This window comes from Streptomyces sp. NPDC015532, assembly GCF_043078065.1.
GTDB lineage: Bacteria > Actinomycetota > Actinomycetes > Streptomycetales > Streptomycetaceae > Streptomyces.
This window is the reverse complement of sequence record NZ_JBIBSY010000004.1, coordinates 279,417-337,087: the sequence shown is the minus strand read 5'-3', so window position 1 is coordinate 337,087 and position 57,671 is coordinate 279,417. Positions and strand designations below refer to the sequence as shown.

45 protein-coding genes and 1 pseudogene (2 of these 46 cut by a window edge) are annotated in these 57,671 nt (G+C 72.9%); 29 read left to right on the top strand and 17 right to left on the bottom strand.

Translation table 11 applies throughout. The features are described 5' to 3' along the window. A protein-coding gene (locus ACF07B_RS15910; RefSeq protein ID WP_392179373.1) for an esterase/lipase family protein crosses the window boundary here: on the bottom strand, window positions 1-677 show its 5' portion. Its footprint begins 187 nt before the window's first position; 677 of the gene's 864 nt are visible here — the first part of the coding sequence; it begins with the start codon at window positions 675-677; its stop codon lies beyond the left edge, outside the window. A gap of 782 nt (window positions 678-1,459) precedes the next feature. Between ACF07B_RS15910 and ACF07B_RS15905 the strand changes: the two genes are divergently transcribed. Further along, window positions 1,460-1,876: a cobalamin B12-binding domain-containing protein gene (locus ACF07B_RS15905; protein WP_037626795.1), complete on the top strand. Its 417-nt coding sequence runs from the start codon at window positions 1,460-1,462 to the stop codon at window positions 1,874-1,876. 542 nt (window positions 1,877-2,418) lie between these two features. Here ACF07B_RS15905 and ACF07B_RS15900 read toward each other — a convergent pair. Beyond that, window positions 2,419-4,032, bottom strand: coding sequence for a DUF5691 domain-containing protein (locus tag ACF07B_RS15900; protein ID WP_392179372.1), 1,614 nt, complete (start codon window positions 4,030-4,032; stop codon window positions 2,419-2,421). A 262-nt stretch (window positions 4,033-4,294) separates the two neighbouring features. Beyond that, window positions 4,295-5,650, bottom strand: a complete 1,356-nt coding sequence (locus ACF07B_RS15895; RefSeq protein ID WP_392179371.1) for an SWIM zinc finger family protein — start codon at window positions 5,648-5,650, stop codon at window positions 4,295-4,297. 133 nt (window positions 5,651-5,783) lie between these two features. On the opposite strand from ACF07B_RS15895, the gene ACF07B_RS15890 reads away from it, so the two are divergent. The 5 genes and pseudogenes from ACF07B_RS15890 to sucD all read left to right on the top strand — a co-directional run bounded on the left by ACF07B_RS15890 (window position 5,784) and on the right by sucD (window position 13,526). Beyond that, window positions 5,784-6,929, top strand: a complete 1,146-nt coding sequence (locus ACF07B_RS15890) for an AAA family ATPase (RefSeq protein ID WP_392179370.1) — start codon at window positions 5,784-5,786, stop codon at window positions 6,927-6,929. Then, window positions 6,926-9,487, top strand: a pseudogene (locus ACF07B_RS15885) (DUF5682 family protein); the annotation flags it as partial. The gene ACF07B_RS15890 and the pseudogene ACF07B_RS15885, both read left to right, overlap by 4 nt. 341 nt (window positions 9,488-9,828) lie before the next feature. Beyond that, entirely contained in the window at window positions 9,829-10,992 is a 1,164-nt protein-coding gene (locus tag ACF07B_RS15880) for a VWA domain-containing protein (protein WP_384240950.1), read from the top strand. Window positions 10,993-11,441: 449 nt separating this feature from the next. Then, window positions 11,442-12,620: an ADP-forming succinate--CoA ligase subunit beta gene (gene sucC / locus ACF07B_RS15875; protein WP_365870771.1), complete on the top strand. Its 1,179-nt coding sequence runs from the start codon at window positions 11,442-11,444 to the stop codon at window positions 12,618-12,620. 21 nt (window positions 12,621-12,641) lie between these two features. Continuing rightward, on the top strand, window positions 12,642-13,526 hold the full coding sequence (gene sucD, locus ACF07B_RS15870; RefSeq protein WP_362407747.1) for a succinate--CoA ligase subunit alpha: 885 nt from the start codon (window positions 12,642-12,644) through the stop codon (window positions 13,524-13,526). 252 nt (window positions 13,527-13,778) lie between these two features. Here the strand turns inward: sucD and ACF07B_RS15865 are convergent, their stop codons facing one another. Beyond that, entirely contained in the window at window positions 13,779-14,975 is a 1,197-nt protein-coding gene (locus ACF07B_RS15865; protein ID WP_392179369.1) for a helix-turn-helix domain-containing protein, read from the bottom strand. A 108-nt stretch (window positions 14,976-15,083) separates the two neighbouring features. Here ACF07B_RS15865 and ACF07B_RS15860 point away from each other — a divergent pair, with 108 nt between their 5' ends. Beyond that, entirely contained in the window at window positions 15,084-16,925 is a 1,842-nt protein-coding gene (locus tag ACF07B_RS15860; RefSeq protein ID WP_392179368.1) for a DUF6350 family protein, read from the top strand. A gap of 56 nt (window positions 16,926-16,981) precedes the next feature. On the opposite strand, the gene ACF07B_RS15855 is transcribed toward ACF07B_RS15860, so the two are convergent. Then, window positions 16,982-17,848 carry a hypothetical protein gene (locus tag ACF07B_RS15855; RefSeq protein WP_392179367.1) on the bottom strand — a complete coding sequence of 289 codons (867 nt, stop codon included), beginning with the start codon at window positions 17,846-17,848 and terminating at the stop codon, window positions 16,982-16,984. Window positions 17,849-18,319: 471 nt separating this feature from the next. On the opposite strand from ACF07B_RS15855, the gene purN reads away from it, so the two are divergent. Beyond that, window positions 18,320-18,940 (top strand): phosphoribosylglycinamide formyltransferase, encoded by a 621-nt coding sequence (gene purN / locus ACF07B_RS15850; protein WP_369483427.1) that lies wholly within the window; start codon window positions 18,320-18,322, stop codon window positions 18,938-18,940. After that, window positions 18,937-20,526: a bifunctional phosphoribosylaminoimidazolecarboxamide formyltransferase/IMP cyclohydrolase gene (gene purH / locus ACF07B_RS15845; RefSeq protein ID WP_369483428.1), complete on the top strand. Its 1,590-nt coding sequence runs from the start codon at window positions 18,937-18,939 to the stop codon at window positions 20,524-20,526. Before purN ends, purH begins: the two co-directional genes overlap by 4 nt. 175 nt (window positions 20,527-20,701) lie before the next feature. Here the strand turns inward: purH and ACF07B_RS15840 are convergent, their stop codons facing one another. Then, window positions 20,702-21,337, bottom strand: coding sequence for a hypothetical protein (locus ACF07B_RS15840; RefSeq protein ID WP_369483430.1), 636 nt, complete (start codon window positions 21,335-21,337; stop codon window positions 20,702-20,704). A gap of 333 nt (window positions 21,338-21,670) precedes the next feature. Between ACF07B_RS15840 and ACF07B_RS15835 the strand changes: the two genes are divergently transcribed. From ACF07B_RS15835 to ACF07B_RS15825, 3 genes are all read left to right on the top strand, one after another. Next, the gene (locus ACF07B_RS15835) at window positions 21,671-22,525 is read left to right on the top strand and encodes a bifunctional methylenetetrahydrofolate dehydrogenase/methenyltetrahydrofolate cyclohydrolase (RefSeq protein ID WP_081218974.1); all 855 of its coding nucleotides are present in this window, start codon (window positions 21,671-21,673) and stop codon (window positions 22,523-22,525) included. A 316-nt stretch (window positions 22,526-22,841) separates the two neighbouring features. Further along, window positions 22,842-23,411, top strand: a complete 570-nt coding sequence (locus ACF07B_RS15830) for a DUF3017 domain-containing protein (RefSeq protein WP_392179537.1) — start codon at window positions 22,842-22,844, stop codon at window positions 23,409-23,411. Window positions 23,412-23,756: 345 nt separating this feature from the next. Then, window positions 23,757-24,674: an XRE family transcriptional regulator gene (locus tag ACF07B_RS15825; RefSeq protein WP_392179366.1), complete on the top strand. Its 918-nt coding sequence runs from the start codon at window positions 23,757-23,759 to the stop codon at window positions 24,672-24,674. Window positions 24,675-24,958: 284 nt separating this feature from the next. Here ACF07B_RS15825 and ACF07B_RS15820 read toward each other — a convergent pair whose 3' ends face one another. Beyond that, window positions 24,959-26,170, bottom strand: coding sequence for a flavin-containing monooxygenase (locus ACF07B_RS15820; protein ID WP_392179365.1), 1,212 nt, complete (start codon window positions 26,168-26,170; stop codon window positions 24,959-24,961). Between the two features lie 349 nt (window positions 26,171-26,519). Between ACF07B_RS15820 and ACF07B_RS15815 the strand changes: the two genes are divergently transcribed. Together ACF07B_RS15815 and ACF07B_RS15810 are read left to right on the top strand one after the other, a co-directional pair. Beyond that, the gene (locus tag ACF07B_RS15815) at window positions 26,520-26,972 is read left to right on the top strand and encodes a DoxX family protein (protein ID WP_384237689.1); all 453 of its coding nucleotides are present in this window, start codon (window positions 26,520-26,522) and stop codon (window positions 26,970-26,972) included. A 98-nt stretch (window positions 26,973-27,070) separates the two neighbouring features. Further along, on the top strand, window positions 27,071-27,490 hold the full coding sequence (locus ACF07B_RS15810) for a Zn-ribbon domain-containing OB-fold protein (RefSeq protein ID WP_392179364.1): 420 nt from the start codon (window positions 27,071-27,073) through the stop codon (window positions 27,488-27,490). Here the strand turns inward: ACF07B_RS15810 and ACF07B_RS15805 are convergent. Then, a complete protein-coding gene (locus ACF07B_RS15805) occupies window positions 27,473-28,099 on the bottom strand; it encodes a GNAT family N-acetyltransferase (protein WP_392179363.1) in 627 nt (208 codons plus the stop codon). The genes ACF07B_RS15810 and ACF07B_RS15805 overlap by 18 nt on opposite strands. A 211-nt stretch (window positions 28,100-28,310) precedes the next feature. Between ACF07B_RS15805 and ACF07B_RS15800 the strand changes: the two genes are divergently transcribed. After that, a complete protein-coding gene (locus tag ACF07B_RS15800) occupies window positions 28,311-29,183 on the top strand; it encodes a GNAT family N-acetyltransferase (RefSeq protein ID WP_392179362.1) in 873 nt (290 codons plus the stop codon). Window positions 29,184-29,308: 125 nt separating this feature from the next. Here the strand turns inward: ACF07B_RS15800 and ACF07B_RS15795 are convergent, their stop codons facing one another. Continuing rightward, window positions 29,309-29,965, bottom strand: a complete 657-nt coding sequence (locus ACF07B_RS15795) for a pyridoxal 5'-phosphate synthase (RefSeq protein WP_392179361.1) — start codon at window positions 29,963-29,965, stop codon at window positions 29,309-29,311. A 67-nt stretch (window positions 29,966-30,032) separates the two neighbouring features. Further along, window positions 30,033-31,226 (bottom strand): acetyl-CoA acetyltransferase, encoded by a 1,194-nt coding sequence (locus tag ACF07B_RS15790; protein ID WP_392179360.1) that lies wholly within the window; start codon window positions 31,224-31,226, stop codon window positions 30,033-30,035. A 137-nt stretch (window positions 31,227-31,363) separates the two neighbouring features. On the opposite strand from ACF07B_RS15790, the gene ACF07B_RS15785 reads away from it, so the two are divergent. Further along, on the top strand, window positions 31,364-32,551 hold the full coding sequence (locus ACF07B_RS15785; RefSeq protein WP_392179359.1) for an acyl-CoA dehydrogenase family protein: 1,188 nt from the start codon (window positions 31,364-31,366) through the stop codon (window positions 32,549-32,551). Window positions 32,552-32,628: 77 nt separating this feature from the next. Beyond that, window positions 32,629-33,183 (top strand): nitroreductase family deazaflavin-dependent oxidoreductase, encoded by a 555-nt coding sequence (locus ACF07B_RS15780; RefSeq protein WP_392179358.1) that lies wholly within the window; start codon window positions 32,629-32,631, stop codon window positions 33,181-33,183. A gap of 190 nt (window positions 33,184-33,373) precedes the next feature. On the opposite strand, the gene ACF07B_RS15775 is transcribed toward ACF07B_RS15780, so the two are convergent. Then, window positions 33,374-34,021 carry a TetR family transcriptional regulator gene (locus tag ACF07B_RS15775; protein ID WP_369484687.1) on the bottom strand — a complete coding sequence of 216 codons (648 nt, stop codon included), beginning with the start codon at window positions 34,019-34,021 and terminating at the stop codon, window positions 33,374-33,376. A 253-nt stretch (window positions 34,022-34,274) separates the two neighbouring features. On the opposite strand from ACF07B_RS15775, the gene ACF07B_RS15770 reads away from it, so the two are divergent. Beyond that, a complete protein-coding gene (locus ACF07B_RS15770; protein ID WP_369484686.1) occupies window positions 34,275-35,009 on the top strand; it encodes a VOC family protein in 735 nt (244 codons plus the stop codon). Window positions 35,010-35,402: 393 nt separating this feature from the next. Next, window positions 35,403-37,733, top strand: a complete 2,331-nt coding sequence (locus tag ACF07B_RS15765) for a PQQ-binding-like beta-propeller repeat protein (protein ID WP_392179357.1) — start codon at window positions 35,403-35,405, stop codon at window positions 37,731-37,733. Between the two features lie 219 nt (window positions 37,734-37,952). Here the strand turns inward: ACF07B_RS15765 and ACF07B_RS15760 are convergent, their stop codons facing one another. The 3 genes from ACF07B_RS15760 to ACF07B_RS15750 form a co-directional block, all read right to left on the bottom strand. Next, on the bottom strand, window positions 37,953-38,744 hold the full coding sequence (locus ACF07B_RS15760) for an enoyl-CoA hydratase/isomerase family protein (RefSeq protein WP_369482636.1): 792 nt from the start codon (window positions 38,742-38,744) through the stop codon (window positions 37,953-37,955). Further along, window positions 38,741-39,166 (bottom strand): Zn-ribbon domain-containing OB-fold protein, encoded by a 426-nt coding sequence (locus tag ACF07B_RS15755; protein ID WP_392179536.1) that lies wholly within the window; start codon window positions 39,164-39,166, stop codon window positions 38,741-38,743. Before ACF07B_RS15755 ends, ACF07B_RS15760 begins: the two co-directional genes overlap by 4 nt. A 156-nt stretch (window positions 39,167-39,322) precedes the next feature. Further along, a complete protein-coding gene (locus ACF07B_RS15750) occupies window positions 39,323-40,471 on the bottom strand; it encodes a lipid-transfer protein (protein ID WP_392179356.1) in 1,149 nt (382 codons plus the stop codon). 98 nt (window positions 40,472-40,569) lie between these two features. On the opposite strand from ACF07B_RS15750, the gene ACF07B_RS15745 reads away from it, so the two are divergent. After that, complete coding sequence (locus ACF07B_RS15745) at window positions 40,570-42,186, top strand: FadD3 family acyl-CoA ligase (RefSeq protein WP_392179355.1); 1,617 nt, start codon at window positions 40,570-40,572, stop codon at window positions 42,184-42,186. 101 nt (window positions 42,187-42,287) lie between these two features. On the opposite strand, the gene ACF07B_RS15740 is transcribed toward ACF07B_RS15745, so the two are convergent. Together ACF07B_RS15740 and ACF07B_RS15735 are read right to left on the bottom strand one after the other, a co-directional pair. Beyond that, the gene (locus tag ACF07B_RS15740) at window positions 42,288-42,467 is read right to left on the bottom strand and encodes a hypothetical protein (protein WP_326787167.1); all 180 of its coding nucleotides are present in this window, start codon (window positions 42,465-42,467) and stop codon (window positions 42,288-42,290) included. 229 nt (window positions 42,468-42,696) lie between these two features. Beyond that, a complete protein-coding gene (locus ACF07B_RS15735) occupies window positions 42,697-45,651 on the bottom strand; it encodes a BTAD domain-containing putative transcriptional regulator (protein ID WP_392179354.1) in 2,955 nt (984 codons plus the stop codon). 246 nt (window positions 45,652-45,897) lie between these two features. On the opposite strand from ACF07B_RS15735, the gene ACF07B_RS15730 reads away from it, so the two are divergent. The 9 genes from ACF07B_RS15730 to ACF07B_RS15690 all read left to right on the top strand — a co-directional run bounded on the left by ACF07B_RS15730 (window position 45,898) and on the right by ACF07B_RS15690 (window position 56,845). Next, window positions 45,898-47,157, top strand: a complete 1,260-nt coding sequence (locus tag ACF07B_RS15730; protein ID WP_362392740.1) for an amidohydrolase family protein — start codon at window positions 45,898-45,900, stop codon at window positions 47,155-47,157. Window positions 47,158-47,329: 172 nt separating this feature from the next. Continuing rightward, window positions 47,330-48,832, top strand: coding sequence for a VCBS repeat-containing protein (locus ACF07B_RS15725; protein ID WP_392179353.1), 1,503 nt, complete (start codon window positions 47,330-47,332; stop codon window positions 48,830-48,832). Window positions 48,833-48,993: 161 nt separating this feature from the next. After that, on the top strand, window positions 48,994-49,935 hold the full coding sequence (locus ACF07B_RS15720) for an LLM class F420-dependent oxidoreductase (RefSeq protein ID WP_384235374.1): 942 nt from the start codon (window positions 48,994-48,996) through the stop codon (window positions 49,933-49,935). A gap of 11 nt (window positions 49,936-49,946) precedes the next feature. Continuing rightward, on the top strand, window positions 49,947-50,723 hold the full coding sequence (locus ACF07B_RS15715; protein ID WP_392179352.1) for an SDR family NAD(P)-dependent oxidoreductase: 777 nt from the start codon (window positions 49,947-49,949) through the stop codon (window positions 50,721-50,723). Window positions 50,724-50,821: 98 nt separating this feature from the next. After that, window positions 50,822-51,940 carry an LLM class flavin-dependent oxidoreductase gene (locus ACF07B_RS15710; RefSeq protein WP_362392729.1) on the top strand — a complete coding sequence of 373 codons (1,119 nt, stop codon included), beginning with the start codon at window positions 50,822-50,824 and terminating at the stop codon, window positions 51,938-51,940. 14 nt (window positions 51,941-51,954) lie between these two features. After that, a complete protein-coding gene (locus tag ACF07B_RS15705) occupies window positions 51,955-53,685 on the top strand; it encodes an amidohydrolase family protein (protein WP_384235368.1) in 1,731 nt (576 codons plus the stop codon). Next, the gene (locus ACF07B_RS15700; RefSeq protein WP_392179351.1) at window positions 53,682-55,151 is read left to right on the top strand and encodes an aldehyde dehydrogenase family protein; all 1,470 of its coding nucleotides are present in this window, start codon (window positions 53,682-53,684) and stop codon (window positions 55,149-55,151) included. Before ACF07B_RS15705 ends, ACF07B_RS15700 begins: the two co-directional genes overlap by 4 nt. A 115-nt stretch (window positions 55,152-55,266) precedes the next feature. Continuing rightward, window positions 55,267-56,016: an SDR family oxidoreductase gene (locus ACF07B_RS15695; protein ID WP_392179350.1), complete on the top strand. Its 750-nt coding sequence runs from the start codon at window positions 55,267-55,269 to the stop codon at window positions 56,014-56,016. A 43-nt stretch (window positions 56,017-56,059) separates the two neighbouring features. Then, window positions 56,060-56,845, top strand: coding sequence for a TetR/AcrR family transcriptional regulator (locus tag ACF07B_RS15690; RefSeq protein WP_392179349.1), 786 nt, complete (start codon window positions 56,060-56,062; stop codon window positions 56,843-56,845). A gap of 25 nt (window positions 56,846-56,870) precedes the next feature. Here ACF07B_RS15690 and ACF07B_RS15685 read toward each other — a convergent pair whose 3' ends face one another. Beyond that, a protein-coding gene (locus ACF07B_RS15685) for a DUF4232 domain-containing protein (RefSeq protein WP_392179348.1) crosses the window boundary here: on the bottom strand, window positions 56,871-57,671 show its 3' portion. 21 nt of this gene lie beyond the right edge of the window; the window shows 801 of its 822 coding nt (coding positions 22-822); its start codon lies beyond the right edge, outside the window — the gene reads right to left on this strand; its stop codon occupies window positions 56,871-56,873.

Sequence of the window (57,671 nt, the reverse complement as noted above, 5' to 3'; positions counted from 1 at the left end):
ATCAGATGGTCGAGATCGCTCCAGAAGCTGACGAACTGCGTACGGCAGCCCGGAGCGGGGCCGGTCAGTTCCTCGATCACCGCGGAGCCGGGGCGCATCTGGCGGACGATCGGGTGCGCGTTCATCAGGGGCGCGACGCGGGTGCCCGAGTGCGGGGTGCCGAGCGTGACGAGTGTGCGGACGTGGCTGTCGCCGCCGAGGCACTGCACGTAGTAGCGCGCGATCAGCCCGCCGAGGCTGTGCCCGACGATGTCCACCCGCTCATGGCCCGTGCGCTCGCAGATCTCCTCGATGTGCCGGCCCAGCAGCTCCGCCGCCGTACGGATGTCGCACGTCAGCGGCGAGTAGTTGAGGGACTCGACGTGCTGCCGGCCGTGCTGGGCGAGGTTGCGGCGCAGCAGGACGAAGACGGAGCGGTTGTCGATGAAGCCGTGCAGCAGGACGACCGGGGGTTTGGCCTCGGTGGGCAGCGGGGCGGCGACGTCGGGCGAGGGGAGCGGGTGTCCGGTCCGGCGTTCCTGGGTGATGCCGGACGGATAGAGGAGGAGGTGACCGGCGAGGATCGCGAGCTCCAGGGCCGTTGCCTTCAGCAGCGCCACCGACAGCCCCGCCAGTTTCGTCGGAAACAGGCGCTGGCACAGGGGGAGAAGGGGCGACGCAGCCTCGGTGACCTTCATGGCCGACCTCCAGTCGGCACGCGGGAGGACCACTCCGTCCCCCGTGTGCCCTAGTGGAAAGCCGTGAGGTCGGTGACGGTGACGGCCGACGGCACGTCCCCGGCGTAGGAGACCGGTGACGCTGCGGAGCGCTCGGCCGAAGGGCGCGGTATACGACGCCGACCCCGGCTCCCCGACGTCCGCCATGCTGTGCGCCGGCGTCGTGTCGTGGCGTGGAGTCGCCCTCGTGTTCCCGTGGTCCTGTTGCCCGGCCTCGCTCCCCGCTGTCGTGCCGCCGCCGATGTGCCCCAGCGCCACGCCGTCCCGCTGACGACGCGATGGTGCGGCCACCTGGTCGCGGCTCTTCTTGCGCCTGCTCCGGCCGAGGCCCGTACGCCGCAGGTCCCTGCGGCGCCAGTGCCGCGGTACGGAACCGTGCGCGGCGAACTTGTCCCAGTGTGTGATTTCCCCCTCGGTCTCCACCGTGAAACTGCCGGTTGCGGGATGCTGGCGATAACGTTCGTTCACTTCCCGGGCCGAAAGGGTCCGGGACGCCTGTGCCGCTTGGCGCGATCGGTGATCCGGAGCCATCCGGTGTGGCGAGCGAAAAACTGAGCGATATGTGTCGATGGTCAGTAGTCGGCGCGGTCGACGGACACCTGTTGGTGACAACGGGTAGTCAATACTGGTCAGTCGGTGAACCTTCGGCCAGTTGTCGGCCGTCGTCCGGCGGTGGTCGTCGCAGGCACGTGTCGGCAGTCCTCGTCGGTGCAGGTTGAAGCAGTCCGTTGATGGAGGCAGTGATGGGTGTGGCAGCCGGTCCGATCCGCGTGGTGGTGGCCAAGCCGGGGCTCGACGGCCACGATCGTGGGGCCAAGGTGATCGCGCGGGCGCTGCGCGACGCGGGTATGGAGGTCATCTACACCGGGCTCCATCAGACCCCGGAGCAGATCGTCGACACCGCGATCCAGGAGGACGCCGACGCGATCGGTCTGTCCATCCTGTCCGGTGCCCACAACACGCTCTTCGCGGCGGTCATCGCCCTCCTCAAGGAGCGCGAGGCCGAGGACATCAAGGTCTTCGGCGGCGGCATCATCCCCGAGGCGGACATCGCCCCCCTCAAGGAGAAGGGCGTCGCGGAGATCTTCACCCCGGGCGCCACCACGGTGTCCATCGTGGACTGGGTCCGGGCGAACGTCAGGCAGCCGGCCGGCGCCTGACCGGGCGCCCGCGTCATCCCGGATCACCGCCGGATGCCGGTCCTACGCCGGTCCGCCTGACCACCGGGTGGCGGGGGCCTGAGCTGGCCCGCGTGACCGCTGGATGGCGGGGCTGTACCGTGGTCCGCGTGACTGCCGGTTGCCGGGGTCCTGTGCTGGCCCCGTGACCGCTGGGTGCCCGCGTCCGCGCCGGCCCCCTGCGCCGGCCCCCTGACGGCCGGGTGCCCGCGCCGAGCCCGCTTGGCCGCCGGGTGCCCACACCGAGCCGGCCCACGTGACCGCCGGGTGTCCGCGCTGGTTCGCGCGGACACCGGTGGGTTTCGGCATCACCGGTACCGGAGGGGTTCGACGCCGGCGAGATTCCGGCTTCGCCGGGTGCTCCGGGTGCACGCGTCCTCCAGGTGCCCGTGTTCTCCGGCTGTTCGGGCCGGTCCAGGGTCTTCGCGTTCCCCGGTGTTCCCGGGGCAGGGCGCGGGGCGGGCCGGGCGGAACCATGCCGGGTCCGGGCGCCGTTCGGCCGCCCGGCGGGGATGGAGGGGCGGTCATGGCGCCGTGAGCTCGGCGGACATGGTCGCTCTCAGCCGCAGGGTCGTCACGAGCCGCTGGAAGGCCTCGGCCCAGTAGTCGCCGGACCCCGGTGCCGCGTGCTCCGACTCGTCGGGGACCGAGGTGAGACCTTCGAGCCGCCCCGCCTCAGCGGGGTCGAGGCAGCGCTCCGCCAGCCCCATCACCCCGCTGAAGCTCCACGGAAAGCTCCCCGCCTCCCGCGCGATGTCGAGCGCGTCGACCACCGCCCGCCCCAGGGTCCCCGCCCACGGCACCGCGCACACCCCGAGCAGCTGGAACGCCTCGGACAGTCCGTGCGTACCGATGAACCCGGCCACCCACTCGGCCCGCTCCCCGGCGCCCAGCGTGGCCAGCAGCTTGGCCCGCTCGGCCAGTGACACGGCCCCCGGCCCTCCGGCCTCCGGGGCGGACGGCGGCCCGAGGAGCGCCCTCGACCACGCCGGATCGCGCTGCCGCACCGCCGCCCGGCACCACGCCGCGTGCAGTTCCCCCTGCCAGCCGTCCGTCACGGGCAGGGCCACCGTCTCTTCCGGCGAACGGCCGCCCAGCCGCTCCCGCCAGGTCGCGAGCGGCGCCGCCTCGACCAGCTGGCCCAGCCACCATGACCGTTCACCCCGGCCGCCCGGGGGTTTCGGCACCACCCCGTCCCGTTCCATCGCTGCGTCGCACTCGTGCGGCGCCTCGACCGTGATCACCGGCGTCTCCCGGGTACGGTCGACGGCCACGCACGAAGCGGCCCGGTCCGCCATCCTCGCGGCGAGCGCGGACCCCGGCAGGGCGGACAGCAGCTCGGCCGCCGTCGCCCGGACGTTACGGCTGCGGTCGGCCAGCGCCCGCTCCAGGAACCCCTCGTCCTCGGCACACAGTCCGGACCGCAGCGAGTCGAGGAACATCAGCCGGTCCTCGGCCCGCTCCGTCGCCCAGGTCGCCGCCAGCAGGGCGCGTCCGGCGGCCGGATCCTTGGCCCGTACCGCCGCCAGCAGTGCGACCCGCTCCGCGAACAGGCCCTCCTGCCAGAGCCGTTGTACGTCATCGGCCTCGTCCGGCAGCGCGGCGGCGCCCGACGAGGAGCGCAGCGCGAACCGCCACTCGGGGTTCAGCCGGGCCAGCCACAGCGCTCGCGGCCCGGCGAAGTCGAGGACGGCGGGCCGCAGGTCCGTGCGCCCCCGGGCCGCGTCGAGGAGTGCCGGAAGCGTCTGCGGGGGCGCGGCGAATCCGCGCGTGTTCGCCAGGGCCAGCCACTGGGGCAGCAGCTCCATGAGGTCGGGCGCCGTGCCTCTGCGGCCGCCGCCGCCCGCGCCGGGACGGTCCGCCAGCAGGGTCGCCAGCCTTCGGGCCGCGGCGGGCGGCAGCGCGGCCCGCGGATCCGGTGCCGCGGGCTCCGGCCGGGCCGCGGCCCGCGCCGGCCGGACTCCGGCCCGCCGCCGCACGGTCTCCACGGCCGCCGCGTCCAGCAGCGCGACGGGAGCCTGCTGCCCGGGCCGTTGTCCCGGAAGCGTGCGCCGCTCGGTGCCGAGCAGCGCCACGGTGACGAGCTCCTCCCAGGAACCGCCGGCGGGCGCGCCCGCCGAGGCCGGTGCTGTGGTCATGAGGGTCCTTTCCGTACGAAGCGAAGCGAAGCGCGTCAGTGGCGGCCGGGCGCCGGGCCGCTGGGCGGGGCGATGAGAGGAGTGAGGTCGCCGCAGGCGGAGCGTGCCGTGGGGGCGGAGTGTGTGGTGGGAGTGGTGCGCGTGATGGAAGTGGTGTGCGTGATGGGGGTGGTGTGCGTGATGGAAGTGGTGTGCGTGATGGAGGTGGTGTGCGTGATGGAAGTGGTGGAGGCCGCGCGTGGGGTGGGGGTGCCGACCGGGGTCAGCACAGCGGCACCGCCTCGCCCTCGCCCCGCGGCCACGCCGTGAGCGGAGTGAAGCCGCGGTGGCCGCACTCGCCGAAAACCGTGACCGGTGCGCCGCCGGACAGGGCGACCAGACGCCACAGGTCGGGTCGGGACCGCGAGGAAGGGCTGAGCGGGAGGGCCGACTCCCCGTCGAAGTCCGCCAGTTGCCATGAGTCGCCGTCCGGGGTCGGGACGACCCGCTCCAGGGTGACCGGGTAGGACTCCAGCCAGGGGTCGGCGCGCAGCGCTTCTCCGTAACGGGCGGCCGCCTGGGGCGTGGTCAGCCCCGCCGGCCGTATCGCCGCCGGTGCCGGGGGAGTGAACCGCTCGCCCAGCGCCGCCCGCAGTTGGCCGGCGCCCGGGTACGCGGACACCTCCGCCTCGAAGGCCAGCCCCACCGGAAGCGCCAGTTCGGGTGCCCGGCCGGCCGCGCCGTAGGAGAGGAGCAGGGCCGTCCGGCCGGACTCGGCGCCGTGCAGCCAGATCCTGCGGGTCGTGAGCCGGGTGTCCGCCGTGTCGTACTGCGCGAGGACCAGCCAGCGGTCACGCACCGGCGGGCCGTCCGCGGAGCCGGGCAGTCCGACGCGGGAACGGATCGTCGTGGCCAGGTCGTCCGGCAGCCGCTCGCGCCGCAGCCAGCCCTGGTCGAGCAGGTGCAGCAACGCGCACTCCTCCAGCAGCCGCACGGGCCAGCCCGGGCCGGACGACGGGATCGCCCCCAACTCCCTTACGCGGGCGGCCAGACCGGGTGCCTGCGCGTCGACCATGCGGGCCGCCGTCTCCTCCCACATCCCGTACCCCGCCCGCTCGGCGGAGGCGAGGCCGCCGCGCAGCAGATCCGCCAACCGCTGCTCCAGCTCGGCCGCCCCCGCGGTGATCCGCTCCGCCCGCCGCTCGGCCCTGCGCCGTGCCGCCTCGGGATCACCCGGCGAGGCGGCTCCAGATCCCCCGCCCGCCAGGCTCTTGCCCTCCGCACGCCTGCGCCGTCCCTCCAGCCACTGCGCGGCCCAGTCCGGCGCCTGCGCGACCGGCACCGCTCCGTCCGCGCCCGCCCAGAGGAGCAGCAGTCCCAGCGCGTGCTTGCACGGGAACTTCCGGCTCGGGCAACTGCACTTGTAAGCGGGACCCGCCGAGTCCGCGATGTCGACGACCGTTTGATACGGCTTGCTGCCGCTTCCCCTGCACAGTCCCCATACCGTCCCCTCCTCCGTGCTGCCCGCCTCCGACCACGGTCCGGCCGCGCCGAGCTTGCTCCCCGCCTTGCGTGACGCGGCGTCAGGCGCCAGTGCCAGCACCTGATCCGCCGTCCAGCGCACCGCCTGCTGTGTCATGCCATCGAAGGTAGGACCCACCACTGACAATCGATCCTCGCGAGCGTATTTGTGCAGGTCAGAGTGCATTGTCAGTGGCGTGGTGCACGGTGGAACCAGATCCGAACCGGCCGAGCTGGAGGGGGACCGAGGCATGTCCGTGTCCGTAGAACCGACGTCTGTTGACGCACCCGCGGGAGAGAAGGGGGCGAGCCTGCCGAGCGAGGCGCTGCGACCGCACGCCGAGCACGCCTTCGCCGCCGAACTCGCCGCGCTCGCCGCGCAGGACGACCGGCCGCGTCCGGAGCGCTGGCTGCTGTCGCCCTGGGCCGTGGCCACCTATCTGCTGGGCGGCACACTGCCGGACGGCACCGTGATCACCCCCAAGTACGTGGGGCCGCGGCGCATCGTCGAGGTCGCCGTCACCACCCTCGCCACCGACCGGGCCCTGCTTCTGCTCGGTGTGCCCGGCACCGCGAAGACCTGGGTGTCCGAGCACCTGGCGGCCGCGGTCAGCGGCGACTCGACCCTGCTCGTGCAGGGCACCGCCGGCACGCCGGAGGAGGCCATCCGGTACGGCTGGAACTACGCGCGGCTGCTCGCGCACGGGCCCAGCCGGGACGCGCTCGTGCCGAGTCCCGTCATGCGGGCCATGGCCGAGGGCATGACGGCCCGCGTCGAGGAACTGACGCGCGTACCCGCGGACGTGCAGGACAGCCTGATCACGATTCTCTCCGAAAAGACCTTGCCGATACCGGAATTGGGCCAGGAGGTGCAGGCCGTCCGCGGGTTCAACCTGATCGCCACGGCCAACGACCGGGACCGCGGGGTCAACGAACTCTCCAGCGCCCTGCGCCGCCGTTTCAACACGGTGGTGCTGCCGTTGCCGGAGAGCGCCGAGGCCGAGGTCGACATCGTCTCGCGCCGGGTCGACCAGATCGGACAGTCGCTCGATCTGCCCGCCGTGCCCGAAGGTGTCGACGAGATCCGCCGGGTCGTCACCGTCTTCCGTGAGCTGCGTGACGGGATCACGGCCGACGGCCGGACGAAGCTGAAGTCGCCGAGCGGCACGCTGTCCACGGCCGAGGCGATCTCCGTCGTCACCAACGGCCTCGCTCTGGCCGCCCACTTCGGCGACGGCGTCCTGCGGGCGAGCGACGTCGCCGCCGGCATCCTCGGCGCCGTCGTGCGCGACCCGGCCGCCGACCGCGTCATCTGGCAGGAGTATCTGGAAGCGGTCGTCCGCGAGCGGGACGGCTGGAAGGACTTCTACCGCGCCTGCCGCGAGGTGAGCGTATGAGCGCCGAACGGGACGCCGGGCCACCCGCGCCGGGGGGCGGGGTGATCGTCCGGGGGCAGGGGCCGCTGCTGCTCGGTGTGCGGCACCACGGGCCCGGGTCAGCGCGCGCCGTACGGGCGGCGCTGGAGGCGGCGGCGCCCCGGGTCGTCCTCATCGAGGGGCCGCCCGAGGCGGACGCCCTCGTCCCGCTGGCCGCCGACAAGGACATGCGGCCGCCCGTGGCGCTCCTCGCCCACGTGGTGGACGAGCCCGGCCGCTCGGCCTTCTGGCCGCTGGCCGAGTTCTCACCTGAGTGGGTGGCGATCCGGTGGGCCCTGGAACACGGGGTGCCGGCCCGCTTCATCGACCTTCCGGCCGCCCACACCCTGGCCGAGCGGGAAGAAGGGACGGACCCCGACCGGGACGGGCCGGTGAGCGCGCCCTCCGACACCCCGCCCCCGGCCGGAGAGCCCGACGCCTGCGGCCCCGGGGGCGCCCCCGCGCCGGAAGCCGATCCTGGTCCCTCGGACGATCCCGGTACGGCCGGAGCCCCCGGCCTCTCGGGCGATCACGGTGCCGCGCGGGATCCCGGTCCCTCGGACGAACCCGGGCGGCCGGAGGCGGCCGGTGGTTCCGGCCGTTCGGCCGACGGGGCCGCCCTGCGGATCGACCCCCTCGCGGTGCTCGCCGAGACGGCCGGCTACGACGACCCGGAGCGCTGGTGGGAGGACGTGGTCGAGCACCGGGCCGGTGCGGCGGACGACCCGTTCGCTCCGTTCGCCGTGCTGGAGGAGGCCATGGGATCGCTGCGCGAGGCGTACGGGGCCGGTGGACACGACCGGGACCTGGTGCGCGAGGCGTACATGCGGCTCCAGATCCGGGCGGCACAGCGGGAGTTCGGGGACGACGTGGCCGTGGTGTGCGGGGCCTGGCACGTTCCCGCGCTGCGGCGGAAGGCCACGGTCGGCGCCGACCGGGCACTCCTCAAGGGGCTGCCCAAGGCCAAGGTCCAGCTGACGTGGGTGCCCTGGACGCACCGCCGGCTGTCCCGGGCCAGCGGCTACGGAGCGGGCATCGACTCGCCGGGCTGGTACGGGCATCTGTTCGGCGCCCCCGACCGCCCGGTCGAGCGATGGATGACGAAGGTGGCCAGGCTGCTGCGCGACGAGGACCGGGGTGTGTCGTCGGCCCACGTCATCGAGGCCGTGCGACTGGCCAAGACACTCGCCGCGATGCGCGGTCGCCCGCTGCCGGGACTGACCGAGACCACCGACGCCGTCCGGGCCGTGATGTGTGAGGGCTCGGACGTCCCCCTGGAACTGGTGCGCGACCGCCTCGTGGTCGGCGAGGTGCTCGGCGAGGTGCCGGAATCCGCTCCCGCGGTGCCGTTGCAGCGGGACCTCGCGCAGGCGCAGCGGCGGCTGCGGCTGAGGCCCGAGGCGCTGGAACGGGAGATGGAGCTCGACCTGCGCAAGGAGACCGACGCGGGACGCAGCACCCTGTTGCACCGGTTGCGGCTCCTGGGCATCGCCTGGGGCGAGCCCTCGGCGTCCCGTGGCAGCACGGGAACCTTCCGCGAGACCTGGCGGCTGCGCTGGGAGCCGGAGCTGTCGGTACGGGTCGCCGAGGCCGGCGTGTGGGGTACGACCGTGCTGTCCGCCGCGACGGCCAAGGCCGAGGCGGACGCCGTCGGCGCGCCGTCCCTCGCGGATGTCACGGCCCTCGCCGAGTGCTGCCTGCTCGCCGGGCTCCCGGACGCGCTGCCCGTGGTGATGCGGGTGCTCGCCGACCGTGCCGCCCTCGACACGGACGTGGGTCATCTCGCGCAGGCCCTGCCCGCGCTCGTCCGTTCCCTGCGCTACGGCGACGTACGCGGCACGGACACCCACGCCCTCGCCGATGTCGCGGCCGGCCTCGCCGAACGCGTCTTCGTCGGCCTTCCCCCTGCTTGCGCCGCCCTCGACGGTGACGCCGCCGAGGAGATGCGCCGCCACCTCGACGCCGTGCACGGGGCCGTGGGGCTGCTGGGGGAGGAGACCCCGGGGGCCGCCGCCGCGTCCGGGGGGATCCGCGGGCGCTGGCACGCGGTGCTGCGGGTGCTCGCCGCTCGGGACACCGTGCCGGGTGTGGTCAGAGGCCGGTCCGTCCGGCTGCTCCTGGACGAGAGGGAGCTGGCGCAGGAGGAGGCCGCCCGGCTCATGGGTCTCGTGCTGTCGCCGGGCACGGAACCCGCGGACGGGGCCGCGTGGATCGACGGATTCGTCGGGGGCGGCTCCGGCGGCATGCTGCTCGTGCACGACGAGCGGCTGCTCGCGCTGGTGGACACATGGCTGACCGGGGTTCCGGCGGACGCGTTCACCGATGTGCTGCCACTGCTGCGCCGGACGTTCTCGGCGTACGAGGCGGGAGTGCGCAGGACTCTGGGCGAGCTCGTCCGGCGCGGCCCGGCGCCGCGGGCGAACGCCGAGACCGCCGGCTCGGGCGCCGGCTCCGGCATACCCGGGTTCGCCCCCGACCTCGACACCGGGCGCGCCGACGCCGTCCTGCCCCTGCTGAGCCTGCTGCTGGGCCTGGCCGATTCCGGCACGGCCACCGACCCCGGCACGGAGACCGGCACCGGCACGGCCACCGGCACCGGCACCGGCACGGCCACCGGCACCGGCACGGCCACCGACCCCGACCCCGGCACGGCCACCGACCCCGACCCCGACCCCGGCACGGCCACCGACCCCGACCCCGGCACGGCCACCGACCCCGGCACGGATACCGGCACCGGCCCCGCGACGGACACCCGGACCGGCGCGGACACGAGCCCCGACACCGGCCCCGGCACGGACACCAGCCCCGACACCGGCGCGGACACCAGGACCGGCACGGGCACCGGCACCGACATCGACAACGATCTTGTGAGGGTGGGTCCATGACCGAGGCGGCTGCGGGTGCCAAGGACGAGCGGCTGCGGCGATGGCGGCTGGTGCTCGGCGGCGAGGAGGCGGACGGCACCGGACGCGTGCTCTCCGGCCGGGACGCGGCCATGGACGGGGCGCTGAGCGCGCTCTACGGGAAGGGGAGCGGAGGGCGGCCGGGGCGGGACCGCTCGGCGGGGCTCGGGGCGTCGGCACCGTCGGTCGCGCGCTGGCTCGGCGACATCCGGACCTACTTCCCCTCCTCCGTCGTCCAGGTGATGCAACGGGACGCCATCGACCGGCTCGGGCTGTCCACCCTGCTCCTGGAGCCCGAGATGCTGGAGGCGGTGGAGGCCGACGTGCATCTGGTGGGCACCCTTCTCTCTCTCAACAAGGCCATGCCCGAGACGACGAAGGAGACCGCGCGGGCCGTGGTGCGCAAGGTCGTGGAGGACCTGGAGAAGCGGCTCGCCACCCGCACCCGGGCCACGCTCACCGGCGCCCTCGACCGCAGCGCCCGGATCAGCAGACCCCGCCACCACGACATCGACTGGAACCGCACGATCGCGGCCAACCTGAAGCACTACCTGCCCGAGTACCGCACGATCGTGCCCGAGCGGCTGATCGGCTACGGGCGTGCCTCGCAGTCCGTGAAGAAGGAGGTCATCCTCTGCATCGACCAGTCGGGGTCGATGGCGGCGTCGGTCGTCTACGCCTCCGTGTTCGGTGCCGTGCTGGCGTCGATGCGGTCCATCTCCACCCGGCTCGTCGTCTTCGACACGGCCGTCGTCGACCTCACCGACCAGCTCGACGACCCGGTCGACGTCCTCTTCGGCACCCAGCTCGGCGGCGGCACGGACATCAACCGGGCGCTCGCCTACTGCCAGTCGCAGATCACCCGACCGGCCGACACGGTCGTCGTCCTCATCAGCGACCTCTACGAAGGCGGGATCCGCAACGAGATGCTGAAGCGGGTCGCGGCGATGAAGGCGTCGGGGGTGCAGTTCGTGACGCTGCTCGCGCTGTCCGACGAGGGGGCGCCCGCGTACGACCGCGAGCACGCGGCGGCGCTCGCGGCGCTCGGCGCGCCGGCGTTCGCCTGCACACCTGATCTGTTCCCCGAGGTGATGGCGGCGGCGATCGAGAAGCGGCCGATCCCGATCCCGGACACGAGGTGAGCGTTCCTGCCCCGAGCGTGAGCGGTCCCCGTCCTGACCGCGGACGACCGGCCTCGGCGGGCTCGGACGACCGGCCTCGGCGGGCTCAGGGGACCCGTACGGCCGAAAGCCGGCGGATCCACCCGACCGGACCCGCGGGCACCCGCCGACAGGTCCCCGGCGGTGAACGGCCGGCCGCGCGGGACCTTCAGTGGCTGCTCACAGGGGCCTCACCGGGTGATCCCCGGCCAGGTGAGGGCCCCTCCGGGCAGGATCTGTGACAGGTATCACCGCCGTCGTGTGAGCTGCGATTTAGGGACCCGTGCCCCACGGCGATAACCTGCGAGACGGACATGCCGCGCGCTCGGACATCGTGTGCGCCACCCTTGTGACAGCGGACGTCACGTTGCCCTTCGCGGCACGCCCACGCATCCAACGAACCGCGAGATCACTGATAGGGACGGACGCGCGTGGACCTGTTCGAGTACCAGGCGAGGGACCTCTTCGCCAAGCACGGTGTACCGGTGCTGGCCGGTGAAGTCATTGACACGCCTGAGGCAGCCCGCGAGGCGACCGAGCGTCTTGGCGGCAAGTCCGTCGTCAAGGCCCAGGTGAAGGTCGGTGGCCGTGGAAAGGCCGGTGGCGTCAAGCTCGCCGCCACCCCGGACGAGGCCGTCGCCCGCGCGACGGACATCCTCGGCATGGACATCAAGGGCCACACGGTCAACAAGGTGATGATCGCCGAGACCGCGCCCGAGATCGTCGAGGAGTACTACGTCTCGTACCTCCTCGACCGCACGAACCGCACCTTCCTCGCCATGGCGTCCGTTCAGGGCGGCGTGGAGATCGAGGTCGTCGCGGAGGAGAACCCCGACGCCCTCGCGAAGGTGCCGGTCGACGCCAACGAAGGCGTGTCGATCGAGAAGGCCCGCGAGATCGTCGCCCAGGCGAAGTTCCCGGCCGAGGTCGCGGAGCAGGTCGCCGAGATCCTGGTGACGCTGTGGGACACCTTCATCAAGGAGGACGCCCTCCTCGTCGAGGTGAACCCGCTCGCCAAGGTCGCCTCCGGCAAGGTCATCGCCCTTGACGGCAAGGTGTCGCTGGACGAGAACGCCGAGTTCCGCCAGCCGGACCACGAGGCGCTCGTCGACCACGCCGCGGCCAACCCGCTCGAGGCCGCCGCCAAGGCCAAGAACCTCAACTACGTCAAGCTCGACGGTGAGGTCGGCATCATCGGGAACGGCGCGGGTCTCGTCATGAGCACCCTCGACGTCGTCGCGTACGCCGGTGAGAACCACGGCGGCGTGAAGCCGGCCAACTTCCTCGACATCGGCGGCGGCGCCTCCGCCGCGGTCATGGCGAACGGCCTGGAGATCATCCTCGGCGACCCGGACGTCAAGTCCGTCTTCGTCAACGTCTTCGGTGGCATCACCGCCTGTGACGAGGTCGCCAACGGCATCGTCCAGGCGCTGCAGCTGCTCGCCGACAAGGGCGAGGCTGTCACCAAGCCGCTGGTCGTGCGTCTCGACGGCAACAACGCCGAGCTGGGTCGCAAGATCCTGTCGGACGCCAACCACCCGCTGGTCCAGCGCGTGGACACCATGGACGGCGCGGCCGACAAGGCCGCCGAGCTCGCGGCTGCGAAGTAAGGGACGAGGGACTAAACAGCCATGGCTATCTTCCTCAACAAGGACAGCAAGGTCATCGTCCAGGGCATGACCGGTGCCACGGGTATGAAGCACACCAAGCTCATGCTCGCGGACGGGACGAACATCGTCGGCGGCGTTAACCCGCGCAAGGCGGGCACCTCCGTCGACATCGACGGCAATGAGATCCCCGTCTTCGGCACGGTCGCCGAGGCCATCGAGAAGACCGGCGCCAACGTGTCCGTCCTCTTCGTGCCGCCGGCCTTCGCCAAGGCCGCCGTGGTCGAGGCGATCGACGCGGAGATCCCCCTCGCGGTCGTCATCACCGAGGGCATCGCCGTCCACGACTCCGCGGCCTTCTGGGCGTACGCGAAGGCGAAGGGCAACAAGACCCGCATCATCGGCCCGAACTGCCCCGGTCTCATCACCCCGGGCCAGTCCAACGCCGGCATCATCCCGGGCGACATCACGAAGCCGGGCCGCATCGGCCTGGTCTCGAAGTCCGGCACGCTGACGTACCAGATGATGTACGAGCTCCGTGACATCGGCTTCTCGTCCGCCGTCGGCATCGGTGGCGACCCGGTCATCGGTACGACGCACATCGACGCGCTCGCCGCGTTCGAGGCCGACCCCGACACCGACCTGATCGTCATGATCGGCGAGATCGGCGGCGACGCCGAGGAGCGTGCGGCGGACTTCATCGCGAAGAACGTGACGAAGCCGGTCGTCGGCTACGTCGCCGGCTTCACCGCGCCCGAGGGCAAGACCATGGGCCACGCCGGCGCCATCGTCTCCGGCTCCTCCGGCACGGCCGCCGCGAAGAAGGAGGCCCTCGAGGCCGCGGGCGTCAAGGTCGGCAAGACGCCGACCGAGACGGCCAAGCTCGCGCGCGAGATCCTCGCCGGCTGAGCTGACGCTCGACCGAACGCCGGTGGGCCCGCACCCTTTCGAGGGTGCGGGCCCACCGGCGTTCGGCGCGTCCGCGTCAGCGGCGTCGGCGGCGTTCCGCGCCCCCGACGTCCGCGGGCCTGGCATCACCGGCGCTGGCGTCCGTGGCGCCGGTGCTCGGCGTCTCCGGCGTTCCGCGTCCGCGGCGTCCCCGGCGTTGGCGTCCACCTCCCGGCGGCCCCGGCGGTCACGGCTGCCCCGGAATCTCCGGCGTCAGCGGTTCTCCGGGATCAGCCGTTCCGGGCCGTTCATCTCCTGGGACCTCAGCCTGGCGCGCAGCTTCAGCTCCGCCGCGGACAGCGGCCCGGGGGCGGCCTTGGGCGGCAGGCCGTGGATGGTCTCCGGCGGCGCGAGGGGTTCCTCGTAGTGGTCCGGGGCCGTGACCAGCGTCAGGGCGGTCACCCCGATCAGCAGGACCGTGAAGGCGATGGCCGCCCGGGTCCACTGCTGGGCCCGACGCTCCCCGTACCAGCGGACCGTGCGGGGCTTCGCCGCGCGCAACCGCTCGGCGCTCGCGAGTTCGGTCAGCCGCCGGTGCAGGTCCTCCGGCGACGACAGCTCCGGCAGCCGCGCGGCGACGGCCTCGCGCGCGTGCAGCACCCGGTTGGCCGCCGCGGGCGTGCTCGCCTCCGTCTCGGCCGCGGTCTCCGGCAGCCCGAGCCCCACGCCGTCGTACAGCACCAGTGTGCGCCGGTACACGGGCGGCAGTTCGAGGAGTACGTCGAGCAGGGCGCGCTCGGCGGCGCCGGAGGGTGGCGCCTCCGGGTGACGGTAGCGAGGGCGCAGCCGGTGCCAGGGGGAGAGCGCGTACTCGTAGGCCGTCGCGCGCACCCATCCGGCGGGATCCGGGTCGACGGCCACCTCGGGCCAGCGGTACCAGGCCTCCTGGAACGCCCGTTCCACGGACTCGCGGGCCAGTTCGCGCCGCCCGGTCAGCAGATAGGCCTGTCGTACGAGGGCGGGGGCGCAGAACGCGTAGAGGGCGTCGAAGGCCTGAGCGGGTGTCAGTGACGGCTCCGGGAGCCCGGAGTGTCCGTCCTCGGCGAGCCACCCTTCGGTGAGCAGCTCCTCGGTGAGCCGCTCCTCGGCCCGGTCCCGCCGGGACCGCTCCCCGACGCGGGCGGCACGTTTCTGTTTCGCCCCCCTCCCCGCCCCCACCAGCTCAGGGGTGACGTCCTCCTGAGGGGTGCTCATCTCCGGCCGGGCGTCGGCGGGATCGGCCGTGAGCAGCCTCGTGTACGCCTCCCGCATGCGGCCGCGCGGGGCCGAACGGCCGGTCTCCCACGAGCGCACCGTCGCCCGGCTGACGCCGAGCCGGGTGGCCATGTCGGCCTGGGACAGCGACCGGTTCTCGCGCAGACGGCGGCGCTCCTTGGGCGCCGGCAGCGGGGTGGCGGGGCTCTGTGTCATCTCGGGTTCCACAGAATGCCCCTTCGTACGAAAAAGTACATAACTGCATATTGAGCGACACATCCAGGGTTCGCCTGTTACGACGAGAAAGCGCGTGTCGTTGGGAGCATGAGAGCCGTGACCCAAATCACCGACCGCAGGCTCTCGTTGTCGCTCCTGCTCACCCGGATGCGCGACCGATCACCCGGACTGGCCGCGAGCCTCCTGGGCGGCGTCGTCGCCGCGGGGCTCGGGCTCGCCTCGTCCGCCATCCTCGTCATGGTGCTGTGGATCAGCTCGCCGTACCCGGACAGCGGTCCGGGCGGGGCGCTGCATGTCGCCGCCGCGCTCTGGCTGCTCGCCCACGGTGTGGAGCTGATCCGCACCGACACCCTGTCCGGCCTGCCGATGCCGGTGGGGGTGACACCGCTTCTCCTGCTCGCCCTCCCCGTGTGGCTGCTGCACCGGGCCGCACGCGAGGCGGCCGATACCGCGTCGGAGTCGTCACCGCGCACGGCGTGGGCCGGGGTCGTGGCCGGCTATCTGTCCGTCGGCTGGGCCGCCGTGCTGTACGCCTCGGGCGGGACGCTGCGCCCCTCCTGGACCTGGGCGGTGATCTGCCTGCCGCTTCTCGCGGTGATCGCCGCGGGAGCCGGGGTCTGGACGGCGTACGGCAGACCGTGGGGGCCCGGCCCGTTCCGGGGGAGGCGGGCCGCGCGGATGCTTCCGCGAATCGGAGGGCGCCCGGTCTCGGTCGTGCGCCGTCTGGTCGACGCCGACGAACGGGTGCTCGGCGGCGCGGCGCGGGCCGCCGCGGCCGGGGTCGCGGTCCTCGTCGGAGGCGGGGCCCTGCTCGTGGCGGCGTCGCTCGCGTGGCACGGGGACACGGCCCGCGCCGCGTTCGTGCAGCTCACCGGGGGATGGTCGGGCCGCTTCGCCGTGCTGCTGTTGTGTCTGGTCCTGGTGCCGAACGCGGCCGTGTGGGGGGCGGCGTACGGGCTCGGGCCCGGCGTCGTCCTGAGCGCGGGGCACGTCGCCGGTCCGCTGACCGCGGCCGTCTCGGGGGCGCACACCCCGGCCGATCTGCTCCCCGCGTTTCCCCTGCTCGCGGCCTTGCCGCAGGCGGGATCCGCGGCGCCGTCGCCCTGGCTGAGCGCGCTGGTGCCGCTGGCCGCCGGGGTGACGGTGGCGTGGCGCGCGGTGAAGGCGGGGGCCGCGCGAGGAACCCCGGGCCGGGAGGTCGCGCTGCCGCTCGGGCGGACGGTGGCCGTCGTCTCGATCGCCGCCGGATGGTGCGGCCTCGCGCTCGGTGTGCTCGCCGGGCTGGCCGGAGGGCCGCTCGGGGTCCGCGCCCTGACCCATTTCGGGCCGGTGTGGTGGCAGGTGGGGCCCGTGACGGCGGTGTGGACGGCGGTCGTCGGGATTCCCGTCGCGGCCGGCGCTGCCGTGTGGCGGGACCGGGGGCGCGCGGGCGCCGGGGGCACGGGTGCCCGGCGGGGCCTGCGAGGGATCGGGTGGACTCCGCGGCTGCGGGTGTCTGCCTGGCTGCCGGGGAGGAGGGGCGCCTCCGCGCCGCCGCTGCCGACGCCGGTTCCGCTTCAGGGGTCGCCGTCCGCCGACGGCCGGGTCGACCCCGCGGTACTGGCGTCTGTCGTCGACAGCTTCGATCCGTACGATGCCTACGACCCGTACGACTCCTACGACCCCTTCGAGCCGTACGACCCTCTGCCGGGGGAACCCACGGGAGGCGCCTGGCACGGGGATACGTCGAGGGAGACCCGCTGGGAGGCCCTGCGGAAGGCGGGGGGGCCGCCTCCTGAGCCGGAGTCGCGGGACTCGGGGGACCCCGGGGACGGGGAGAGCCCCGAGGGTCGGGAGTTGTTCGAGAGTCCGGAGGGGCGGGAGCCACGCACCGAGCGCGGGCCGGAGAACCCCGGCCCGGACGACCTGGACGGCGGCTCGCCCCGCTGACCCGGGTACGGCGGACCGGCCTGCCGCCCGGGGATGCCCGGGCGGCAGGCCCGTCGTCAGTTGTGGGTGCCCAGCAGGCCGCGCAGATCCTTCGGGAGAAGGTCGTTGCAGGACTGCTTCGCGGCGGTCGTCAGGGCGTCGTTCGTGCAGGAGTAGTAGTCGTTGTAGACGAGGTGGGCGGTGAAGACCCCGGCGACCAGCACGATGGCCAGCGACGCGGTGACGATGCCGCTCACGGCGGCGGTCTTCTGCGGGCGGGTGTTCGGATCGGGAGCCGGGGCGTCGGGGTCCGGCGTACGCGTCTTGGAACGCAGGGCGCTGCTGCCCCAGTACAGGGCGAGCGCCCCGAGCAGCAGGGCCACGTACGGCCAGCCGAAGAGGACGAAGAAGAACGCCCACATGCCGGAGAGCAGTGCGTAACGGGCACGGCGCTGGGCCGGGTCCGTGGGGTCCCAGCGCATGCCTCCGCCAGGCGTGCCGCCAGGGCCCTCGGGGCCGCCCTGCCCCTGCGGCGCGCCCGGCCGGTCGCCGAAACCGCCGCCGCTGGAGGGACCGGGCTGCCGGTCGCTCCACTGGCTGCCCCAGGGTGAGTGCCCGGAGCCCTGCTGTCCGTCCCCGTCGTTCTCGCCGGAGCCCTGTCCGTGCCGGCGCGGCTGCCAGGGCCGGTCGGGTGTCCCCTCCGGCGGCGGCGCGAACGGATTGTCCTCCTGGCCCGCGGAGGCCGGGCCGGACGGGGGAGTGCCGGGCGCGTCGGGTCCGCGCTCGCCCGAGGGGCCGTCGCTCCCGCCCGCCGAGCCGTCGCCGTTCCCGTCCGCGGAGCCGGGCCCGCCGGTGGAGCCGCCCTCGCCCGGCCTCGGCGGGGTGGACGAAGAGCGCCGCTCGCGCAGCAGGAGCGGAGGGAGTCGGAGACTGCGGTCCGGCATCAGGTGAGCGTCTTCCCCTTGGTGGTTCTGGCAGGCGGCGTGTTCACACAGTTTCGCGCTCGCGACGCGCGCCCCGAGCCGGTCCTCCCGGGCTGACGCCTCGGGCCGGTCCGCCCCGGACTGACGCCCCGAGCTTCGCACTCCGGACTCGCGCCCCGAGCTTCGTACCCCCGGACGCGCGCTCCGGAGGTCTCCGGAACCCGAGCCGCGGGTGGTGCCGGGGTCATGCCCCGGACGTACGTCCTGGTCCCAGGTCAACGTCTCGCGCACACAGGGCGTTCCCCGTGCCGGAGGCGTTCCCGGGTGGATCCTCCCCAGACGCTACCTTCCGGCCTCGCCCCCGTCCCGTGGGGGCCGCCCGGTGTGCCGGTATCGTTGCCCACGGTCGGCCGCTTCGTAGACTTCCCCGTATCCCGGGGCGCGAAGCATTCGTACGACCGTACAAACGCTCCCCCGAGAAAGGGCCCTCTCGTGGCCAAGACCAAGCGCCTCGTCGTGCTGGTCTCCGGATCAGGTACGAATCTGCAGGCACTGCTCGACGCCGTCGCCGAGGCGGGACCGGCGGCCTACGGTGCCGAGATCGTGGCCGTGGGCGCCGACCGGGACGGCATCGAGGGACTCACGCGGGCCGAGCGTGCCGGACTCCCGACCTTCGTGTGCAAGGTCAAGGACCACGGCAGCCGGGACGAGTGGGATCTCGCGCTCGCCGAGGCGACCGCCGCGTACGAGCCCGATCTCGTCGTGTCCGCCGGGTTCATGAAGATCGTGGGGAAGGAATTCCTCGCCCGGTTCGGCGGACGGTTCGTCAACACGCATCCCGCGCTGCTGCCCAGTTTTCCCGGCGCCCACGGCGTCCGTGACGCGCTCGCGTACGGAGCCCGGGTCACCGGCTGCACCGTCCACTTCGTCGACGACGGCGTCGACACCGGACCGATCATCGCCCAGGGCGTGGTCGAGGTCCGTAACGAGGACGACGAGAGCGCTCTGCACGAGCGCATCAAGGAAGTCGAGCGAACGCTGCTCGTCGATGTCGTGGGGCGGCTCGCCCGCAACGGCTATCGCATTGAGGGACGAAAGGTAGTTATCCAGTGACCGCCGACAGCACAGTCACGGCCGAGAACACCGAGGGCACCAAGCGGGTCATCCGGCGCGCGCTCGTCAGTGTGTACGACAAGACCGGTCTTGAGGAGCTGGCCCGCGGGCTGCACGCGGCCGGTGTCGAGCTCGTCTCCACCGGTTCCACCGCCGCGAAGATCGCCGCGGCCGGTGTGCCCGTCACCAAGGTGGAGGAGCTGACCGGCTTCCCCGAGTGCCTGGACGGCCGGGTCAAGACCCTGCACCCCAAGGTCCACGCCGGGATCCTCGCCGACCTGCGCCTGGAGAGCCACCGGCAGCAGCTCGCCGAGCTCGGCGTCGAGCCGTTCGACCTCGTCGTCGTCAACCTCTACCCGTTCAAGGAGACGGTGGCGTCCGGGGCGAGCCCCGACGAGTGCGTCGAGCAGATCGACATCGGCGGTCCCTCGATGGTCCGCGCCGCGGCCAAGAACCACCCCTCCGTCGCCGTCGTCACCAGCCCCGACCGGTACGGCGACGTCCTCGTCGCCGCGCAGAGCGGCGGCTTCGACCTGCACACCCGCAAGCGGCTCGCCGGAGAGGCCTTCCAGCACACGGCCGCGTACGACGTCGCCGTCGCCTCCTGGTTCGCCTCCTCGTACGCGCCGGTCGACGACTCGGCGTTCCCCGACTTCCTCGGTGCCACCTGGGAGCGCGCGCACACGCTGCGCTACGGCGAGAACCCGCACCAGCCGGCCGCGCTCTACACCTCCGGCACCGGCGGTCTCGCCGAGGCGGAGCAGCTGCACGGCAAGGAGATGTCGTACAACAACTACACGGACACGGACGCCGCCCGCCGTGCCGCGTACGACCACGAGGACCCCTGCGTCGCGATCATCAAGCACGCCAACCCGTGCGGGATCGCGGTCGCGTCGAACGTCGCCGAGGCGCACCGCAAGGCGCACGCCTGTGACCCGCTGTCCGCGTTCGGCGGTGTGATCGCGGTCAACCGCCCGGTCACCAGGGAGATGGCCGAGCAGGTCGCGGAGATCTTCACCGAGGTCATCGTCGCGCCCGAGTACGAGGACGGCGCCCTCGAAGCCCTCACCAAGAAGAAGAACATCCGCGTGCTGCGGGCCCACCAGGCCCCGGCCGCCCCCGTCGAGATCAAGCCCGTCGACGGCGGCGCGCTGCTCCAGGTCACCGACCGGCTCCAGGCCGCCGGCGACAATCCGGCGAGCTGGACGCTGGCGACCGGTGACGCCCTGAGCGAGGGCGAGCTCGACGAGCTGGCCTTCGCCTGGCGCGCCTGCCGCGCGGTCAAGTCCAACGCGATCCTGCTCGCCAAGGACGGCGCCTCCGTCGGCGTCGGCATGGGCCAGGTCAACCGTGTCGACTCCGCGAAGCTCGCGGTCGAGCGGGCCGGTGCCGAGCGCGCCCGTGGCTCCTACGCCGCCTCGGACGCGTTCTTCCCGTTCCCCGACGGCCTGGAGATCCTCGCCGACGCGGGTGTCAAGGCCGTGGTCCAGCCCGGCGGCTCGGTCCGCGACGAGCTGGTCGTGGAGGCCGCGAAGAAGGCCGGCGTCACGATGTACTTCACCGGGACGCGGCACTTCTTCCACTGAGCAGGCAACCGCGCCGGGCCGTCCCCGTACGGGTCCCGGCGCGGTCCGCGCAACACCAGGGCCGTGTCTCCCCCTCGTACGGGGCGGGACACGGCCCTTGTGATGTGCGTGACGCGAACCGTCCGTTCGGCGGCCGGGTGGACCGTCCGGCGGATCGGTCGCGCGGGTGGTCCGGTCAGTAACGGGGACGGTTGAACCACGCGACGCCGGACGGCGCGATCATCGCCGCCGCCATCACACCGCCGAAGCCGATCCAGAGCAGCGCCCACACCAGGGCGGCGGAGGAGTTGGCGTTCGCCGCGGAGATCAGGACGAGGACGCCGAACAGGGAGCCCAGGATGCCGTAGACCATCGTGGTGATCCGGATGCCCTGCCCACCTCTGGTGAACTTGACCCCCAGCGTGATCGACAGACCCGCGAGGCCGAGGAAGAGCAGCGCGATGACGAAGATGATGCCCGCGGAGTCGTGGCCGATGTCGGAGAAGCCGTTGCTGCCGAAGGTGTCCTCGCCGGCGTTGGACGCGTCGTTGATGGTGGCGGCGCCGAAGATGGCGAAGATGCCGATGAGGATCTGCACGCCGGCGACGATGTAGAGCAGCACGCGCGCGGTGGTCATCAGGCCCGGCATGGTCTGCGGCATCATGGTGCCGCCCGGGTAGCCGGGGTAAGCGGGCTGCTGCGGGTAGCCGTAGCCCTGCGGGGGCACGCTCGGCGGGGCCTGCGGGTACCCGTAACCGGGCGCGCCCGGCGGGGCGGCGGGAGGCTGCTGCGGCGGCGGGCCGTAGGGGTTGTTCGGGTCGCCGAAACTCATGGCGGGTTTCCTCCGTTGCCTGGTGCGGGACTACGCGCGGCACGGTTCGGAGGAATTTCAACAGAGCGGTCCGTCCCCCCGGTACTGCCCGCGACACTGTGTGTGCTCATCGTTCTTTAGCAGACTCTTACTTGTCCAGCGCCCTTCCGTATGTGTTGTCCAAGTGCAACATGAGTGATCATGGCCGGATACGGGCGAATCGGGCGTCCGGCGGCTCCTGCGAGGTGGCCGAAAGGCCACGGAAAGCCACGGACAGGCCGTTGAAGGGCCGTCGCGGGGCCCCCGCGGACCCGGATTGGAACCTGGACCGCGTCATCCGGGAGGATGGGGGGCATGACCGCCCAGATTCTCGATGGCAAGGCCACCGCAGCCGCGATCAAGTCCGACCTGACCGTCCGCGTGGCGGCCCTGAAGGAGAAGGGCGTCACGCCCGGCCTCGGGACGGTCCTGGTCGGGGACGACCCCGGAAGCCAGAAGTACGTCGCCGGCAAGCACCGCGACTGTGCTCAGGTCGGCATCGCCTCCATCCAGCGCGAACTGCCCGCGACCGCCACGCAGGAAGAGATCGAGGCGGTGGTCCGTGAGCTGAACGAGGACCCCGCCTGCACCGGCTACATCGTCCAGCTGCCGCTCCCCAAGGGCATCGACGAGAACCGCATCCTGGAACTGATGGACCCGGACAAGGACGCGGACGGCCTGCACCCGATGAACCTCGGGCGTCTCGTCCTCAACGAGCCCGCCCCGCTGCCCTGCACCCCCAACGGCGTCCTCACGCTCCTGCGCCGCTACGGCGTGGAGATCAAGGGCGCCGAGGTGGTCGTCGTCGGCCGCGGTGTGACCATCGGGCGCCCGATGCCGCTGCTGCTGACCCGGCGCAGCGAGAACGCCACGGTCACCCAGTGCCACACCGGCACCCGTGACCTCTCCGCGCACCTCAAGCGCGCCGACATCATCGTCGCCGCCGCCGGTTCCGCCCACCTCATCCGGGCCGAGGACGTGAAGCCGGGCGCCGCCGTCCTCGACGTCGGTGTCTCGCGCAGCGCCGAGGGCAAGATCGTCGGAGACGTCCACCCGGACGTCGCCGAGGTCGCCGCCTGGATCTCTCCGAACCCGGGCGGTGTCGGCCCGATGACCCGGGCCCAGCTGCTCGTCAACGTGGTGGAAGCGGCGGAACGCAGTGTCGGCTGACGGCAACACCTTCGTGGCCGGGGGCTCCGACGGCCGGGGGCCCGGAGCCGGTGTGCGGTCCGCGTCCGAGAAGGAGAGCGAGATCGAGACCGAGACCGAGTCGAAGACCGGGGCGGCCGGGGACCGAGCGGAGACGGAGGCTCAGGCCGAGGCTGCGGTTGACGCCGGGGCCGGGGCCGGGGCTGGTGCCGGGGCCGAGGTCGACGCCGGGTCCGGGGCTGGGTCTGGGGCTGACGCCGAGTCCGGGGTCGGTGCCGGGTCTGGGGTCGAGGGGGACGCCAAGTCCCGGGCTGGGTCTGAGGCTGACGCCGTGGCCGTGGCCGGGGCCGAGGCTGACGCCGAGTCGGGTGCTGGGTCTGGGGCCGAGGTCGACGCCGGGTCCGGGGCTGGGTCTGAGGCTGACGCCGGGTCCGGGGCTGGGTCTGAGGGTGACGCCGAGTTCGACGGGATGACCGTCCGGGACGCGATCAGCGCTCCCGATGCCCAGGGCGAGCCGCGGCGCACCACCCGGCGCTTCCCGCTGTTCACCCGGGACACGGCACAGCCCGAGGGCGGCGGCCGGGCCGCGCCCGGGGACGCCCCGGCGCCCGCGCGTCAGTGGCCCATCCTCACCGTGCTGTCCGCCGTCGCGCTCGGCCTGCTGCTCACCGCGCTCGACGTGTTCCGGGTCGGCACGATCCTGATCGGCGCCGCGCTGCTCGCGGGTGCCGTGATGCGATGGATGCTGCCCAGCGTCGGCATGCTCGCGGTCCGCTCCCGCTTCACGGACATGGTCACCTACAGCGTCCTCGGCATCGCCATCGTGGTGCTCGCGCTGATGGCCCAGCCCCACCCGTGGCTGGAGATCCCGTTCCTCGACGACACCTTGCACTTCACGGTCCGCTGAACCGCGGTCGTGCGAGCCGGTGGCCCGTCCTCTCCTCCGGGGAGGGCGGGCCCTTTCGTTCTCGGGAATGACGACGGCCCGTCCTCTCCCCCGAGTCAAGGACGGGCCGCGATCGGGCGAGTGTTCCGCCCGGGGTCAACCCTTGTGCACGAGAACGCGCTGTTCAACAGCTCTCAGCCCGCTGTGGCACGGAAGTGACCATTCCGGCACGGTGTGCTCGCCGTATGACGGGAACCGTCCAACTCCTGCTCGGGGAAACGTCGTTGACGCCCTCGGTGCCCTGCCCTCTGCCCTGTCGTCTGCACTGATGGAACACTGGCGTGTACTGGGGGAGTGGGGGAAACGATGCCTCGTTGGAAGGCCTTGCCGGGCGAACTCGATCCGCGGGTCTCGGAGTTGGTCGACCAGCTCCGACTGCTCGTCGACCGGAGCGGGTTGGGTGTCGCGGCCGTGGCCGACCGTACGGGCTACAGCAGGACATCCTGGGAGCGCTACCTGAACGCCAGGCTGCTCGCGCCCAAAGGGGCGGTCGTCGCGCTGGCCGAGGTGACCGGGGCCAGTCCCGTGCATCTGGCGACGATGTGGGAGCTGGCCGAGCGTGCGTGGAGCCGTTCGGAGACGCGCCACGAAACGACGATGGAGGCGCTACGCGCCTCCCGGGCGCGGGCTGCGCCGGGGGAGTTCGGTCCGGTGGTCCCCGCTCCCGCGGCCGGGGCGCCGGAGCCGCAGGACGCCCGGCCCGCCGGGGCCGGCCCGGGGCAGGGCTCCGCGCGGCGGAAGCGGCGGCAGATGGTGCTCGCCGCCGGTGTCGTGGGGACCCTGGCCGTCGTCGCGGCCACGCTCTGGCTCACCCGTGGCGGAGGGACGAAGGACGTGGGCGCCCCGCCGAAGACGCCGACGGCCTCCGGGAGTCCGCGGCCCGTTCTGCCGCCCGGGGTGAAGTGCGGTGGGGCCTCCTGCGGGGGGAAGGACCCCGAGAAGATGGGCTGCGGTGGTCGGCTGGCCACGACGGCGACCAGCGTGACGGTGGGGACCGCGCTGGTGGAGGTGCGGTACAGCAAGACCTGCGGGGCGGCCTGGGCCCGTGTCACGCGGGCGGCGGCGGGGGACCGGGTCGAGGTGTCGGCGGGGGCCGGGGCGAAGCGGACCGCCGTGGTGGGCACGGACGCGGATACGTACACGCCGATGGTCGTGGTGAAGGGCGCCGGTGACGCGAGGGCGTGCGTGACGCTGGGGTCGGGGCGGACGGGGTGTACCGCGTAGCGGGTTCGCTGTGCTGGCGGGTGCGGGTGCGGTGTCGGGTGTGTTGTAGGTCGGGGCCGTGCCGGTGCATCAGCCCGTCGCCGTTGGGTGAGGGGTGGGCGTCGGTGGCGACGGGCATCGATGTACCGGCACGGCCCCTCGCGTCGGATCCCGGGTGCGGGGAAAATTCAGCCCCTCCGGCGTTTGAGGAGCGGGGTCTGGGGCGGAGCCCCAGGTGCGGGACGGGTAGGGGCGGAGGGGGCGAGAACCTGTCCTGGGTGGGTGTGGACGTCGGGGGCCGGGCGTCAGCGGGTGGGCTGGGGGGTGGATCCGGCCTTGGGGGTGTGCCGGGACACTGCCTTCGCGATCTTCTCCGCGTCGAGGGCGAGTTCGCGGAACATGCCGCTGATGGGATTGGTGAAGCCGGTGAAGTACAGGCCGGGGGCGTTCTGCGGGGTGTGGCCGCCCTGGACGACCGGGTGCCCACGGCCGTCGAGCACGTCGAGGTGTCCGACCATGCCTTCCAGGGCTCGGGCGTAGCCGGTCGCGGCGATCACCACGTCGGGGTCGATCCGGCTTCCGTCGGCGAGGACTGTCTTGTCGTCCTCGAACCCCTCCACCGCGGCCACGATCTCGACCTTCCCCTTGCGGACGGCGTCGATGAGACCGACGTCCTGGACGGGAATGGAGCCCTCGTTGACGCGGGAGTAGAGCCCGGTGCCGGGGCGGGGCAGGCCCTGGGCCGCCAGGTCGGGCACGCTCAGCTTCGCCATCGGCCCGGCGAGCGCGTCCACGAGGCGCACGGGCAGCCGCCGTACGGCGATGCCCGTGAACTGCGCGGCCCAGCCCGCCGTCGAGCGGCGCACGATGTGCGGCGCGGTGCGGACGGACAGCCGGATGCGCGAGGCGCCGCCCTCGACCAGGTCCACGGCGATCTCGGCTCCGGTGTTGCCGATGCCGACGACGAGGACGTCGCGGCCCGCGTAGGGGGTGGGGTTGCGGTACTCGCCGGCGTGCAGGAGCTCGCCGGTGTAGGTGTCGCGGCCGGGCCAGTCGGGGACGCGCGGGGTGTGGTTGTAGCCGGTCGCGACGACCACCGCGCTGCCGGTCAGCTCGCGTCCGCCGGTGGCGTGCAGCAGCCAGCCGTCGCCCCCGGGGGCGGGCTCGACGCGGGAGACCTCGACGCCCGTGACGATCTCCAGGGCGTGGTGCTCGGCGTACTTCTCCAGGTAGCGCACCACGTTGTCGCGCGCGACCCAGCGGCCGAACGAGCGCGGCATCGGCAGCCCCGGCAGCGCGGACAGCCGCCGGGTGGTGTGCAGGTGCAGCCGGTCGTAGTGGCCCCGCCAGGAGGCTCCGACCTGGTCCGACTTCTCCAGTACGACGGCTCGTACGCCGCGGGCGCGCAGGGCGTACGCCGCCGCGAGCCCCCCGGGACCGCCTCCGATCACGTACACGGGGCGGTCCTCGTGGGAGGGCACCGTGAGGGAGGTCGTGGAAGCAGTCGAGTCGGCCATAGCGCGAGCGTAATCACGCCTCTGCTTGATAGGTCTCGGTCAAGAGGGGAATCGGTTGCGAACTGGTCACGACTGTGGGAGGGGTGGGTGGGCCTGGTGGCGTAGGTCACTTCGATGGGGTGGGGATGTGCGGAAGCGTGCCGTCGTCGCAGGTGAGCGCCGGGGTGTACGCCGTGTGCGGGAGAGCGGGATCGGCTCCGCGCGCCCCCGGGGAGGGGTGGAACGGTGCCGGGCGGCGGCGGGCCGCTCGCGTGCTCCCGGCCGGCGGGTGCCGGCCTCTTGTGCGGGCGTCCCGGAGAGTTGAAACTGACGTTCCGTCAGATACGTCGGCTCTGCGGGAGGTTCGGCCATGGACACGATCTGGCTCGGCGGGGCGGAATGGCTGGCCGTGCTCCGTATCGGGCTCGGGCTGTGGTGGTTCGAGAGCTGGCGGCACAAGGACAAGAAGGGCTGGTTCGAGCGCGGGACCGGAATCGCGTGGGCGGCGGACATCGCGTCCAAGCACCGGTGGAACGCCGTGCGGTCCGGCTTCGACACGATCGTCGCCCCGCGCCCCCGGACGATGGCGTACGTGGTCGTGTACGCGGAACTGGCGCTGGGTCTCGGCCTGGTGGCCGGACTGCTGACTCCCGTCGCGCTGGTCGCGGGCCTGCTCCTCAACGTCCTCTACTTCACCCTCATGATCCACGACTGGGCGGAACAGGGGCAGAACGCGATGATGGCGCTGGTCTCGGCCGTCGGTCTGTTCGGGATGTCCTGGCAGACATGGTCCCTGGACGACGCCCTGGGACTCTTCGGGTGAGCGGGACCGCCCGGAGCGCGGGAAGCGCGGGTCCGGTGCCTTCAGGGGGTGCGACGGCTCCGGTGGGCGCGGGGGCGCCGGGGGGCGCGACGGGGCCGGTGGGCACGGCAGGTCCCGGTGGCGGGTTCGACGTTCCCGAGGCCGACGCCCTCACCCGGCCGTACTGGGACGCGGCGGCCGAGGGGCGGCTGCTGATCCGGCACTGCGCGGCCTGCGACCGCGTTCACCACTACCCCCGCGAGTTCTGCCCGCACTGCTGGAGCGAGGACGTGGACTGGCGCCCCGCGAGCGGACGCGCCACGCTCTACACCTGGTCCGTCGTCCACCGCAACGAACTGCCGCCGTTCGGCGGGCGGGTGCCGTACGCCGCGGCCGTCGTCGACCTGGCCGAGGGCCCCCGGATGATGACCGAGGTGGTCGAGTGCGAGGAAGCGGCGCTGCGGATCGGGATGGAGCTGGAGGTGGCCTTCCGGTCGGGGATTCCCGTGTTCCGGCCCGCGTCACGCGCCGGCGGGTGAGGGATTTTGGCCGGGCGCCGGATCGGGATCCGTCGCCAGGCGTCCGTGGACGTGTACGTCGCGGAACGCGTCATGGCGGCCGGCCTCGAACATCGCTCCGCGCAGCGTCCCCTCGTGCCGGAATCCGCAGCGTTCGGCGACCCGGCAGGACACGTCGTGGCCCACGGCATGGCCCAGGTCGAGACGGTGCAGCGCGAGGCCGGTGAAGGCGTAGCGGGCTGTGAGGGTGAGCGCGCGGGTGGCGACCTGGCGGCCGCGGCACTCCGGGAGGACCCAGTAGCCGACGCGGGCGCAGCTCATGACGTGGTCGATCTCGTTGACGCCGATATGGCCCAGGGTCTCGCCGGTCCCGGCGTCGGTGACGCAGAAGGAGATCCCGGTGCCGCTCGTCGCCGCCGCGACGCGGGTCCGCAGTGCCTCCCGGGCGGTGTCGATGTCCCGGACGAACCTGAGCGGGGTGTTCCAGCGCTGGAACTCGGGATCGGTCAGCCCGCGCAGATACGCCGACACGTCGGCGTCGGACTCCGGGTCCCAGGGACGGAGCAGCAGTCCCAGGCCCGTCAGTTCCGGGGCGGGCTGAACGGAGAACTGCACATGGGCGTCGGCCATCCAGCCATTCAAACCCCTCCGGACCCACGGGTCACTCCCCGAACCGTCCGTGCTCACCGGAAAGGGGCAGCCGACCCGACCAGGAACACGGGGGCAGCCGACCGGGACACGGACAGGGCGCGGACGGTGGCGGGGCCAGGATACGGCGGGATGCCCGCGCCCGCGCCGAAATTCGGAGGCACGGCGCCGTGGCCGCACGGGATCATCGGACATGACCTCCGTGACGTACGACTGGCAGCTCACCCGTGACCTCGACGCCTTTCTCGCGGGCGCCGGAGACTTCCTCCGGTCGCGGCCCGCGCAGCACACCGTCGCGCTGACCGTGACGGAGGCGCTGCGCAGGCGGGGGATGGGCCAGTACGGGAAGAGCGCGCCGGTCTTCGGAGCCCTGGAGCGGGACGGGACGGTCCGCGCGGCCTTCTTCCGTACGCCGCCGTACCGGCTGAACCTCACCCCGCTGGACGAGCGGGGCGTGGAGACGCTCGCCGTCCTGCTGGCGGAGGCGGAGATCGAGCTGCCCGGGGTCTCCGCCGACACGGGCACCGTCGAGGCGTTCACCGAGGCCTGGGGGCGGCGGACCGGAGCGAGGGCGGCGCTGCTCCGGAGCGAGCGGCTGTACCGGCTCGGCGGCCTGACACCGCCCGAGCCCGCGCCGCCCGGCCGTCCCAGGGTCGCCGACGCCCGCGACAGGGACCTCCTCGCCCGCTGGTACAAGGAGTTCGCCGAGGCCATCGGTGAGGGTGCGTACCGTGACGGTGGCGCCTGGGCCGACGACCGGATCTCCTACGGCGGCATCACCCTCTGGGAGGACCCCGACGGCACCCCCGTCGCCATGGCGGGCGTGACACCGCCGGTCGCCGGACAGCTCCGGGTCGCCCCCGTCTACACCCCGGCGCCCTTGCGCGGCCGGGGGTACGCCGGTGCCGTCACCGCCGAGGTGAGCCGCGCGGCGGTCGCCGCCGGTGTCCAGGAGGTGCTGCTCTTCACCGACCTCGCCAATCCGACCAGCAACGGCCTGTACCAGCGCATCGGCTACCGTCCCGTCTCCGACTTCGCGACGTACGACTTCACGTACGAGGCGTAGGCCGGGCGCGGGCAGCGCGGGCAGCGCGGGCGGCATGGGCAGCGCGGGCGGCATGGGGGGCCGGATCTGCGGGGTGGGGTGTGCCCGGTGGGATCAGGGTGCCGTGTCCGTGGTCACCGTCGGGGTCACGGCCACAGCAGCCCGGTGGTCCAGCCGGTCTCCGTGCGGCGGTAGACGAACCGGGCGTGGCGCCGGCGGGCGTCGCCCTGGAAGAACTCGACCTCGTCCGGACGGAGGCGGTAGAGCGTCCAGGTGGGGGCGGGGGAGTGCGGGGCGCTCTCGGCCTGATCCCAGGCCGCGTCCGAGGCCCGGTCCAACTCGGCCCGCGAGGGCAGCACTTCGCTCTGCCGGCCCACCAGAGCGGCGGCCAGCGCACCCGTGGAGCGGGCGTGCAGGTCCGCCTGGCCCTCCTCGGGGGACGCGACGGTGACCGGGCCGCGAAGCCGGATCTGGCGCCCCCGCGCGGGCCAGTAGAAGCCGAGAGCGGCGTACGGCCGCGCGGCCAGCTGGCGTCCCTTGCGGCTCGTCACGTGCGAGGCGAACGCCCAGCCGTCGTCGTCCGCGCCGTGCAGCATCACCGTCCGGACGTCGGGCAGACCGTCCTCGTCGGCCGTCGCGAGCGTCATCGTGTGCGGCTCGGGCTGCCCGGCCGCCACCGCTTCCGCGAACCACCGGGTGAACAGGGTCAGCGGGTCCGCCGGAGCACTCTCCGGGTCGAAGCCGGGCAGCTCGGTGTCCCACACCCGCAGCGATCTCAGCAGCTCATGAAGATCCGGTTCCATGGTTCCGAGTATCACCCGGTGCGGCCGGACGTCCCACGGCACCACCCCGTACACCGGGCCCCGGCCCTCACCCCCGCCCCAGCACCACGGTCCCCGACGAGCAGAACCAGCCGCCCGTCCCGGACGCCACGGCCAGCTCGGGCAGTGTGCCGTCGGGCCGCCGTACCTGCCGTTCCTCCGGAAGGCCGCCGCGCAACTGCCGTACGGCCTCCACGAGCAGGAACAGGCCGCGCATACCCGGGTGCTGGGCCGACAGTCCGCCCCCGTCCGTGTTCACCGGCAGTTCCCCGCCCACCAGCAGCCGCCCCTTCGCCGCGTCCACGAAGGCGCCCCCCTCGCCCTTGGCGCAGAAGCCGAGGTCCTCCAGGGTCACCAGGGTCATGTAGGTGAAGGCGTCGTAGATCTCGGCGAAGTCGATCTCGGCCGGGCGGACTCCGGCACGTTCGAAGGCGAGCCGGCCGCTCACCGCCGCCGGGGAGACGGTGAAGTCCGGCCACTCGGACATGGTGGTGTGGGAGGCGTGCTCGCCGGTGCCGAGCACCCACACCGGGGCCGTCCGGCAGTCGCGCACGTACTCCTCGGCCACCAGCAGTACCGCCGCGCCGCCGTCGGAGCGGATGCAGCAGTGCAGCTTGGTGAAGGGGTCCGCGATCATCGGCCCCGACAGGACGTCGTCGACAGTGACCGGCTCGCGGAACATCGCCTCCGGGTTGCGGGCCGCGTTCGCGCGGGCCTGGACCGCCACCGAGGCGAGCTGTTCGAGTGTGGTGCCGTACGTGTGCATGTGCCGGCGCGCGGCCATCGCGTACTTGGCGATGAGCGTGTGGCCGTACGGGGCCTCGAACTGAAGGGGGCCCCGGGCGCCGAACGACAGGGTGCCGGTGCGGCGGCCCGCCCTGATGTCGGCGCGGGCGGTGGAGCCGTAGACGAGCAGGACGGCGTTCGCGTGGCCCGCCGCGATGGCGTCGGCCGCGTGGGCCGCCATGACCTCCCAGGTGGAGCCGCCGACGGAGGTCGAGTCGACCCAGGTGGGCCGCAGCCCCAGGTATTCGGCCACTTCGACTGGTGCGAGGGTGCCGAGGCCCGCCGACGCGAAGCCGTCGATCACCGAGCGGTCGAGGCCGGAGTCGGCCAGCGCGCGGCGCGCGGCCTGGGCGTGCAGCGCGTAGGGAGTCGCCTCGTCCACGCGGCCGCAGTCGGACAGGGATACGCCGACGACGGCGGCCTTTCGACGGCTGTGGCCCGGGGTGGCATGCGTCATGAATCTGACGGTACATCAGATAACCGTCCCTCCGGGAGGCCGTCGCACCCCTGTGCATCTGGGACCCCCCGCCCTAACATGACGGCCCGTCAGATCAGCTATCAGGATCAGCCCCCCGACGAGGGAGGAGCCCGCCCATGGACGCCCGTCTCACCGCGGAGCAGGAGGAGATCCGTCGCACGCTGCGGGAGGTGCTGGTGAAGCGATGCGGCCCGCAGGAGCTGCGCGCCGCCGAGCCGACCCCCGCCGGCTACGACCCGGCGCTCTGGGAGGCCCTCGCGCGCCGGCTCGGACTGCCCGGACTCGCCCTCCCCGAGACGTACGGCGGTGTCGGCTGCTCGATGACCGAACTCGCCCTGGCCTGTGAGGAGTCGGGCCGCGCTCTCGCCCCCTCGCCGCTGCTGTCCACCGCCGTACTCGCCGCCCCGCTGATCCTGGCCCTCGGCACCGGGCCGCAGCGTGCCGCGCTGCTGCCGTCGCTGGCCTCGGGTGCGCTGACCGCCGCCCTCGCGGTCCCCGGCACGGGCCTGGCCACCGCCCTCGCGCTGACCGGCGACAACCGCGGCGACTGGGCCGGCGGCGGCCGTGCGGGGGGTGTCCAGGCCCGCCGGGCGGACGGCGTGTGGCGGCTCTACGGGCAGGCGGCGCAGGTGCTCGACGGGCACAGTGCCGGGCTGCTGGTGGTGGCCGCGCACACCGGCGGGTTCGCGCGGTCGCGGACGCTGCTGTTCCTGGTGAGGGGCGACGCCGGCGGTCTGGTCCGCGCACGGCAGACCTCGCTGGACCCGACCCGGCCGCAGGCCAGGCTCGAACTGCGTGACGTGGAGGCCGAGTTGCTGGGCGACGACGGGGCCGACGTGCCCGCGGCCCTGGCCTCCGTCGGGGACGCCGCCGCCTCCGTCCTCGCGGTGGAGGCCGTGGGCGCCGCCGACCGCGTACTGGAGCGCACCGTCGAACACGTGGGCCGGCGGGAGCAGTTCGGGCGGGCGATCGGCTCCTTCCAGGCCGTCAAGCACCGGCTCGCGGACGTGTACGTGGGCGTGCAGTCGGCCCGCTCGGCGGCGTACTACGCGGCGTGGGCCACCGGGACGGGCGGCGAACGTGTGGGCGCCCTCGCGCTGGCCCAGGCGCTGGACGCGCTGCGCACCGCCGCCTCCGAGGGCATCCAGCTGCACGGAGGCATCGGCTTCACCTGGGAGCACGACGTCCACCTCTACTTCAAGCGCGCTTCCGGCGACGAACTGCTCTTCGGCCCCGTCCACCGGCTGCGCGCGCACGCGGCCGACGCGGCGCGGCTCTTCGACGGCGGAGAGGTGACGGTCTGATGGCGGCGCGGCGTTCGCGTACGGGGAGCGGTACGGGCGACGGCGGGAGGGCCCGGACGGGGACCGGGGCGAGAAGGATGCCCGGTGTGCGACTGGTGCAGCGGGTGTCCTCCACCCGGACGTTCGCCAGGGTGGCCCCTCGTCTCATCCCGGCCCTCGACCGCGCCGTGCACCGGCTCACCCGCGGGAAGGTGCTGCTCAGCGCCCAGATGCTGCCGGGGGTCGTGCTGACCGCGCGCGGCGCCAGGAGCGGCCTGGAGCGCCGTACCCCGCTGGCCTGCATGCCGGAGACGGGCACCTCGGGTGCGGCGGCCGGTGCGACGGGGTCCGGCTGGATTCTCATCGGGTCCAACTTCGGCCGTACGGGCCATCCCGCCTGGACCGCGAACCTGCTCGCCCACCCCGACGCCGTCGTCAGCTGGAAGGGCGAGGACGTTCCCGTGACCGCCCGGCTCCTCACGGGCGAGGAGAGGGACGCGGTCTGGACGGCGGTGCTGGCGTTCTGGCCGCCGTACGCCACCTATCAGGCGCGAGTGGACCGGGAGATCCGGCTCTTCAGGATCGTGCGCCGGGCGGTGCCGGCCGACTCCGGGAAGGCGGAGGCCGGGAAGGGCGGGCCCGGGGCGGGGTGAACGGGCGGTCCGGATGATCGGACGGCCGGGCCGAACCGGTGGCGCGGAGAACCGGTGGCGCGGATGAACGGGCGGCCGGCCGGGTCCTCGGCGGCGTCCGCGCAGCGCAGCGGGCGCCAGTCCACCGGATCGTTCTCCGGGACGAACTGCCGCCCGCATGACAGGAACTGGAGCGTACCGACGCGGGGATCTACTTCGTCGGCTTCTTCCCGGTCACGCCCAGATACACCAACAGCGCCAGGTTCGGCCTGAGTTCGGCCTGCTTGACGCCCCAGGTCTGGAACCCCTTCTGGTGCGAGGCGACCGCGGCGAGCATGGCGACGAGGGAACCGGCCATCGCGGCCGGGTTGACGTCCTTGTCGACCTTCCCCTTGGCCTGGAGTTCGGTGACCGAATCCGTGAGGGAGTTGTTCACGGAGTTCAGGATCTTCATGCGGATCTTGTAGAACCGCTTGTCGCCCTCGGCGGCGCCGAGATCGACCACGCGCAGGATCGCGTCGTTCTTCCGCCAGAACTCCAGGAAGCCGTCGACGAGTTCCTGGGCGGTCTGCCAGCCGGCCTTGCCCACCCAGGAACGGCCTTCGAGCAACCGGGTCAACGCGGCGCCCTCGGAGGCCATTTGCTCGGCGATCTCCAGGACGGCGCCTTCGACGTCCGGGAAGTACTGGTAGAAGGTCGCCGGTGAAGTGCCCGCCTTCCGGGCGACGTCAATGACTTTGACATCCCGGTAGGGCGATGAGCTGAGCATCTCGCTGAGGCAGTCGAGCAGCTTCTGCCGGGTCGCCTGCCCACGTCGTCCGGCCACGCGGCCGTCGACGGTACGCACTTGTCCTGTCATGCCGTCAGCTTACCGAGGGGTGATCGGAGCGCGATTCGGCCGACTGCAAATGGGGTGCGGCCGTACATCACGGGGGTCCGAAGGGGGTTCGGAGGACGTTCGACGAGGAGTTCGTCAGGGTTTGTGAGAGCTTTCCGGGCCCGCTCGACGCACGGCCCGCGAGCCGTGGCGGGGCCCCTGAGCAGGGACGGGGCGTCACCGGAGCAGGTGCGCACGCCCTGCGGGATACCGGCGGGGCCGTTAACTTGGCCGCATGGCCGAATCAGCCGTTGTCGCCGGGTTCCCCGAGGGTGTGCCCTGCTGGGTCGACGCACAGCTCCCCGACGTGGAGGCGGGCAAGCGCTTCTACGGCGAGCTCTTCGGCTGGACGTTCTCCGAGGAGTCCGGTCCGCAGGGCTGGGCGGAGCTGGACGGTGAGCCGGTCGCCGCGCTCACGCCCAAACTGGACGGGCGCATGCCCACCGTGTGGACGGTGTACTTCGCGACGCCGGACGTCGTGGCGCTCACCCGGCGGATCGTGGCGGCGGGCGGCGGGATCATCTCCGTGCCCACGGCGGTGGGCTCGTCGGGCGAGCTGGGCACGGCCGCCCTCGCCACCGACGCGGAGGGCGCCGTGCTCGGCCTCTGGCAGCCCGGCACCCACCCCGGTTTCGCCAGGCGGCACGAGCGCGGCACGTTCTGCTGGGCCGAGCTGTACGCGCGCGACACCGCGACCGTCGACCGCTTCTACGGAACCTTGTTCCACGACGCGCTGTTCGGGCCCGACGCGACCCCCGATTTCGGCCGCGTTCCCGTGACGGGCGTCTTTCCGGCCGAGATGCCGCCGCATTTCCTCGTCCACTTCGGAGTCGAGGACTGCGAGGAGACACTCGGGACGGTGAACAGGCTCGGCGGCCGTGTCCAGGTGACACCCTTCGACACGTCGTACGGGCGGGTGGCCGTCGTCACGGACAATCAGGGGGCGTCGTTCGCCGTGCTGGAACGGTGAGGGTTCTCCGACCAGCGGTGATGGCGTACCGACGGTGAGAGTGCTTCATCGTTCAAGGACATCGGGGGATGCTGCGGCGGATCGGGCCGAAACGCTTCTGCGGTCAGGGGCACGGCATTTCGACGTGAGGGACGGCACTTCCGGGTGCCGGAGCGGGGTACTTCTGGGGTGAGAGGCGCATTTCGGCCCTGAACCGTGGCGCCCTGACGGCCGTACTTCTGTCGGGGCGGTTGTTTTGTCACGAGACACCCCGATCCGGCCCCGGGTTCGCAACCGGCGGCTCGGCCAGGAAGAATCGGGGTGCGTGCCGCCAGGGCGGTGCGGTGGTGAGACGCTGCACTGGGCCGCGTTCATACGTGGATGACGTGACCCGTACGGGGAGGTGGCAGGCAAGTGGTGGATCAGCTGACGCAGCACGATCCGCGCCGGATCGGGCCGTTCGAGGTGCTGGGACGGCTGGGTGCCGGCGGCATGGGGCTGGTCTATCTCGCGCGTTCGGCCTCGGGCCGGCGCGTGGCGATCAAGACGGTCAGGACCGAGCTCGCCGAGGACCAGTTGTTCCGGGTCCGCTTCTCGCGCGAGGTCGAGGCGGCCCGCGCCGTGTCGGGCTTCTACACGGCGGCCGTGGTCGACGCCGACGCCCGGGCCGCCGTGCCGTGGCTGGCCACCGCCTACGTGCCCGCTCCCTCGCTCGAAGAGATAGTGAATGAGTGCGGGCCGCTCCCGGCCCAGGCCGTGCGCTGGCTGGCGGCGGGTGTCGCGGAGGCGCTCCAGTCGATCCACGGTGCCGGACTCGTCCACCGTGACCTGAAGCCCTCGAACGTCCTCGTGGTCGAGGACGGACCGCGCGTGATCGACTTCGGCATCGCGTCCGGCGTCTCGAACACCCGTCTGACCATGACCAACGTCGCCGTCGGCACCCCCGCCTACATGTCGCCCGAGCAGGCGAAGGACTCGCGCAGCGTCACCGGCGCGAGCGACGTCTTCTCCCTCGGCTCGATGCTCGTCTTCGCGGCCACCGGACACGCCCCCTTCCACGGCGCCAACCCCGTCGAGACGGTCTTCATGCTCCTCCGAGAGGGCCCGGACCTCGAAGGCCTCCCGGACGAGCTGCGCCCGCTCATCGAGTCCTGCATGCAGATGGACGCCACGGCCCGCCCCAACCCCGCCGACCTCCAGGCCCAGCTCGCACCCCATCTCTTCGGCTCCGGCTCCGACGACAGCGGTACGGCGTCGGCGTGGCTGCCCGAGCGCGCGGTGGGCCTGATCGAGACCCGGCGCGGCGGCCGCCCGCCGGTCAAGCAGCCGGCCGGGTCGAGCGGACGCAGCGGCGGGGGGCGTGCCACCGTGCCGCCGCCCCCGTCGCACGCCCCGGTGCCCGTGGGAGCACCCGACACCGGGCCCGTGCGCCTCGCGGGCGCCCCGGTGCCCATCGGCCCCGGCCCCCGGGTGCTCGACGCCCGCGCCGCGGCCGTGAAGGCGCCGCCCCCGGAAGCCGGGCTCGCGGCGTCCTGGTCCCGGCCGCGTATCGGCGTGAACGGCGCCGAACCGGCGCCGGTACCCACGGTCGCGCCCCCGGCGCCCGACGCTCCGGCCGGCTGGCGCCCCTGGCGCTTCCGGATGTCGAACGACGTCTGGGGCACTCCCTCGGTCGCCGGCGACCTCGTCTACGTCACCTCCTTCGAGGTGCACGCCCTCGACGTGGCGACCGGCCGGCGCCGTTTCAAGACCCGTGACGTGGCGTGGTCCATGGCGGTGGCGGACGGCCGCATCCACGCGTCCGACGGGCCGACGCTGTACGCGCTCGAAGCCAGGGAGGGCGCGGACCTGTGGCGCCTGTCCACGGACGCCTGGGTCTACTCCCTCCAGGCCGACCGCGGAACGGTCGTCACCGGCACGCGCGGCGGCGGCGTCCAGGCCTGGGAGGCGGCGAACGGCCAGAAGCTCTGGGAGATCAGCGGCGCCCAGACGGACTTCGAGTCCCCGGAGGCCGGTCCGTCGATCCACGACGGCACCGTGTTCGTCTGGAAGGACGGGCGGCTGCGCGCTCTGGAGGCCCGTACGGGCGAGGAGCGCTGGTCGTACCCGATCGGTGACGCGGCCTCCTGCGGCGGTGTGCCGGTCCGTATGACCCACGCGCCCGACGGCTACGTCTACATCTCCGCGGGCACCCGCGTCCTGGCCGTCGACACGGCGAGCGGTCGCGTCCGCTGGCACTTCGAGGCCCCGGCCGTCTTCCTCTGCCCGCCCGCCTTCGCCCCGGGCCCGGCGGTGACGGGCGGCGGTGTCTACCTCGCCGACTACCTCGGCACGGTGTACGCCCTCGACGCGACCGACGGCCGTGACCGCTGGCGCATCGCCACCGAGTCCCGCGCCTCCGCCGAGCCGGTCCTGGTGGCGGCCGGACACGTCCATGTGGGCAGCGGCAAGGGCCTGTACACGCTGGACGCCGTCACCGGCACCCCGAAGTGGCGCTTCCAGGCAGGCGGCGACCTGGTGGGAGCCCCCGCGGTGGCCGAGGGCCGTATCCACTTCGGGTCCACGGACCATCTCCTGTACACCCTGAAGGCCGACGACGGGCGCCTGCGCTGGAAGCTGGCCACCGGAGGCGAGATCACCGGGGCGCCCGTGGTCAAGGACGGCGTCGTGTACGCGTGCAGCAAGGACCGCTGTGTGTACGCGCTGGACGCGGAGAAGGGCACCGGGACCGCACGCACCACGTGAGGGGACCCGAACCGTGTGACGGCCGCCGTACCGGGCACGGAAGGGTCTCCGGACGGCGGCCGTCGTTCACGCGGACGGCCTGCGGAAGCCGTTCCGGGTGCCGAGGCTACGCCCGCTGTGACCGGCCCGCCACAGGGAGCGAGGCCCGCTCCTGCCCGCTGCGAGGGTTTCTCCGGCCGGACGGGAGCGGGGTTCGACCGCCCGCCGTCCGGGCGGCCCTCAGCGCAGCCGGAATCCCGGCCGGCGTGCCGAGAACAGCTCCGCCTGCCGCTCGCCCGGCAGGTTTCCGAGGGAGACGAGCTGCGGAGCGTGCGCCAGGGCGGCCGCACGGGTCGCCTCCTGCGCCGACCACAGCGCCCGTACGGTCCCCTGGACGGCTTCGGCCGGGTAGGACGCGATGACCGTCGCGCACGCGACGGCAGCCGCCAACGCCCCGCCCGGCGGGGTGACTTCGGACACCAGCCCCACCTCGTGCGCCCGCCGTGCGGAGACCCGCTCGGCGGTTCCCATCAGCGCCATCCGCGCCACCTCCCCGAACGGCATCCGCTGCGCGAGGTAGACGGACTCGTACGCGCTGACCATGCCGTACGTCGTGTGCGGGTCGAAGAAGGTGGCCTCCTCGTCGGCGACGACGAACTCGGACTCGCCCAGCAGATAGAAGGCGCCGCCGCAGGCGATCCCGTTCACGGCGGCGATCACGGGCTTCCACAGGCCGTTGGCCTTCGGGCCGATCGCGGCCAGCGGATCGTCCACCATGTAAGGGGAGTCGGGCTGCGGCACCTCGGCGCCGCGGTCGATCCCGGTGCAGAAGGCCCGCCGTCCCGCGCCGGTGACCACGAGCGCCCGTACGGTGTCGTCGAACCGGAACTCGCGCCAGGCGGCGACCAGTTCGGCGGCCGTCGGGAGGTCGATGGCGTTGAGCCGGTCCTGCCGGTCGAGCGTGAGGACGGCGACCCCGGCGTCCTTGTCGACGCTCACCACGAGCCCGCCGGCTCCGGCCGCCCCGCTCACGCCCGCTCCAGGACCCAGCGCGGCACGGTGACGCCGTTCACCTCGGTGAACACGGCCTGCACCCGGGCCCCGATCCGGATCCGCCGCGCCGGAACGGAGCCGATGGGCTCGTCCGGGCCGCTCACCAGGTTCCCGGCCAGCCGTATCCGCGGCGCCTCGTCCAGCTCCACCACGATCGCGTTGTACGGGGCCAGCGCCGCGTAGGCGGGAAGGAGCGGTGGATGCGGGACGACGTACGACCAGATCCGGCCCCGCCCGCTCATCCTGCGCCAGTCGTCCGCGAAGGAGTGGCAGTGCGGGCAGCAGGGGCGCGGCGGGAAGCGGAGTTCACCGCAGTCGGCGCAGGCCTGGACGCGGAGTTCGCCCCGGGCGGCGTACCGCCAGAAGGGCGCCCCGTCGTCGTCGAGGACGGGGGACAGCAGAGGCTCCTGCGTCCGGTCCGTCCGGTCCGTCCGGCCCGCCCCGTCGGTCCCGGAACCCGCGGCCGTGCCGGCCGTCCTGGCCGTCCCGGTCATCTCAGCCGTGTCAGGTGTGTCAGTTGTCCCGGCGGTCTCAGTCGTCTCAGCCATCCCGGCTCCTCAGCTCCTCAGCAGGAGTGCGGAGGTCGGGACCCCTTCCCCCGCCGTGACCAGACAGGTCGCCGCTCCCGGCACCTGTGCCGTACTCGTGCCCCGCAACTGCTTCACGCCCTCGTTGATGAGGTTGAAGCCGTGCACGTAGGCCTCGCTGAGCCCGCCGCCCCCGGTGTTGACCGGCAGCCGTCCGCCGATCTCCAGCGCGCCGCCCTCCGTGAAGGACGCGCCCTCCCCGCGCCCGCAGAAGCCGTATCCCTCCAGCGAGAGGGGTATCAGGGGCGTGAACGCGTCGTAGATCTGTGCCACGTCCACGTCCTCGGGAGTGAGGTCGGCGTGCTTCCACAGGTGCCGGGCGGCGGTCCAGGCGGGTCCGGTGAGCGGGTCGTCGTTCCAGTAGTTGACCATCCCGTGGTGCTGGGCGGGCAGGCCCTGGGCGGCCGAGTGGACGTACACGGGCCGCTGCCGGCAGTCGCGGGCCCGCTCGGCGGACACGATCACGCAGGCGAGCGCGCCGTCCGTCTCCAGGCAGTTGTCGAAGAGGCAGAGCGGTTCGCTGATCCAGCGGGCGGTCATGTACATCTCGCGGGTCAGCGGGCGTTCGTACATCATCGCGGCCGGGTTCTGGTTGGCCCGGTTGCGGCAGGCCAGCGCCACGTTGAAGAGGTGGTCGCGGGTCGCCCCGTACTCGTGCATGTACCGGCGGGCGAGCAGCCCGATCTCGTCGGCGGGCCGCAGCAGCCCGAAGGGCCGGGTCCACTGGGCCGGGGTGGGGAGCTGGACGGCCGTGTTCTTCCAGGGGCGCGGCCCGCTGCCCCGCTTGCGTGAGCGCCAGGCCACGCCCACCGTCGCCTGGCCGGCGGTGATGGCGGCGGCGAGGTGCGCGACGGTGGCGCAGGAACCGCCGCCCCCGTAGCCGACCTTGCTGAAGAAGGTGAGGTCGCCGAGCCCGACGGCCTTGGCGACCTCCACCTCGTCGGTCTCCTCCATGGTGTAGGAGGCGAGCGCGTCGACCTCCGCGGGCGCGATGCCGGCGTCGTCGAGCGCGGCGAGTATCGCGCGGCAGGCCAGCGTCTTCTCGGACTCCGGGAGGTGCTTCGCGAAGGCGGTCTGTCCGATTCCGACGACGGCTGTGGCGTCCTTGAGCCCTGGCATGGGTGACCTCCGCACACGGTCCCGGCTGCTGACAGTCCGTCAGGCTACAGCTAATCTGACGGTCAGTCAGCTAGTGGTGCTTCGGCGGGAGGTGCGCGATGCGCGGTGATCTGGAATGGGGCGGCGTCCCGGGTCTTGTACGGTCGGCGGCGGCCCGTTTCGCGGACCGCGAGGCGGTCGTCGAGGGCCGGACGCGCGTCTCCTACGCGGAGTTGGGTGCCCGGGTGGAACGCGCCGCGGCCGCCTGCATGGCGAGCGGTGTCCGCGTGGGGGACCGGGTGGCCATCTGGGCCCCGAACACCCTCGACTGGATCGTCTCCGCCCTCGGCGCGGTGTCCGCCGGGGCGGTCCTGGTCCCCCTCAACACCCGCTTCAAGGGCACCGAGGCGGCGTACGTGCTGGCCAGGAGCCGGGCGAAGCTGCTCTTCGTGACGGGAACGTTCCTCGGCACGTCCTACGTGGCGTCGCTGCGCCGGGCGGCGGGGGAGCCCGGGGAGGCGGCCCCCGGACCCGCCGCCGGCCCGCTCCCCGGACTCCCGCACCTGGAGCGGGTGGTGGTCCTCGCGGACGACGCTCCCGCCGACTTCCGTACCTGGAAGGACTTCCTGGCGGACGGGGAGGGTGTGGGGAGCGACGAGGTACGCCGCCGGGGCGCTGCCGTGTCCGGCACCTCCCCCTCCGACATCATCTTCACCTCGGGCACCACGGGCCGGCCCAAGGGCGCCCTGATCACGCACGCGCAGACCCTGCGCGGCTACGCGATCTGGAGCGACCTCGCCGGTCTGCGCGAGGGCGACCGCTATCTGATCGTGAACCCCTTCTTCCACACCTTCGGCTACAAGGCCGGGATCATCGCCTGTCTGATGCGCGGGGCGACGATGGTGCCGCAGCCGGTGTTCGACGTGGACACGGTGCTCGCGAACGTGGCCGCGGAACGCGTATCCGTCCTCCCCGGCCCGCCCACCCTCCACCAGTCCCTCCTCGACCACCCCGCCCGCGACACGTACGACCTCTCCGCGCTGCGGCTGGTGGTGACCGGTGCCGCCGTGGTCCCGTTGCGCCTGGTCGAGCGCCTGCGCACCGAGCTCGGCGTGGACACGGTCCTGACGGCGTACGGCCTCTCCGAGGCGAGCGGCATCGTCACCATGTGCCGCAGGGGGGACCGGCCGGAGGTGATCGCCTCGACCTCGGGCCGGGCGATCCCGGACACCGAGGTGCGGGTGGTGGACGCCTCGGGAGCCCCGGCGGCCCCCGGATCCCCCGGGGAGGTCCTGGTCCGCGGCTTCAACGTGATGAGCGGCTACTTCGAGGACGCGGCGGCCACGGCGGAGGTCCTGACCCCGGACGGCTGGCTGCGCACGGGCGACGTGGGCGTCCTCGACGCCGAGGGCAACCTCCGCATCACCGACCGGATCAAGGACATGTTCATCGTCGGCGGCTTCAACGCCTACCCCGCGGAGATCGAGCAACTGCTCGGCCTGCACCCCGATGTCGCCGACGTGGCGGTCGTCGGCGTACCGGACAGCCGCCTCGGCGAGGTCGGCAGGGCCTACGTCGTCCGCCGCCCGCACTCCGCCCTCACGGCCGACGACCTGATCACCTGGTCCCGCCGCGAAATGGCCAACTACAAGGTGCCCCGCACGATCGCCTTCGTCACCGGACTGCCCCGCAACGCGAGCGGGAAGGTGGTGAAGGGCGAGCTGCGGGGGCGGTAGTGGGGTGCCGCGCCCGGACGCACGGCGACCGCGGCGGCTCCCCCTCCGCGCCGCCGCGGTCGATCCCCGTGTGGTGTAAGTCCGCCCCCCCCAGGTGGGACTTAGACCGGCTCGTCCGTCGCGTGGATGTTGTCCGTCGAGGCGTCGCCGGTGCCGTCGTCCTTGGTGATCAGGTTCTTGCCGGTGAGCGGCTCGCTCGTGGCGTGGATGTTGTCCGTGGAGGCCCCGCCCGTCGGCTCGTCCGTGGCGTGGATGTTGTCGGTGCTGTTGGTGTCGCTCATGGTGGCTGTCCCCCTGACAGTCTTGGTGCGTTGTTTGGAGCGGCCCGTCCGGCAGCTCCCCCGTGGGCCGCCGGACGGGCACTCGGGGCCGATCACCTTAGTGCTACGGCCTCAGGTCGTCCCGTCTGCCCCCCGACGCGACGGATCGACAACACAGAGACTGCCGTGCCGCGATAAACGAACGATGAACGCCCCGGCATGCGAACACCTATGAAGTCCCGGAGGACTCCTAGGCGACGGCCAGCGGATTGAGGAGCGCCCTGACCGTGGCGGCCTCCGGAGCCCCCAACGTCTGGAAGATGTCCAGGGATTCGCGCCAGCAGACCTGGGCCCGGCCGGAGTGGCCGATGGCGTTCAGCGCCTGCCCGAGCACGACGAGGACGTTGCCCCGGCGCCACTCGCCGCCGATGCCGCGCAGCACCGTCAGGGCCGTCTCGGCGTTGGTCGCCGCGGCGGCCGGGCGCTGGGCGGCGATGTCGGCCTCCGCGAGGCGGAACAGGGACATGCCCTCCCACAGCCGCTGGCGGCTGCTGCGGAACACCGTGAGCGCCTCCCCGAGCCGGGCGGTCGCCTCCGCCAGCCGGCCGCTCTGGGTGAGGGCGAGGCCCAGCGCGTAACGGCCGTTGGCGCCCTTCAGCGCGTGGCCCATGTCGTCGTACATGTCGGTGCCCTGCTGGGCCAGCGACACGGCGCTGCCGGTGCGTCCGGTGGCGAGGTGGATACGCGAGAGGTTGCACAGGGCGCTGGCCTCGCCGGCCCGGTCGTGGCAGGCCCGGAAGCTCTCGATCGCCCGCGTGAGATGCGCCTCGCCGTCCTCGTACTGGTTCTGCAGGAGGGCGATCACCCCGAGGGTGTTGGAGGCCCAGCAGCTCGTCAGGTGGTCCGTCTCGGCGGCGAGTTCGAGGGCCTGCGCGGCGGCCTCGCGGGCGGGGTCGAAGCGGCCGGTGTAGTAGTGGACGTAGGCCAGGGTGACCAGGGCCCGTGCCTCGGCGTGCGGGTCGGCGGCCTCCTGGGCGGCTTCCCGCAGCGCGGAGGCGACCCCCTCGTACGCCTTGGAGTTCGTGCCGGACTCGGCCAGGTCCACGGAGGCCCACAGCGCGTCGACCGAGCGCCGGAGGAATCCCCCCTTGGTGGACTGCCGGACACACGCCAGCAGGGAGATCGCCTCCGAGTACAGCCAGTCCTGCGCCCGGTGCCGGTCCTCGAACGCCAGGCCCGGATACGCCGTCGGCTCCAGGTGGTCCACCAGGCGGTCGCCGGGGCGCTCGATCGCGTACACCCCGGCCGCCGTGCTCAGGTAGAAGTCCAGCAGCCGGGACAGTGCCGCCGCCCGTTCGCTCGGGGGCTGTTCGTCGCGTTCGGCGCACGCACGCGCGTAGAGGCGTACGAGGTCGTGGTAGCGGTAGCGGCCGGGGGCCGCCGACTCCAGCAGGGAGGTGTCGACGAGGGACTCCAGGAGGTCCTCGGTGGCCTCGGCCGGGAGGGCGAGCACCGCCGCGGCGGCGGCCAGGGAGATGTCCGGGCCGTCGGCGAGGCCCAGCAGGCGGAAGGCGCGCGCCTGCGCCGGTTCGAGCTGGCCGTAGCCGAGTTCGAAGGTGGCCTTGACGGCCAGGTCGCCGGCCTGGAGTTCGTCCAGCCGGCGGCGCTCGTCGCCGAGCTTCGCCGCGAGCACCGAGACCGTCCAGGTGCGGCGGGCGGCGAGCCGGGACGCGGCGATGCGGATGGCCAGCGGGAGGAAGCCGCAGGCCGCGACCACGTCGAGGGCGGCCTCCCGCTCGGAGGCGACCCGCTCCTCGCCCACGATCTTCGTGAAGAGCTGGAGCGCCTCCTCGGGGGACATCACGTCGAGGTCCACCAGGTGGGCACCCGCCAGGTCCACCATCCGGATGCGCGAGGTCACCAGGGCGGCGCAGCCCTCCATGCCGGGCAGCAGCGGCCGCACCTGGGCGGCGTCGCGGGCGTTGTCCAGCAGGACCAGGACGCGGCGGCCGTCGAGGGCGGAGCGGTAGAGGGCCGAGCGTTCCTCCAGCGAGTCCGGGATCGCGGAGTCCGCCGTTCCGAGGGCCCGCAGGAAGGCGCCGAGGACCGTCTCCGGTTCGGCCGCCCGCGATCCGGCCCCTTGCAGGTCGACGTAGAGCTGTCCGTCGGGGAAGGCCGCGCGGGCCTGGTGGGCCACATGCACCGCGAGGGTGGTCTTGCCGACGCCCCCGATGCCCGCGAGCGCCGAGACGGCCATGACGCGGCCCTCCTCGGAGGACGCGGCGGCGAGGACGTCGCTCAGTTCCTGCACGAAGGACGCCCGGCCGGTGAAGTCGGTGACGGTCGCGGGGAGCTGGGCGGGGCGGACGAGGGCGACGACGGGCTCCGCCTTCGGGGCGGAGGGCTCGGCGAGGCCCGGGTCCGCCTGGAGTATGCGCTGCTGGAGTTCCTTCAGCCCCTGCCGCGGGTCCACCCCCAGTTCGTCGGCGAGCAGCCGCCGGGTGTCCGCGTACACGGCGAGGGCCTCGGCCTGGCGGCCGGAGCGGTACAGCGCCAGCATCAGCAGTTCCCGCAGGCGTTCGCGCAGCGGGTGCGCGGCGGTGAGCGCGGTGAGTTCGGAGACGGCCTCCGAGTGGAAGCCCTGTTCCAGGTCCATGTCGAGCCGGGATTCGAGGAGTTGCAGGCGCCACTCCTCCAGCCGGGCCCGCTGGGTCTCCGCGTAGGGGCCGGGGATGCTCGCGAGCGGTTCGCCGTCCCACAGGGCGAGGGCGTCCCGGAGCAGGTCGCGGGCGCGGGACAGATCGCCCGCCGCGCGCGCCTTGTCGGCGTCGGCGGCGAGTTCCTGGGCGTTCACGTGGTCGAGGGCGCCCTCGGGCAGGGAGCGGATGGCGTAGCCGCCGGACTCGCTCACCAGCACCGCGGCGCCGAGCGTCTTGCGCAGGCGGGAGGCGTACGTGCGCAGGGCGGCCAGCGCCTGGGACGGGGGCTCGTCGCCCCACAGGGCGTCGATGAGTTCGGAGGCCGTGGCGGTGCGGCCGTCGCGGAGCAACAGCGCCGCCAGCAGGGCGCGTTGCTGCGGGGACCCGGCCGGAAGCGGATCGTCGCCGAGCCAGGCGCGCACCGGGCCGAGCACGCTGAAGCGCAACGCCACGGGCTCCTCGGAGCCCGGATGCCACTGCTTCGGTACCCGCGGCACACCGTCCATCGCTGTCCCCCTGCCGAACTGTCAGTACAACGAGGCCAGTTTGCCTTGTTCATGGCGGATGCGTCAGCCGTGCGAGACAGCGATCACAAGGTGCGGCCCGGTAGGTCACACGGTCCTCACACAGGCTCCTCACATATCCCCGCCCGTTCATCCCCGCGCCGCCCTCGGCCGGGTGCTCCGCAGGGCGTCCGGTGGGCCGCCCGCAGGTAGCTGACGGGCCGTCAGATCAGCGCTACCGTGGCCGGTATGGAGACCACGGAAACCGCGCAGAGCCGCTCGGCGGACGCAGGGACCGCCTTCCCGAGGATCATCTCGGTGGACGACCACACGGTCGAACCGCCCGACGTCTGGCGGGACCGGCTGCCCGCGAAGTACCAGGACACAGGACCCCGCATCGTCCGCGCGCCCCTGAAGGAAATGACCTTCCTGGGCGGGAAGTTCGCCCCCGTGATGGGCGCTCCGGGCGACGAGGGTCCCGTCGGGGACTGGTGGGTCTACGAAGACCTGCACAGGCCCCTCACCCGCCTCGACACGGCCGTGGGCTACGACCGTGACGAGATCCGGCTCGAAGTCATCACCTACGAGCAGATGCGCCCCGGCTCGTACGACGTGCCGCAGCGGCTGGCCGACATGGACGTCAACCACGTCCAGTCCGCCCTCTGCTTCCCCACCTTCCCCCGGTTCTGCGGGCAGACGTTCACCGAGGCCGCCGACCGTGAGCTGGGCCTTCTCGCGGTGCGGGCCTACAACGACTGGATGGTGGAGGAGTGGTGCGGCCCCAGCGCCCGGGGGCGTCTGATACCGCTGACGCTCGTCCCGCTGTGGGACGCCCGGCTCGCGGCGGACGAGGTACGGCGCAACGCCGCCCGCGGTGTGCGCGCGGTGGCCTTCTCCGAGATCCCGCCGCATCTCGGGCTCCCGTCCGTGCACACCGACGACTGGGACCCCTTCCTCGCCGCCTGCGACGAGACCGGCACCGTCATCGCCATGCACATCGGCTCCAGCAGCCGGATGCCGTCGACCTCGGCCGACGCGCCGCCCGCGGTCGGCTCCACGATCACCTTCGCCAACTGCTGCTTCTCGATGGTCGACTGGCTGATGAGCGGCAAGTTCGAGCGCTTCCCGAACCTGAAGGTGATGTACGCGGAGGGCCAGATCGGCTGGATCCCGTACATCCTGGAACGCGCCGACGTGGTGTGGGAGGAGAACCGCGCCTGGGGCGGGGTGGCCGACAAGGTCCACCGGCCGCCGTCCGAGCTGTTCACCGACCACGTGTACGGCTGCTTCTTCGACGACGCGTTCGGGCTGCGGAACCTCGACGCGATCGGTGTCGGCAACGTCCTCTACGAGACCGACTACCCGCACTCCGACTCCACCTGGCCGAAGTCGAAGGAGGTCGGCGAGGCCCAGATGGGGCACCTGGCCCCGGACGTCGTCGAGCGGATCGTGCGGGGGAACGCGATCGAGCTGCTGGGGCTGACGGAGGACGGGCTCTGGGCGGGCTGAGGGCTCGGGGCGCCGAGCGCGCCCGAGGGGCAAAACCGGCTGACGGTCCGGGAAATCCCGCTGTCCTCCAGGGCAACCCTGCCGCCGCCGGGGGAGTCGTACCGGCGGAGGAGTGAGGATCTTGGCTCCTCCGCCGGATGGCTGCTCTTTCACCGCAGGAGTTGGGTTCCCCATGAGAAGACGCAGGTTTGGTTCTCGCCTCGGCCTCATGGTCGCCGTGGCCGTCGCCGGAGCCGTCGTCGGTCCGGTGAGCGCGCACGCGGCCGGTACGGCGAGCGCCGGGGCGACGAGCGTGCGTGCCGACTTCGACGGCGACGGGCACACGGACCTCGCCGTCGCCGCCCCCTGGGGAAGGATCGGCGGGTCCAACGGGGCGGGGTACGCCGGCGCGGGGTACGTGAGCGTCGTGTACGGCTCCTCGAAGGGGCTGGACACCCGGCACCGGCAGCTCATCAGCCAGGACTCGCCCGGCATACCGGGTGCCGCCGAGAGCGACGACTGGTTCGGCTGGGGCCTGTCCGTCGGCGACCTTGACGGCGACGGGTACACGGACCTGGTCGTCGGCGCCCCGAACGAGGGCGTCGGGTCCGTGCAGCAGGCGGGCAGCCTGACCGTCGTCTGGGGCGGGAAGACGGGGCTGTCCGGCGGCACGGTCGTGGAGACCGGCACCATGCTCGACCAGACCAGGCCCCGGAACGCCACCGTCGGAGACTTCAACGGCGACGGTCACCCCGACGTGGCCGCGGACAACCATCTGCTGTCCGGTCCGTTCACCCGCACCGCCGGTGCCGCGTCGATCGGGAAGCTCGCCTTCGACGCCGACTACGACATCGACACGCCCCCGCACACCGACGACGTCGCCACCGGGGACATCGACCACGACGGCATCACCGATCTCGTCGCGCTCATCCACACCCCCGACGAGGAGGGGCCGGGCGTCGGTTACCGCGTCGAATACCTCCGCGGCACCCGGCAGGGGCTGAGCACCCCGGTCGAACTGACCAGGGCCGACGGCGCTCTGGTGCCCGGCGGCTCCAGCCTCGGCATCGGCGACGTGGACAAGGACGGGTACGCCGACCTCGTCATCGGGCGTCCCGTCGACGGTCATGGTGAGGAATCCGTCGAGCCGGCGCTCCTCGGCGGGCAGGTCGGCGTGGTGTACGGCTCGGCGAGCGGGCCCGACACCTCCCGTACGACGGTGATCAACCAGAACACGGCGGGCGTGCCCGGAGTGTCCGAGAAGGGCGACGACTTCGGCCTCGGCGTCTCCGTCGGGGACGTCAACGGCGACGGTTACGCGGACGTCGCCGTCGGCACCCCGGGCGAGGCCATCGGCAAGGTCGCCTCGGCGGGCGGCGTGGCCCTGCTGCGCGGCGGCGCGTCCGGTCTCACCGGCCGCGGCGCCGTGTCCTTCAGCCAGGACACCACGGGTGTGCCCGGTACCGCCGAGAAGAACGACCTCTTCGGCGGGTACACCGCGCTGACCGACACCAACCGCGACGGCCGTGCCGAGCTGTACGTCTCCGCGTGCGGCGAGAACACCTCCACCGGCGGCGTCTGGGCCTTCCGCTCCGGCGGCACCGGCCCGACCGCCTCCGGTTCGGTCTCCTTCGGGCCCGTCGGCCTCGGCGCGCCCTACACCGACGCTCACTTCGGCCGCGGCTTCGCCCGCTGACGCACCTCACGGGCCTCTCCCGGGAAACAGCCCCGGCGGACATGTTCCGCCGGGGCTTCCTCTTGTCTGACGTGGCGTCAGCGACGACTATGTGCGAGTCCCATTCAATCTGACGGACCGTCAGGCAGTCGGGTGGCCGTCAGTCAGGCAAGGGGGTCGTCGTGCCCGTCCCGTCCGAGGAACGCCTCTCCTACGGCATCCAGCTCCCCGTCCAGTCCCAGAGCACGATCTACGCGGAGCCCTGGGAAGCCGCCGCCGGTCCCGCCGACCTCGTCGAGATCGCCCGCGCCGCCGACCGCGCCGGATTCGCCTACGTCGCGAGCTGCGACCACGTCGCCATTCCGCGCCGGCTCGCGGGCGCCATGAGCACGATCTGGTACGACCCGGTCGCCACCCTCGCCTTCCTCGCGGCCGTCACCGAGCGCGTCCGGCTGCTCAGCCATGTCGCGATCGTCGGGCTCCGGCATCCGCTCGTCACCGCCAAGCAGTACGCGACCCTCGACCACCTCTCCGGCGGCCGGCTGATCCTCGGGGTCGGCGCCGGGCACGTACGGGAGGAGTTCGAGGCGGTCGGGGCCGACTTCGAGCGCCGGGGGGCCGTCCTCGACGAGACGATCGACGCGCTGCGCGCCGCGCTCGGACCGGACGAGTTCCCCGTCCATCACGGCAAGACCTACGACTTCGAGGGCCTCGGCCAACGGCCCCGGCCCGCCCAGCGGCGGGTGCCCGTGTGGGTCGGCGGGTCCTCGCCGGCCGCGGTGCGCCGGGCCGCGCTGCGCGGCGACGGCTGGCTGCCGCAGGGCGATCCGCGCGACCGGCTGCCGGGGCAGATCGCCCGGATCGCGGCCCTGCGCGCCGAGGCCGGGATCGGGGAACCCCTCACGATCGGCGCCATCACCGAGCCGCTGTACGTGGGCGAGCCCGGCTGGGAGGTCGGGCGGCGGGCGCTGAGCGGTCCGCCCGAGGCGCTGGCCGCGTCACTGCGGGAGTACGGCGCGATGGGCGTGCACCAGATACAGGTGCGGTTCCGCAGCCGGAGCCGCGACGAGCTCACGGACCAGATGGCGGCGTTCGGCGCGGACGTCGCACCCCACCTCAACTAGGGAGTCAGGGCATGGGCAAGCTGGACGGGCGGGTCGTCCTCATCACCGGGGCCGCGCGCGGGCAGGGCGAACAGGAGGCGCGGCTCTTCGCGGCGGAGGGCGCGCGCGTGATCGTCGCCGACGTGCTCGACGACCAGGGGCAGGAGCTCGCCAAGGAGATCGGCGCGCACTACGTCCATCTGGACGTGGGCCAGGAGGCCGACTGGACGGCGGCGGTCGCCTCCGCGAAGGCCGCGTACGGGCGGATCGACGGGCTGGTCAACAACGCCGGCATCCTGCGCTTCAACGCGCTCGTCGACACCCCGCTGGCCGAGTTCATGCAGATCGTGCAGGTCAACCAGGTCGGCGTGTTCCTCGGGATCAAGACCCTCGCGCCCGAGATCGCCGAGGCCGGCGGCGGCACGATCGTGAACACGGCCTCCTTCACCGGGCTCACGGGGATGGCGTACGTGGGCGCGTACGCGGCGACCAAGCACGCCATCGTCGGCCTCACCCGCGTCGCGGCGCTGGAGCTGGCGGAGAAGGGGATCCGGGTGAACGCGGTCTGCCCGGGCGCCGTCGACACGGCCATGAGCAACCCGGCGCAGCTCTCCCCCGGCGGGGACGGCGAGGAGGCCTCGCGGGCACTCGACGCGTTCTACGGCAAGCTCGTCCCGCTCGGCCGGATCGGCCGCCCCGAGGACGTGGCCAAGCTGGCCCTGTTCCTGACCGGCGAGGACTCCTCGTACATCACCGGGCAGCCCTTCGTGATCGACGGCGGCTGGCTCGCCGGCGTCAGCGTTCTCTGACGATGCATCAGCTATTGACGGTCCACGCACGCGGTGGAACAGTCGGCTCAAAGAATCTGACGGTATGTCAGATAACTGGATGGGGACGGTGAACCTCCTTGGAATTCGGGCTCTTTGTACAGGGATACGTGGGCAAGCGGGCCTTGACCGACCCGCTCGCGGAGCACAAGGCGCTGATGGAGGAGACCGAGTACGTCATCCAGGCGGACAAGTCCGGCTTCAAGTACGCCTGGGCGTCCGAGCACCACTTCCTGGAGGAGTACTCGCACCTCTCGGCCAACGACGTCTACCTCGGCTATCTGGCGCACGCCACGGACCGCATCCACCTCGGCTCCGGCATCTTCAACCCGCTCGCCCAGGTCAACCACCCGGTCAAGGTCGCCGAGAAGGTCGCCATGCTCGACCATCTCACCGGCAACCGCTTCGAGTTCGGGTCCGGCCGCGGCGCCGGCTCGCACGAGATCCTCGGCTTTCTCCCCGGCATCACCGACATGAACTTCACCAAGGAGATCTGGGAAGAGACCATCGCCGAGTTCCCGAAGATGTGGCTCCAGGACGAGTACGTCGGCTTCCAGGGCAAGCACTGGTCGCTGCCGCCGCGCAAGATCCTGCCCAAGCCGTACGGGAAGTCGCACCCAGCGATGTGGTACGCCGCCGGGTCCCCGCCCTCGTACTCCATGGCCGCCCGCAAGGGCCTCGGCGTGCTCGGCTTCAGCGTGCAGAAGGTCTCCGACATGGAGTGGGTCCTGGAGCAGTACAAGACCGCCGTCGTGAACGCCGAACCCATCGGGGACTTCGTCAACGACAACGTCATGGTGACCACCACCGCCATCTGCGCGCCCACCCACGACGAGGCGATCCGGATCGCGGTCGGCGGCGGGCTGCACTACCTGCCCTCCCTCGTCTTCCGCTACCACGACACCTTCCCGCGCCCCGAGGGCTTCCCGGTCTGGCCCGAGACGCTCCCCGAGTACAACGCGGAGTTCGTCGAACTCCTCATAGAGGAAGAGTTGCTGATCTGCGGCGACCCGGACGAGGTGCTCACCCAGTGCAAGCGCTGGGAGCAGGCCGGCGCCGACCAGCTCAGCTTCGGACTGCCTGTCGGGGTCCCCAAGGAGGAGACGCTCCAGACGATCCGGCTGATCGGCGAGCACGTCATTCCGAAGATCGACACGGACCCGGTGCACCGCACGACCCGCTTCCGCCAAGCCGTCTAGGGGGTACTTCCGCGATGCTCGACCATCTGATCAGGGGCGCGACCGTCGTGGACGGGACGGGAGCGCCCGCCCGCACCGCGGACGTGGGGATACGGGACGGGCGTGTCGCCGTGATCGGCACGGTCGCGGAGCCGTCCCGGACGAGCGAGGACGCGCACGGACTTGTCCTCGCCCCCGGTTTCGTGGACCCGCACACGCACTACGACGCCCAGCTCTTCTGGGACCCGTACGCGACCCCGTCCCTCAACCACGGCGTCACCACGGTCGCGGGCGGCAACTGCGGGTTCACGCTGGCCCCGCTGAACCCCGCGCGCCCCGAGGACGCCGACTACACGCGCCGCATGATGTCCAAGGTCGAGGGCATGTCCCTGGTCGCCCTGGAGGAGGGCGCGCCCTGGAGCTGGAACACGTTCGGGGACTACCTCGACGCTCTGGAGGGCCGGATCGCGGTCAACGCGGGCTTCATGGTGGGCCATTGCGCGCTGCGGCGCTACGTGATGGGGCCCGACGCCGTGGGCGGACAGCCGACACGGGAGCAACTCGACGCCATGCTGCGGCTGCTGCACGAGGCCATGGAAGCGGGCGCCTGGGGCCTGTCCACCACCCAGTCCTCCACCCATTCCGACGGCGACGGGAAGCCGGTCGCCTCCCGGCACGCCGGCCCGGCCGAACTGCTGGCCCTCTCCCGGGCCGTGGGGGAGCACGAGGGCACCCAGATCGAGGCGATCGTGGCCGGCTGCCTGGACCAGTTCAGCGACGCCGAGATCGATCTGTTCGTGGAGATGAGCGCGGCGGCGGGCCGACCGCTCAACTGGAACGTCCTGACGGTCGACGCGGCCGTCCCCGAGCGCGTCCCGCGCCAGCTGGAGGCGAGCGAGCGCGCCCGCAAGTCCGGCGGCCGCGTCGTCGCGCTCACCATGCCGATCCTCACCCCGATGAACATGTCGCTCGGCACCTTCTGCGCCCTGAACCTGATCCCCGGCTGGGGACCGGTCCTCGCGCTCCCCGTGCCCGAGCGCATCGCGAGGCTCCGCGACCCCGAGGTCCGCGCCGGGATGCTGACGCGCGCGCAGAGCAGGGAGGCGGGCGTCTTCCGGCGCCTGGCCGACTTCGGCCGGTACGTCATCGGCGACACCTACAGCGCCGCGAACGAGGGCCTGACCGGGCGCGTGGTGCGGGACATCGCCGCCGAACGCGGCCAGGAGCCCTTCGCGTGCCTGGTGGAGATCTGCGCGGCCGACGAGCTGCGCACGGTCCTGTGGCCCATGCCCACCGACAACGACCCGGACTCCTGGGCGCTGCGCGCCGAGACCTGGCAGCACCAGGACGTCCTGCTCGGCGGCTCCGACGCGGGCGCCCATCTGGACCGCATGTGCGGGGCCCCGTACACCACCCGGTTCCTCGGCGACTGTCTGCGCGGACGCCGGCTCGCCTCCCTGGAGCAGGCGGTGAAGATGCTGACGGACGACCCGGCGCGGCTGTTCGGGCTGCGCGACCGCGGACGCGTCGAGGTGGGATTCCATGCGGACCTGGTGCTCTTCGACCCGGAGCGGATCGACGCCGGCAAGGCCGTCCTGGTGCACGACCTGCCGGGTGACAGTCCGCGGCTGGACTCCCGGGCGATCGGGGTGCGGGCCGTGTGGGTCAACGGGGTCGAGGCGATCCGGGAGGACGTGGTGACGGGCGCCGTGCCGGGCAAGGTGCTGCGGTCGGGCCGTGACACCCGGACGGTGAGCACCCGGTGACGGGCGAGACGGGGAGACCCGAGGAGCGGCGCCTGTTCATCGGCGGATCGTGGGTGGCGCCCGACAACGGGTTCTACGAGGTGACCGACCCGGCGACGGAGAAGGTCGTCGGGCTCGCCCCCGAGGCGTCGCGGGCCCAGGTGCACGCGGCCGCGGCGGCGGCCCGGGAGGCCTTCGGGCCGTGGTCGCGCACGCCCGCCGAGGAGCGGGCCGGCGTCCTCGCGCGGGCGGCGGACGTCATCCAGCGCAACTTCGTCCCGTACGCCGACCTCGCGCAGGCGGAGAGCGGTGCCACCACCGGGACGGCGCGCGGCATGCAGGTCGGGGTCGGGGCGGCCCGCTTCCGGCGCTACGCGCGACCCGAACCGGTCGAGCAGCCGCTGCCGCCGCAGATCAACGAGGCGGGCCCCTTCGGCGCGGCCGCCGTGATGGGCGCGCTGGCCGTGCGCCAGCCCGTCGGCGTGGTCACCTGCATCACCTCGTACAACAATCCCTGGGCCAACCCGGCGGGCAAGATCGCCCCCGCTCTGGCGATGGGCAACACCGTGGTGGTGAAGCCGGCTCCGCAGGACCCGCTGTCCGTGTACCGGATGGCCGAGGCGCTGGAGGCCGCGGGTGTGCCGCCGGGCGTGGTGAACGTGGTCAGCGGTTCGACGGCGGAGTCCGGCGAGGCGGCGGTCGACTCCGGGGACGTCGACATGGTCAGTTTCACCGGCTCGACGGCGGTCGGGCAGCGGATCGCCGAGGTGTGCGGGCGTGGCATGAAGCGCCAGCTCATGGAACTGGGCGGCAAGGGCGCGGCGATCGTCTTCGACGACGCGGATCTGGCCTCGGCGGTGTCGGGCATCGGCACGACCTTCTCCTTCTACAGCGGACAGATCTGCACGGCGCCGACGCGGGTGCTGGTGCAGCGAGGCGTGCACGACCTGCTGGTGCGGCAACTGGCGGCCTACGCGGGCCACTTGAAGGTGGGTGACCCGCGGGAGCGGGGCACGGTGGTCGGCCCCGTCATCTCGGCGGCCCACCGCGACCGCGTCGAGTCCTATGTCGAACTCGGGCGCAAGGAGGGCGCGCGGGTGGTGGCCGGCGGCGAACGGCCGTCCCTGCCGACCGGGTTCTACGTCGCACCCACGCTTCTCGCCGACTGCACACCGGACATGAGGGTGGTCCGGGAGGAGATCTTCGGCCCGGTCGTCGTCGTGCTGCCCTTCGGCGACGAGGAGGAGGCGATCGCCCTCGCCAACGACTCCGACTACGGCCTGATCGACTACGTCTGGTCCGGCGACGTGGCCCGCGCCTTCCGCGTCGCCCGCCGGCTGCGCGCGGGCGGAGTCGGCGTCAACACTGTCGGCCGCAACATGGAGGCCCCCTTCGGCGGCTTCAAGCGGAGCGGAGTCGGCCGCGACGTGGGCTCGTACGCCCTGCACGCCTACAGCGAGACCCAGGCGATCGTGTGGCCGGGGTGAGACCGGCGGTGCGGGACGGACACCGCTCCCGTAGCGTTGCTATCGAGTGAGTGTTAGCGTTGCTCTCATCGGGATGGTGAACCCCGCTACCCCGGCCGAGACAAGGAGCAACGCCATGAGTGAGCAGCCGAGCACCTCCCCGCGCGTCGCGATCGTCACCGGCGGGTCCCGCGGTATCGGCCGGGAGAGCGCCGAACGGCTGGCCCGCGAGGGGTACGCCGTCGTCGTGAACTACGCGGGCAACGCCGCCGAGGCCGACAAGGCGGTCGCGGCGATCGCCGAGGCGGGCGGGCAGGCCGTCGCCTTCCGGGCCGACGTCGCCGAGGAGGCGGAGATCGCCGCCCTCTTCGACACCGCCGAGAAGACCTTCGGCGGCGTCGACGTCGTCGTCCACGCGGCCGGTGTCATGGCCCTGGCCCCGCTCGTCGACCTCGACCTCGACGCCCTGGACCGGATGCACCGCACCAACATCCGCGGCACCTTCGTCGTGGACCAGCAGGCCGCGCGCCGGCTGCGCGCGGGCGGAGCGATCATCAACTTCTCCAGCTCCGTGCTGGCCCTCGCGATCCCCGGCTACACCGCGTACGCCGCCACCAAGGGCGCCGTCGAGGCCATGACCCTCATCCTCGCCCGCGAGATGCGGGGCCGGGACATCACCGTCAACGCCGTGGCCCCCGGCCCGACCGCCACCGCCCTCTTCCTGGACGGCAAGGACGAGGAGACCATCGCGCGGATGGCCGCCCAGCCGCCCCTGGAGCGCCTCGGCACCCCCGAGGACATCGCCTCCGTCGTCGCCTTCCTCGCGGGCCCCGGAGGCCGCTGGGTCAACGGCCAGGTGCTGCGCGCCAACGGCGGCATCGCCTGACGCCCGGTCGCCCTCCCGCCCCGACGACGTCAGGAACCCCGAGATGAGCAGCGACGCCCGTACCCCCGGCGAGGCCCGCCCGGCCGGCGCCGCGCCCGTGAGCACCAGGGCGCGCATCCTCGCCGTGGCCGCCGAACTGGTCGCGCGGTCGCCGGACGGTGACGTCTCGACCCGGGCCGTGTGCGAGGCGGCCGGCGTCGGCGCCCCCGCGCTCTACCGCCACTTCGGCGACAAGGAAGGCCTGCTGTCGGCGGTCGTCGACCACGGCTGGGAGCGCTATCTGGCGGCCAAGCGGGAACGGCACCCCGGCACGGACCCGGTCCAGGACCTGCGCGAGGGCTGGGACGGCCACACCGAGTTCGCCCTGCGGAACCCGAACCTCTACCGCCTCATGAACTCCCCGGCGATGCGTACCCCGCCGGCCGCGGCCCTGGAGGCGCACCGGATCCTCACCGCGGACCTGCGCCGCGCCGCCGAACAGGGCAAACTGCGCCTGGCCCCCGGACTCGCCGCACAGATGATCATGTCCGCCAACGTCGGCGTCTGCCTGATGCTGGTCTCCCGTCCGGCGACGTTCGCGGACGAGACGCTGTCGCGCCGCGTACGGGACGCGGTGCACGCGGCGGTCTTCACCCCGGACGTGACCGCCCCCGGAGCGCGGACGGCCGTCCCGGGCACGCGGGAGGTCTTCGAGGCCGCCGCCCCCGGCGTCCCCGCCACCGCGACCCGCCTCGGCGCGCTGCTCCGGCAGAACCCGAGCCCCGCCTTCACCTCCGCCGAGACGGCCCTGTTCACCGAGTGGCTGGACCGCCTGTCCAACACGGAGTGAGGTCCCGGCCGGGCCCCTCACCTCGTCATTTCGACATGATGAAGTCCAGGGCGTAACCGGAGGCGGTGGTCCAGTAGGTGACACGCTGAAAGTCGTTGGCGTACAGCGTGTCGACGGGCATGGGGACGTCGATCGGCCTGCCCACGGTGCTGCCGGACTTGCTGCCCTGGAGGGTGAGGGTGATGCTCTTCGCCTCGTACTCGTCCATGGGACCGCTGACGAGCAGAGCGGCGTACCCCTCCTGGCCCGGGTCGAGGGTGACGGGCTTTCCCGGGTCCGGGTCGCTGTCCTTGATCACGGGGGCCGTGGTCCGCCCGTCGCCGAGCCGCACGAGCGGGTAGCCGTACAGATTGCACTTCTTGTCGCTCGCGTTCTGGACGGTGAGGACGAGGTGCCGGGCGTCCCGCTCCGTCACGGCGGACACCCCGAGTTCCGTCTGGGAGCAGGCGACGATCGCCTGCTTGCCGCCGGCGCCGGTGCTGCCACCACTGCTGCCGGTGCTCGTGCCGCCCGTGCCACCGGCGCTGCTGGTGCCGCCCTTGCTGCCGGCGCTGCTCGTGCCCCCGCCGCTGCCCGTGCTGCCGGTGCTCCCCGTGCTGCTGCCGGCGCTCCCCCCGCCGCCGGCACCGTTCCCGGCCCCATCGCCGCTCGCGTCGCCCGAGGCGCCGCCCGGCTTCGCCGAAGCCGTCGCGCTCGGCTGGGCCGAGGACGTGGAGTTGTCCGCGCCTTGTGCCGCGCCCGGCTCGCACGCCGTGGTCGCGAGCAGCGCCGCGGCCGCCGCGGCCCCGAGGGCGTAGGGCTTCCAGCCCCTCGGGCTCATGTGGTT

Coding starts and splice junctions, on each gene's coding strand:
- ACF07B_RS15895 (WP_392179371.1), bottom strand. CDS start 5,650: ATGACACAGCAGGCGGTGCGCTGGACGGCGGATCAGGTGCTGGCACTG.
- ACF07B_RS15890 (WP_392179370.1), top strand. CDS start 5,784: ATGTCCGTGTCCGTAGAACCGACGTCTGTTGACGCACCCGCGGGAGAG.
- ACF07B_RS15860 (WP_392179368.1), top strand. CDS start 15,084: ATGAGAGCCGTGACCCAAATCACCGACCGCAGGCTCTCGTTGTCGCTC.
- sucD (WP_362407747.1), top strand. CDS start 12,642: ATGGCTATCTTCCTCAACAAGGACAGCAAGGTCATCGTCCAGGGCATG.
- ACF07B_RS15790 (WP_392179360.1), bottom strand. CDS start 31,226: ATGACGCATGCCACCCCGGGCCACAGCCGTCGAAAGGCCGCCGTCGTC.
- ACF07B_RS15820 (WP_392179365.1), bottom strand. CDS start 26,170: ATGGCCGACTCGACTGCTTCCACGACCTCCCTCACGGTGCCCTCCCAC.
- ACF07B_RS15880 (WP_384240950.1), top strand. CDS start 9,829: ATGACCGAGGCGGCTGCGGGTGCCAAGGACGAGCGGCTGCGGCGATGG.
- ACF07B_RS15785 (WP_392179359.1), top strand. CDS start 31,364: ATGGACGCCCGTCTCACCGCGGAGCAGGAGGAGATCCGTCGCACGCTG.
- ACF07B_RS15840 (WP_369483430.1), bottom strand. CDS start 21,337: ATGAGTTTCGGCGACCCGAACAACCCCTACGGCCCGCCGCCGCAGCAG.
- ACF07B_RS15905 (WP_037626795.1), top strand. CDS start 1,460: ATGGGTGTGGCAGCCGGTCCGATCCGCGTGGTGGTGGCCAAGCCGGGG.
- ACF07B_RS15800 (WP_392179362.1), top strand. CDS start 28,311: ATGACCTCCGTGACGTACGACTGGCAGCTCACCCGTGACCTCGACGCC.
- ACF07B_RS15900 (WP_392179372.1), bottom strand. CDS start 4,032: ATGACCACAGCACCGGCCTCGGCGGGCGCGCCCGCCGGCGGTTCCTGG.
- ACF07B_RS15750 (WP_392179356.1), bottom strand. CDS start 40,471: ATGCCAGGGCTCAAGGACGCCACAGCCGTCGTCGGAATCGGACAGACC.
- ACF07B_RS15795 (WP_392179361.1), bottom strand. CDS start 29,965: ATGGAACCGGATCTTCATGAGCTGCTGAGATCGCTGCGGGTGTGGGAC.
- ACF07B_RS15825 (WP_392179366.1), top strand. CDS start 23,757: ATGCCTCGTTGGAAGGCCTTGCCGGGCGAACTCGATCCGCGGGTCTCG.
- ACF07B_RS15775 (WP_369484687.1), bottom strand. CDS start 34,021: ATGACAGGACAAGTGCGTACCGTCGACGGCCGCGTGGCCGGACGACGT.
- ACF07B_RS15725 (WP_392179353.1), top strand. CDS start 47,330: ATGAGAAGACGCAGGTTTGGTTCTCGCCTCGGCCTCATGGTCGCCGTG.
- ACF07B_RS15815 (WP_384237689.1), top strand. CDS start 26,520: ATGGACACGATCTGGCTCGGCGGGGCGGAATGGCTGGCCGTGCTCCGT.
- ACF07B_RS15715 (WP_392179352.1), top strand. CDS start 49,947: ATGGGCAAGCTGGACGGGCGGGTCGTCCTCATCACCGGGGCCGCGCGC.
- ACF07B_RS15735 (WP_392179354.1), bottom strand. CDS start 45,651: ATGGACGGTGTGCCGCGGGTACCGAAGCAGTGGCATCCGGGCTCCGAG.
- ACF07B_RS15855 (WP_392179367.1), bottom strand. CDS start 17,848: ATGCCGGACCGCAGTCTCCGACTCCCTCCGCTCCTGCTGCGCGAGCGG.
- ACF07B_RS15770 (WP_369484686.1), top strand. CDS start 34,275: ATGGCCGAATCAGCCGTTGTCGCCGGGTTCCCCGAGGGTGTGCCCTGC.
- ACF07B_RS15705 (WP_384235368.1), top strand. CDS start 51,955: ATGCTCGACCATCTGATCAGGGGCGCGACCGTCGTGGACGGGACGGGA.
- ACF07B_RS15730 (WP_362392740.1), top strand. CDS start 45,898: ATGGAGACCACGGAAACCGCGCAGAGCCGCTCGGCGGACGCAGGGACC.
- ACF07B_RS15695 (WP_392179350.1), top strand. CDS start 55,267: ATGAGTGAGCAGCCGAGCACCTCCCCGCGCGTCGCGATCGTCACCGGC.
- ACF07B_RS15740 (WP_326787167.1), bottom strand. CDS start 42,467: ATGAGCGACACCAACAGCACCGACAACATCCACGCCACGGACGAGCCG.
- ACF07B_RS15745 (WP_392179355.1), top strand. CDS start 40,570: ATGCGCGGTGATCTGGAATGGGGCGGCGTCCCGGGTCTTGTACGGTCG.
- ACF07B_RS15780 (WP_392179358.1), top strand. CDS start 32,629: ATGCCCGGTGTGCGACTGGTGCAGCGGGTGTCCTCCACCCGGACGTTC.
- ACF07B_RS15805 (WP_392179363.1), bottom strand. CDS start 28,099: ATGGCCGACGCCCATGTGCAGTTCTCCGTTCAGCCCGCCCCGGAACTG.
- ACF07B_RS15865 (WP_392179369.1), bottom strand. CDS start 14,975: ATGACACAGAGCCCCGCCACCCCGCTGCCGGCGCCCAAGGAGCGCCGC.
- ACF07B_RS15690 (WP_392179349.1), top strand. CDS start 56,060: ATGAGCAGCGACGCCCGTACCCCCGGCGAGGCCCGCCCGGCCGGCGCC.
- ACF07B_RS15835 (WP_081218974.1), top strand. CDS start 21,671: ATGACCGCCCAGATTCTCGATGGCAAGGCCACCGCAGCCGCGATCAAG.